58 protein-coding genes and 1 other RNA gene (2 of these 59 running past the window's edge) are annotated in these 57,671 nt (G+C 44.8%); 3 read left to right on the top strand and 56 right to left on the bottom strand.

Features of this window, described 5'->3' with window-relative positions; genetic code table 11:
• From OC538_RS02010 to OC538_RS01975, 8 genes are all read right to left on the bottom strand, one after another.
• Positions 1-1,804, bottom strand: partial view of a dynamin family protein gene (locus OC538_RS02010; RefSeq protein WP_262173040.1) — the 5' portion only. The gene continues 1,802 nt to the left of window position 1, outside the view; the window shows 1,804 of its 3,606 coding nt (coding positions 1-1,804); its start codon is at positions 1,802-1,804; its stop codon lies off the left edge, out of view.
• Positions 1,805-1,943: 139 nt separating this feature from the next.
• Entirely contained in the window at positions 1,944-3,860 is a 1,917-nt protein-coding gene (locus OC538_RS02005) for an ATP-dependent DNA helicase (RefSeq protein ID WP_262173039.1), read from the bottom strand.
• Positions 3,861-3,929: 69 nt separating this feature from the next.
• Positions 3,930-5,057, bottom strand: a complete 1,128-nt coding sequence (locus OC538_RS02000; protein ID WP_262173038.1) for a class I SAM-dependent RNA methyltransferase — start codon at positions 5,055-5,057, stop codon at positions 3,930-3,932.
• 147 nt (positions 5,058-5,204) lie between these two features.
• Positions 5,205-5,599: RNase P RNA component class B (gene rnpB, locus OC538_RS01995), an RNA gene on the bottom strand.
• A 72-nt stretch (positions 5,600-5,671) separates the two neighbouring features.
• Positions 5,672-5,968, bottom strand: a complete 297-nt coding sequence (gpsB, locus tag OC538_RS01990) for a cell division regulator GpsB (RefSeq protein WP_251694620.1) — start codon at positions 5,966-5,968, stop codon at positions 5,672-5,674.
• 98 nt (positions 5,969-6,066) lie between these two features.
• On the bottom strand, positions 6,067-7,332 hold the full coding sequence (locus tag OC538_RS01985; RefSeq protein ID WP_262173037.1) for a ribonuclease H-like domain-containing protein: 1,266 nt from the start codon (positions 7,330-7,332) through the stop codon (positions 6,067-6,069).
• Positions 7,322-9,601 carry a DEAD/DEAH box helicase gene (locus tag OC538_RS01980; RefSeq protein WP_251694622.1) on the bottom strand — a complete coding sequence of 760 codons (2,280 nt, stop codon included), beginning with the start codon at positions 9,599-9,601 and terminating at the stop codon, positions 7,322-7,324. Before OC538_RS01980 ends, OC538_RS01985 begins: the two co-directional genes overlap by 11 nt.
• Positions 9,598-9,978, bottom strand: coding sequence for a YppE family protein (locus tag OC538_RS01975; protein ID WP_251694623.1), 381 nt, complete (start codon positions 9,976-9,978; stop codon positions 9,598-9,600). The genes OC538_RS01980 and OC538_RS01975 overlap by 4 nt, the downstream gene beginning before the upstream one ends.
• 163 nt (positions 9,979-10,141) lie before the next feature.
• Between OC538_RS01975 and recU the strand changes: the two genes are divergently transcribed.
• A complete protein-coding gene (gene recU / locus OC538_RS01970) occupies positions 10,142-10,780 on the top strand; it encodes a Holliday junction resolvase RecU (RefSeq protein WP_251694624.1) in 639 nt (212 codons plus the stop codon).
• Positions 10,777-13,452: a PBP1A family penicillin-binding protein gene (locus OC538_RS01965; RefSeq protein ID WP_262173036.1), complete on the top strand. Its 2,676-nt coding sequence runs from the start codon at positions 10,777-10,779 to the stop codon at positions 13,450-13,452. The genes recU and OC538_RS01965 overlap by 4 nt, the downstream gene beginning before the upstream one ends.
• A 44-nt stretch (positions 13,453-13,496) precedes the next feature.
• On the opposite strand, the gene OC538_RS01960 is transcribed toward OC538_RS01965, so the two are convergent.
• The 15 genes from OC538_RS01960 to OC538_RS01890 all read right to left on the bottom strand — a co-directional run bounded on the left by OC538_RS01960 (position 13,497) and on the right by OC538_RS01890 (position 28,055).
• Positions 13,497-13,835 (bottom strand): YpoC family protein, encoded by a 339-nt coding sequence (locus OC538_RS01960; RefSeq protein WP_251694626.1) that lies wholly within the window; start codon positions 13,833-13,835, stop codon positions 13,497-13,499.
• The gene (gene nth / locus OC538_RS01955) at positions 13,828-14,478 is read right to left on the bottom strand and encodes an endonuclease III (RefSeq protein WP_251694627.1); all 651 of its coding nucleotides are present in this window, start codon (positions 14,476-14,478) and stop codon (positions 13,828-13,830) included. Before nth ends, OC538_RS01960 begins: the two co-directional genes overlap by 8 nt.
• 10 nt (positions 14,479-14,488) lie before the next feature.
• The gene (locus OC538_RS01950) at positions 14,489-15,196 is read right to left on the bottom strand and encodes a DnaD domain-containing protein (protein ID WP_251694628.1); all 708 of its coding nucleotides are present in this window, start codon (positions 15,194-15,196) and stop codon (positions 14,489-14,491) included.
• Between the two features lie 34 nt (positions 15,197-15,230).
• Positions 15,231-16,526, bottom strand: coding sequence for an asparagine--tRNA ligase (gene asnS, locus OC538_RS01945; protein WP_251694629.1), 1,296 nt, complete (start codon positions 16,524-16,526; stop codon positions 15,231-15,233).
• A gap of 24 nt (positions 16,527-16,550) precedes the next feature.
• Positions 16,551-17,771, bottom strand: a complete 1,221-nt coding sequence (locus OC538_RS01940; protein ID WP_251694630.1) for a pyridoxal phosphate-dependent aminotransferase — start codon at positions 17,769-17,771, stop codon at positions 16,551-16,553.
• Between the two features lie 25 nt (positions 17,772-17,796).
• On the bottom strand, positions 17,797-18,276 hold the full coding sequence (locus OC538_RS01935; RefSeq protein ID WP_251694631.1) for a DUF5590 domain-containing protein: 480 nt from the start codon (positions 18,274-18,276) through the stop codon (positions 17,797-17,799).
• A gap of 59 nt (positions 18,277-18,335) precedes the next feature.
• Positions 18,336-21,113 carry an ATP-dependent DNA helicase DinG gene (gene dinG / locus OC538_RS01930; protein WP_251694632.1) on the bottom strand — a complete coding sequence of 926 codons (2,778 nt, stop codon included), beginning with the start codon at positions 21,111-21,113 and terminating at the stop codon, positions 18,336-18,338.
• Positions 21,114-21,250: 137 nt separating this feature from the next.
• Entirely contained in the window at positions 21,251-21,631 is a 381-nt protein-coding gene (gene panD, locus OC538_RS01925) for an aspartate 1-decarboxylase (protein ID WP_251694633.1), read from the bottom strand.
• Positions 21,606-22,505 carry a pantoate--beta-alanine ligase gene (panC, locus tag OC538_RS01920; RefSeq protein WP_251694634.1) on the bottom strand — a complete coding sequence of 300 codons (900 nt, stop codon included), beginning with the start codon at positions 22,503-22,505 and terminating at the stop codon, positions 21,606-21,608. Before panC ends, panD begins: the two co-directional genes overlap by 26 nt.
• Positions 22,495-23,340 carry a 3-methyl-2-oxobutanoate hydroxymethyltransferase gene (gene panB, locus OC538_RS01915; RefSeq protein WP_251694635.1) on the bottom strand — a complete coding sequence of 282 codons (846 nt, stop codon included), beginning with the start codon at positions 23,338-23,340 and terminating at the stop codon, positions 22,495-22,497. Before panB ends, panC begins: the two co-directional genes overlap by 11 nt.
• 237 nt (positions 23,341-23,577) lie before the next feature.
• Complete coding sequence (locus OC538_RS01910) at positions 23,578-24,561, bottom strand: biotin--[acetyl-CoA-carboxylase] ligase (RefSeq protein WP_262173033.1); 984 nt, start codon at positions 24,559-24,561, stop codon at positions 23,578-23,580.
• Positions 24,539-25,729: a CCA tRNA nucleotidyltransferase gene (locus OC538_RS01905; RefSeq protein WP_262173032.1), complete on the bottom strand. Its 1,191-nt coding sequence runs from the start codon at positions 25,727-25,729 to the stop codon at positions 24,539-24,541. Before OC538_RS01905 ends, OC538_RS01910 begins: the two co-directional genes overlap by 23 nt.
• Entirely contained in the window at positions 25,726-26,859 is a 1,134-nt protein-coding gene (bshA, locus tag OC538_RS01900; RefSeq protein WP_262173031.1) for an N-acetyl-alpha-D-glucosaminyl L-malate synthase BshA, read from the bottom strand. Before bshA ends, OC538_RS01905 begins: the two co-directional genes overlap by 4 nt.
• A gap of 24 nt (positions 26,860-26,883) precedes the next feature.
• A complete protein-coding gene (gene dapB / locus OC538_RS01895; protein WP_251694639.1) occupies positions 26,884-27,684 on the bottom strand; it encodes a 4-hydroxy-tetrahydrodipicolinate reductase in 801 nt (266 codons plus the stop codon).
• Entirely contained in the window at positions 27,684-28,055 is a 372-nt protein-coding gene (locus OC538_RS01890) for a nucleotide pyrophosphohydrolase (RefSeq protein ID WP_410055842.1), read from the bottom strand. Before OC538_RS01890 ends, dapB begins: the two co-directional genes overlap by 1 nt.
• Before the next feature lie 72 nt (positions 28,056-28,127).
• On the opposite strand from OC538_RS01890, the gene OC538_RS01885 reads away from it, so the two are divergent.
• Positions 28,128-29,000 carry a YitT family protein gene (locus OC538_RS01885; RefSeq protein ID WP_251694641.1) on the top strand — a complete coding sequence of 291 codons (873 nt, stop codon included), beginning with the start codon at positions 28,128-28,130 and terminating at the stop codon, positions 28,998-29,000.
• 143 nt (positions 29,001-29,143) lie between these two features.
• Here the strand turns inward: OC538_RS01885 and OC538_RS01880 are convergent, their stop codons facing one another.
• The 33 genes from OC538_RS01880 to sleB all read right to left on the bottom strand — a co-directional run.
• Positions 29,144-29,815, bottom strand: coding sequence for a zinc metallopeptidase (locus tag OC538_RS01880; RefSeq protein WP_251694642.1), 672 nt, complete (start codon positions 29,813-29,815; stop codon positions 29,144-29,146).
• A 70-nt stretch (positions 29,816-29,885) separates the two neighbouring features.
• Positions 29,886-30,491, bottom strand: a complete 606-nt coding sequence (locus OC538_RS01875) for a DUF1405 domain-containing protein (protein WP_262173030.1) — start codon at positions 30,489-30,491, stop codon at positions 29,886-29,888.
• Between the two features lie 92 nt (positions 30,492-30,583).
• On the bottom strand, positions 30,584-31,354 hold the full coding sequence (locus tag OC538_RS01870; RefSeq protein WP_251694644.1) for a menaquinol-cytochrome c reductase cytochrome b/c subunit: 771 nt from the start codon (positions 31,352-31,354) through the stop codon (positions 30,584-30,586).
• A gap of 55 nt (positions 31,355-31,409) precedes the next feature.
• Positions 31,410-32,084, bottom strand: a complete 675-nt coding sequence (qcrB, locus tag OC538_RS01865) for a menaquinol-cytochrome c reductase cytochrome b subunit (RefSeq protein ID WP_060208191.1) — start codon at positions 32,082-32,084, stop codon at positions 31,410-31,412.
• Between the two features lie 22 nt (positions 32,085-32,106).
• The gene (locus tag OC538_RS01860; RefSeq protein ID WP_285847122.1) at positions 32,107-32,613 is read right to left on the bottom strand and encodes a ubiquinol-cytochrome c reductase iron-sulfur subunit; all 507 of its coding nucleotides are present in this window, start codon (positions 32,611-32,613) and stop codon (positions 32,107-32,109) included.
• Between the two features lie 217 nt (positions 32,614-32,830).
• Positions 32,831-33,280, bottom strand: a complete 450-nt coding sequence (locus tag OC538_RS01855; RefSeq protein ID WP_251694646.1) for a DUF2487 family protein — start codon at positions 33,278-33,280, stop codon at positions 32,831-32,833.
• A 58-nt stretch (positions 33,281-33,338) separates the two neighbouring features.
• On the bottom strand, positions 33,339-33,890 hold the full coding sequence (locus OC538_RS01850; protein ID WP_251624233.1) for a ReoY family proteolytic degradation factor: 552 nt from the start codon (positions 33,888-33,890) through the stop codon (positions 33,339-33,341).
• Position 33,891: 1 nt separating this feature from the next.
• Positions 33,892-35,154, bottom strand: coding sequence for a tetratricopeptide repeat protein (locus tag OC538_RS01845; RefSeq protein ID WP_251694647.1), 1,263 nt, complete (start codon positions 35,152-35,154; stop codon positions 33,892-33,894).
• 42 nt (positions 35,155-35,196) lie between these two features.
• Positions 35,197-36,504, bottom strand: a complete 1,308-nt coding sequence (gene aroA / locus OC538_RS01840; protein ID WP_251694648.1) for a 3-phosphoshikimate 1-carboxyvinyltransferase — start codon at positions 36,502-36,504, stop codon at positions 35,197-35,199.
• Positions 36,505-36,520: 16 nt separating this feature from the next.
• On the bottom strand, positions 36,521-37,636 hold the full coding sequence (locus tag OC538_RS01835) for a prephenate dehydrogenase (RefSeq protein WP_262173028.1): 1,116 nt from the start codon (positions 37,634-37,636) through the stop codon (positions 36,521-36,523).
• 2 nt (positions 37,637-37,638) lie between these two features.
• On the bottom strand, positions 37,639-38,733 hold the full coding sequence (gene hisC, locus OC538_RS01830) for a histidinol-phosphate transaminase (protein WP_251694650.1): 1,095 nt from the start codon (positions 38,731-38,733) through the stop codon (positions 37,639-37,641).
• A 26-nt stretch (positions 38,734-38,759) separates the two neighbouring features.
• Positions 38,760-39,125 (bottom strand): chorismate mutase, encoded by a 366-nt coding sequence (gene aroH, locus OC538_RS01825; RefSeq protein WP_251694651.1) that lies wholly within the window; start codon positions 39,123-39,125, stop codon positions 38,760-38,762.
• Entirely contained in the window at positions 39,122-40,228 is a 1,107-nt protein-coding gene (gene aroB / locus OC538_RS01820; RefSeq protein ID WP_251694652.1) for a 3-dehydroquinate synthase, read from the bottom strand. Before aroB ends, aroH begins: the two co-directional genes overlap by 4 nt.
• Position 40,229: 1 nt before the next feature.
• Positions 40,230-41,411 (bottom strand): chorismate synthase, encoded by a 1,182-nt coding sequence (gene aroC, locus OC538_RS01815; protein WP_251694653.1) that lies wholly within the window; start codon positions 41,409-41,411, stop codon positions 40,230-40,232.
• Positions 41,412-41,563: 152 nt separating this feature from the next.
• Positions 41,564-42,334, bottom strand: a complete 771-nt coding sequence (locus OC538_RS01810) for a CheR family methyltransferase (RefSeq protein ID WP_251694654.1) — start codon at positions 42,332-42,334, stop codon at positions 41,564-41,566.
• 146 nt (positions 42,335-42,480) lie between these two features.
• Positions 42,481-42,927, bottom strand: a complete 447-nt coding sequence (gene ndk / locus OC538_RS01805) for a nucleoside-diphosphate kinase (RefSeq protein WP_251694655.1) — start codon at positions 42,925-42,927, stop codon at positions 42,481-42,483.
• An 88-nt stretch (positions 42,928-43,015) separates the two neighbouring features.
• Positions 43,016-43,990, bottom strand: coding sequence for a polyprenyl synthetase family protein (locus OC538_RS01800; RefSeq protein ID WP_251694656.1), 975 nt, complete (start codon positions 43,988-43,990; stop codon positions 43,016-43,018).
• A 25-nt stretch (positions 43,991-44,015) separates the two neighbouring features.
• On the bottom strand, positions 44,016-44,711 hold the full coding sequence (locus OC538_RS01795; protein WP_262173027.1) for a demethylmenaquinone methyltransferase: 696 nt from the start codon (positions 44,709-44,711) through the stop codon (positions 44,016-44,018).
• An 18-nt stretch (positions 44,712-44,729) separates the two neighbouring features.
• Positions 44,730-45,464: a heptaprenyl diphosphate synthase component 1 gene (locus tag OC538_RS01790; protein WP_251694658.1), complete on the bottom strand. Its 735-nt coding sequence runs from the start codon at positions 45,462-45,464 to the stop codon at positions 44,730-44,732.
• A gap of 45 nt (positions 45,465-45,509) precedes the next feature.
• A complete protein-coding gene (mtrB, locus tag OC538_RS01785; protein ID WP_060205214.1) occupies positions 45,510-45,731 on the bottom strand; it encodes a trp RNA-binding attenuation protein MtrB in 222 nt (73 codons plus the stop codon).
• 71 nt (positions 45,732-45,802) lie between these two features.
• Positions 45,803-46,366 carry a GTP cyclohydrolase I FolE gene (gene folE / locus OC538_RS01780; RefSeq protein ID WP_262173026.1) on the bottom strand — a complete coding sequence of 188 codons (564 nt, stop codon included), beginning with the start codon at positions 46,364-46,366 and terminating at the stop codon, positions 45,803-45,805.
• A 169-nt stretch (positions 46,367-46,535) separates the two neighbouring features.
• Complete coding sequence (locus tag OC538_RS01775) at positions 46,536-46,808, bottom strand: HU family DNA-binding protein (RefSeq protein ID WP_037561579.1); 273 nt, start codon at positions 46,806-46,808, stop codon at positions 46,536-46,538.
• A gap of 253 nt (positions 46,809-47,061) precedes the next feature.
• Positions 47,062-48,540 carry a stage IV sporulation protein A gene (gene spoIVA / locus OC538_RS01770; protein WP_251694660.1) on the bottom strand — a complete coding sequence of 493 codons (1,479 nt, stop codon included), beginning with the start codon at positions 48,538-48,540 and terminating at the stop codon, positions 47,062-47,064.
• Positions 48,541-48,639: 99 nt separating this feature from the next.
• The gene (locus OC538_RS01765; protein WP_316044261.1) at positions 48,640-49,353 is read right to left on the bottom strand and encodes a hypothetical protein; all 714 of its coding nucleotides are present in this window, start codon (positions 49,351-49,353) and stop codon (positions 48,640-48,642) included.
• 2 nt (positions 49,354-49,355) lie between these two features.
• On the bottom strand, positions 49,356-49,544 hold the full coding sequence (locus OC538_RS01760; protein ID WP_410055858.1) for a DUF2768 domain-containing protein: 189 nt from the start codon (positions 49,542-49,544) through the stop codon (positions 49,356-49,358).
• Positions 49,545-49,592: 48 nt separating this feature from the next.
• Complete coding sequence (locus OC538_RS01755) at positions 49,593-50,612, bottom strand: NAD(P)H-dependent glycerol-3-phosphate dehydrogenase (RefSeq protein ID WP_251694662.1); 1,020 nt, start codon at positions 50,610-50,612, stop codon at positions 49,593-49,595.
• Between the two features lie 51 nt (positions 50,613-50,663).
• Positions 50,664-51,974 (bottom strand): ribosome biogenesis GTPase Der, encoded by a 1,311-nt coding sequence (gene der / locus OC538_RS01750; RefSeq protein WP_251694663.1) that lies wholly within the window; start codon positions 51,972-51,974, stop codon positions 50,664-50,666.
• A gap of 245 nt (positions 51,975-52,219) precedes the next feature.
• Complete coding sequence (gene rpsA / locus OC538_RS01745) at positions 52,220-53,359, bottom strand: 30S ribosomal protein S1 (RefSeq protein WP_251694664.1); 1,140 nt, start codon at positions 53,357-53,359, stop codon at positions 52,220-52,222.
• Positions 53,360-53,439: 80 nt separating this feature from the next.
• Complete coding sequence (locus tag OC538_RS01740; protein WP_251694665.1) at positions 53,440-54,021, bottom strand: lysophospholipid acyltransferase family protein; 582 nt, start codon at positions 54,019-54,021, stop codon at positions 53,440-53,442.
• A complete protein-coding gene (gene cmk / locus OC538_RS01735; protein WP_262173025.1) occupies positions 54,018-54,695 on the bottom strand; it encodes a (d)CMP kinase in 678 nt (225 codons plus the stop codon). Before cmk ends, OC538_RS01740 begins: the two co-directional genes overlap by 4 nt.
• Positions 54,696-54,906: 211 nt before the next feature.
• Positions 54,907-55,545 carry a flagellar brake protein gene (locus OC538_RS01730; protein ID WP_262173024.1) on the bottom strand — a complete coding sequence of 213 codons (639 nt, stop codon included), beginning with the start codon at positions 55,543-55,545 and terminating at the stop codon, positions 54,907-54,909.
• Positions 55,546-55,640: 95 nt separating this feature from the next.
• Positions 55,641-56,927 (bottom strand): PepSY1/2 domain-containing protein, encoded by a 1,287-nt coding sequence (locus OC538_RS01725; RefSeq protein ID WP_251695288.1) that lies wholly within the window; start codon positions 56,925-56,927, stop codon positions 55,641-55,643.
• A 59-nt stretch (positions 56,928-56,986) separates the two neighbouring features.
• A protein-coding gene (gene sleB, locus OC538_RS01720; RefSeq protein WP_262175082.1) for a spore cortex-lytic enzyme crosses the window boundary here: on the bottom strand, positions 56,987-57,671 show its 3' portion. Its footprint extends 92 nt past the window's final position; the window shows 685 of its 777 coding nt (coding positions 93-777); the start codon falls outside the window, past its right edge; its stop codon occupies positions 56,987-56,989.

Here is a 57,671-nt window from a genome sequence, read left to right as displayed (position 1 = left end):
TATTCATCACCGAATGAGCGATATGAAGCGCCTGATCAATGATACTATCCGCGTCAGGACCTTTAGAATGAACTTCCATTGTTCTTGCTTGGCTATGCTCGACCGATTCAGTTTCCGTCAATTTTGCCGCCGCTGTTTCCAATTCATCGGGTTCAATCGTTTCAATGTCCGGCCTCTTTTCCCACTTCTTGAGTAAAGAATCACCGGAAGCCTGTAAGGCTGCAGTCGGTGCTGCTAGACTAGCAGTGAACTCGGCCTGTTGATGTTCGATTTCGTTCACTTGTGCAATGGCCGCAAGCTTTCGCTCAAGCGTTTGGATTGTTTGAAGGAGCGCTTCCAATTGTTCATTACCTGCGGATGCGGCAATTGCGGACATTTCTTGTTTCCAGTCTTCTGTACGTCTTCGGAAAACCTGCTGGATGGCAGTCTTCATCTGCTCCGCCATATTCAGTACAGTATCTCCGGTAACGACATCAGAAACATTCAAAGTTATGTCAATCTCCTCGAAAGGCACCGACATATCCATTTCGTCAATAGTAATGGACCGCCCATCCGTCATTAACCCTGCGTCTTTGAGCGTCTTTTTCATAAGTGCTTTCAAATGCACTTCAATTTGTGTATGTATCAGCTTTGATAGGTTGGAAGCTAAGTGATCCTTCCTCCTCGCCCTTTCCTCTGCTGTTTTTTTCGCACCGAATAATAAGCCTACCTTGAATCGAGGGGATTTCGACTCCAAATAATCCTTCAATAGCTCGCGCGTTTCAAAAGGGCTGATCGATGCGTTTCTAAGTAATTCGTTCCGTTCCCTTTCAAATGTTGCGTACAACTCATCCCCGGACAGAAGGGAAGCACGTTTCTTCAACCCAGTCAATTCTGCCGATAGCTCTTCGTACTCATTCCACTCTTCATCGGAAACGATATCCGCATATGCCGCTCTGCACTCGGATTTCTCATCTTCAAGAAATTCGAGGTGCTCCTCTTTCAATTTCAAAAGCGATTGTTCAGCATTCTCCAAGAAATGATCTTTCCAATTGACAATCGAGCCTTCAACGATGTCTTTCACTTTTTCAAAATCGTTGAAAGGAAGATTATCGGATTTCAAGGATGTATAGAAGATCCCTTTCGGTTCCACACCCCATAGTTTGAAAGAATCTTCAACGGACGTTTTGAAGTCCTCAAAAGGCAGTTCACTTTCCCGATGCTTGTCAATTTGGTTAATAATCAGATAGACATTGGTGTTATACCGCAATAATTCTTTTGTGAACTTGAAATTCAGTTCCGACTGGACATGATTGTAGTCCATCGTGTAGAACACAAGATCTGCAAGGTGAAGTGCCGATTCTGTAGACAACCGATGTGCGTCATCTGTCGAGTCAACTCCTGGCGTATCCATAACTGTTATCGCTTCTGGTAACTTGGATCCCGGATGCCCGATTTCGATAAGAGATATTTCAGCTCCGTCTTTACTGAAGGATTTGATCGCATCAAAGAAACGATGACCTTTGTACTTCACGAGCGAGCCATCCGTCCGATGGATGATTGCAAATTCTTCATCGGCCTTCTTCACTTTGACGATATTTGCGCTCGTCGGGATTGGACTGGTCGGCAAAAAATCCTCGCCTGTCAATGCATTGATCATGGAGGATTTACCTGCAGAGAAATGACCTGCAAATCCGATGACAAATTCTTCATCCATTACTTTTCGTGCTAAAGAAGCTACTTTCTTTACACGATCCTCGTCATGATTCTTGTTAAATAAATGACCGTAAATAGCTGTTTTTTCTAAAATATCATTAGTAAACATAATATTCGATCCTTCCTAACATTCTCTATCTACTATACCATTTTTCTTTATGTGATCGTTTTGATTGAGTATTCGGAGTTATGTATAAGAAAAGCTGCCTTTATCGAGCACCCTCGATGAGACAGCTTTTATTCATTCCTTATTTCTTGACGAACGTTTGGAGCTCCACCGGAAAAATGCCGGCAATCAGTTCTTTCATTTCCTGTTCACTATTCTCCAACAGTATATGCACCGTTCCGGAATCTTCCGATGTCCGAATAAGGCGACCTGCACCTTGCCTTAAACGGAGAAGCATGAATGGCAGATCCACTTCTGCAAACGGGTTTTCAGCATGCTTCCTGCGTGCATCAAAGAGAGGATCGTGAGGAGGAAACGGCAGGTCGTAAATAATGACCCGGGTAAGGGCATCTTGCGGGATATCAAGACCTTCCCATAAATGATACGAACATAGTACGGAAATTTCCTTCTGCTGGAAGTCGCGGATAATGGATGATAATTCCCGTTCCCCTTCGAAAGCGATTCCGGTTCTTTGTTCTTCATTTAATTCTGCCTGAAATCTTTTCATCGATTGTTCCGATTTGAACAGCAACAATGTTTGCTGTCCATCCTTCAACAAGTCCATCACATATTCGGGCTTTTCCCCAATGTTGAGATCAGCTGCAATGACTTCCATCTTCTCTTCATAGTCGAAAGGAGACTCCACTGAAAATGAAAGGAAATCATCGATGCCAAGACTATCTAATATATACCTGAAATCCTGTCCGACTGAAAGCGTCGCGGATGAAAAGATAATTGGAACATTGGATGAAAACAGCTTTTCTTTTAATATATCTGTGACTAGTCGCGGCATGATGATGAGCGTCATCCCATTTTCATTCAGTTCTAACCAATCGACCGCATCATTTTCGGAGACGAATAATTCCATAGAGTAAATATATTGCTCCAAGTATTCCTCGACCATTTTCAAATCATACTCCGGAATGATATATAACTCACCTTCAAAGACGAACTCTTCGAGCAGTGCCGTTGAGATGGAGATCGCTTCCTTACCGGCCGAGTGAATTTCACCGGTTTTTCGGATCGCTTTCCGTTCATCCCCGTTCTCTTCCGTTGCGGACTGTAATAGACGGAAGAAATGTTCATGGACATCAATTAAACGTTCCATCAATTGGAGTGTCTCTTCCCGCACTCCGTCAACCATTACACGTTCCAACAGATTGAGTAACGTATGATTTTGAACCTCATACGTGAGTGCGCGTTGAGCGGAATATTCAAGTAGATGCCCTTCATCGAAAACAATCATCGATACATCAGGCAACAATGGCATTTGGCCTTGGCGCTTTCTCGATTCTTGTGTCCAAATATGCTCCATATAGAAGTCATGCGAACAAATGATCAAGTCCGCCGCTTCACGATAATGATTCCGGTGGATTGTCTGTCCGCAGCGATTTCGGACATCACAGGCTGCACATTGTTGGATAGGATGAAAATTCATTGTTTTCCATTGCTCGTCATTCAAATGAGGATATTCAGATCGCTCCCCATAAGGAAAAATCGATTGCAAAGAAACATTGCCGTTTACGAAGTCCGGCAATCCGCTATACACATTCTCCGCAAATTCTTCCGTCGATGCGTCTACTGCTTCATCCAATCTCTTCAGACATAAATACTGATCTCTTGCTTTTGCAAGACGGACGTCAATATCGATTTTCAACGCATCGCTTATTTTGCGGATGTCTCCCTCTTCTTTCACAAGCTGATCAATCAATGTTTCATCCGCACAGGAAATCAGAGCGGGTTTGCCCGTATATCGCGCATAGGCGATAGCCGGCAATAAATAGGCGATTGTTTTCCCCGTTCCGACACCGGCTTCTGCCAGAAGGACTTTTTTCTCTTTCAGCGCTTGTTCAATTTGAAATGCCATATAGATTTGTTCATCTCTGCATTCGAATCCCTTTTCGGTCAAATCATCATACAATGTATCGCCAATCCAGTCATTCAAGGATTCATAGAATGATTTTTCTTTTGTTAATGAAAATGGCATTTTTCTTTTCATTTGCGCTCCCCTTTCCTTTTCACACATGGAAACGGAAGAGGCATGACCTCTTCCGTTTTCTCTGCTTGCTTATTTTCGTTGGCCCCAGTATTGGTAAAAGTCTGTCCGGATGAATCCATTGAATAGCTTTCGTTTCTTCGTAGCTTTTTTTCCGTACATCGTTTCAAAGTTTTCCAATGAGGACAACATGTATACGGACCAAGAAGGATACCTATCCATTATATGACCGAGGATCTGGGCAAGATCCTCAGCTTCCTCGATTTCACCTAATCGTTCTCCATAAGGAGGATTGCCGACAAGCACGCCATTCAACCCTTCAACGGTCAAATCCTTGACGTCACGCTGCTCAAAGCGGATTATGTCCATGAAGCCTGCTTCAACTGCATTTTGCTGTGCTACTTTGATCATTCGGGGATCTACGTCGAAACCTGTAATATCCAACGGCTGGTCATACTTCGCAATATCTTCCGCTTCTTCCCTGACACGGTCCCAAATTGCCTGATCCATCCACGGCCATTCCTCACTGCTGAAGTCACGGTTATATCCTGGTGCGATCTGCTGCCCGATCATTGCCGCTTCGATTGCAATCGTTCCAGATCCGCAAAACGGGTCAACGAACGGTCTGTCCGGATTCCAACGCGTCAATTTGACGAGGGCCGCCGCCATTGTCTCTTTAAGCGGAGCATCCCCCTGTCCGACACGATATCCGCGTTTATGCAAGCCGGCCCCGCTTGAGTCGATTGTCAATGTAACTTTATCTTTCAAAATGGATACTTCAAGTTTAAATAATGGACCTGTCTCGTCTAAAAAACCGACCCGATTATATGCAGTCTTCAAACGTTCAACAATAGCTTTTTTCACGATTGCCTGGCAGTCAGGTGTACTGTACAATGTCGATTTCACCGATTTTCCAGCGACAGGGAATTTTGCGTCTACAGGCAAATATTGTTCCCAAGGAAGGGATTTCGTCTGTTCAAAAAGGTCATCGAACGTCGTTGCAGTAAATTCACCGACGATGATGCGGACACGATCCGCGACACGAAGCCACATGTTTGTTTTGGCAATTGCTGTTTCATCGCCTTCGAAATAGATTTTGCCGTTCTCGGTTTGTGTGTGGAAGCCTAATTCCTTCACTTCATCTGCAACAATCGATTCAAGCCCCATGGCGGATGTAGCGACCAATTTATAGTTTGTCATGCATTTTCAACTCCAATTCCAATTCTAGTCTTATCTATATGTAGTCTGCCTACTATTGTCATTTACATCAATTTTTATCCCCAATAACAAAGAAATGCTCTCCAATCGATAAGGAGAGCATTGATTGTTATGTTGAACCATCGTAAATTCGATAAGCCATGTTTTGTTCCCGTGTACTCAAACGGCTTGCGCCTCGTACTTAGGGTGGTAATCATCTATCTACAGACTCATCTAAAGAAGTGTCTGTCCCTTCATCCGTTAAATTCCTTCAGAAGAGCGCCCCTACCATAATTTGGGTTTCTCGCTCGTGGGGTTTACCGCGTTCCATCCTACCCGTTTCCGAGTCGGCTACGTCACTGTGGCACTTTTCAGGAGACCTCATCCATATGTGCAAGCACACTTAGGACTTATCCCCGCCGTCAATGCGCATTGCGCAAAGCCCCGGCTTATCTTTTCGCCGAGCACGAACACTACGGTCATCTCAGAACCGTGCGAGCATGGACTTTCCTCTACAACTGATGTTGCAGCGATTACCTGAATTCACACTATGGTTACAATAGTATACTGCAATTTTCGACAAATATCAACGTTTTTCTTCTACGCCAATCACTTGCTTATTCGTGATCGTACAATTTGCTGCCGAATACGTGCTTCTCCAAATTTGAAATCCGTTTCAACAGATCGAAGTTCGTTGTATTGGCATTCGTTGCCGCTGGACGTTTGACTGCTGAAGCAAGTTCATCCTTCAGCTTTTCATTTTCCATACGTAATTCCGAAATTGTTTTTTTAAAAGCTTCATAGTCCTGAATCACTGTGTCCAGGAATAAATCCACATCTTCTTGATTATATCCACGTAAACCTGTTTTAAATTCTTTTTCAAGTATTGATTTAGAATCAAGTTTTATTTCCATAAAATGACGCCCTTCCATCAATGTTTACATGTCGCAAGTATAGCATATTTTGTACAACTTTGTCTTTCTATTTCCGGTTGAGAGCAGTATTTTGTCGGTTACTGCGCTTCCCCGGGAAATAGCTTTCTTTTCAATCTTATTTCCCTGTGCCTTAATCCATTTCCCATCCTCACTCTAAACCGTTCCGTGACGTCCTGATCTTCATTCAAAGTATGGATTGCTTCCTTCGTATAATAGAGAGCCTTTTCCAGCTCCTTCACTTTATGTTCGAAGAGCTTCGCTAATTCCTCAAAAGCAATGACTTTTTCCCTTCCTGCCAATCCGGAGGCGGCAGTTGCAAAGGATTCAATGGCCTCTGAATAGAGTCCTTCCTTTTTTAAGAGGAATCCAATATGAAAATGCGCCTTTGGTTCATCCGCCCCGTATTCTGCAATGACATCCATAAGGATATCTTTGCTTCGACTAAACGATTTAAGATCGGTATACCATTTACCGATATTCGTTTTTGCATTCGCGGATGAGTCCGCGTCGCCATGCAATAGGAGGTCGGTTGAACGGATATATAAGGTGACGAGGGAAAGGATATCCCATTCATTATGAAGAAGGACTTTCATAAGCAATTCGGCTCGGCCATTTTTCACTGCATCCTGGTAGATGATCGGCGCCATATGGCCGGGAATATCGCCTTCCCGGAAGAAGCCGAGCTGTTCTTCCTCAACTGAGGTCAATTTGAACGTGTCCATTTCATTTTTCCAGATCCTTTTCGATCCATGGAGCAAATCAATTTCGGTATGCTTAAGCAACTGTGGCAACACATTTCTATTCATTGTCCATCTCGTCTGCACTTGGGGCATATCGAAGCTTTTTCCGTTATACATGACGATTGACATAGGCGTTTTCCAAAGGTTAGAAGCATATAGGAATGCAGCTTCATGATCGGGGCCCGGCAGCACATATTGCGTCAATGTGAACGCTTCGTCTGTATATTCGATAAAGCCCATAAGGAAGATGAGCGTTCCGGCGCCTTTCAAACCAGTCGTCTCCGTATCAAAAAATACGAGCGGCTGTGCAAAGTCAGGTGCCAGAGGATGTATCTCCTCTGCTTCACGCCATCTTTCCACGGTGTTCAATAAACCTGAGAGTTCGTATTTTCCATGCTGATGATGCAGATCATAAACGACAGTTTTCTTGTACACGATGCCGAATTCGTTTTCTTCTTTTGTCAATCCTGCCGCGAGCCACCTCTTCTCATAAGGAGGCGGCGGAGGCGTTACACGTTTCTGTGTTTGGGGCTTTTCGTCAGTTTTAGGAGCTTTCTTTTTAAGAAGCTTCTTCATTTCCATCATTTTTGCTTCATATGACATTTGTCTTTCCTCCAACGAGGGCTTGCAGAAGAGCGATGACGTCCTGTTTCACCCGGATTCCCTCTTCTTGTGCACCGATACAGACAGGGCAACCATTGTCGCAATGACATCCTCGCACATGGTCCGTCGCCTTTTTCAGTAATTCATCCCAACGGCCAAAGATCTTTTCGCTTAACCCGATGCCTCCCGGATAACTATCGTAAATGAAAATTGTCGGTTTTCCGGTGTGAATCGCCTTCACTTGTGGGACGACATGGATGTCGGACCGATCACAACGTACGAATAACGGAATGAAAGATTGGATCGCGTATGCGGCACCTGTCAGTGCGTCTGTCAATTCGGATTCTTTCCAACCGTCCGGAGTGTCGAATGCATACCAAGTGGATGATGTATGCAGCTCCTCGGCAGGCAGCGAAATCGGACCGGAACCGATATTGTCGTGTGTGTCGAAGCGTATCTTTTTAAATATAGTAGGTATCGCCAAAACAGCAATATCTCCGTACGCCACTTCCGCTTCTCCCAGTTGCTCGCTTTCATCTTCATTGATCACTTTTAGTTCCACAGCTAAATTAGCATCCGTATAATAATCGACATCGACTTCTGTCACGTATGCCTTCTTTTCCTCCCAATCTAGCATTTCGACTTGGTATTGCTTTCCTTGATGCATATAGATCGCCTCTTCGTGCAACAAGGTCATTGCGCTGTAGCGGTCCATCTCTCCGATCACGACAGTCCCTTTAGGAATCGTTTTGTCGATGATGACAACATTTTCTTGGGAGGCGGAGCGTAGACTGACTTCACTTGCCGGGAACCGGTCTGTCATCCAATGCCATTTATCGGATGTTTTGACGAGCACCCCTTCGCTTTCCAGAAAGGCGAGAAGTTCCTGAACTTCGAATTCCCCGTATGTTTCCGTCATTGTAAACGGCAATTCAAATGATGCACATTTCAAATGATCCATGAGGATAAGCATATTATCGGGATGGATCCTCGCTTCTTCCGGCGTTTGGCCAAGCAAGTATTCAGGATGCTGAATGATGTATTGGTCAAGCGCCATCGATTGGGCAACATAGATGATCAACGCATCATCCTGCCTCCTCCCTGCTCTGCCGGCCTGTTGGTAGGCGCTCGCAATGTTTCCCGGGTAGCCGGTCATGATGCATGCTTGCAATTGCCCGATATCAATGCCGAGCTCGAGCGCATTCGTACTGACAACCGTCTTGATATCTCCGTCGCGCAGCCTTTTTTCAATTTTTCTGCGCTCAGATGGCAAATAGCCGCCACGATACCCCATGATTGTCTGATCAAACAGTTTTTTCTTCGTCAATTCCTTCATATACGTTACAAGCATTTCAACGCGCACCCGGCTCTTTGCGAAGATGATCGTCTGGACACCTTCCCTGTACAAAAACGATGCAATATCGCGAACTTCTAGGATGGCACTTCGCCGGATGCCGAATGTTTTATGGACGATCGGAGGGTTGTAGAAGATGAAATGCTTAACGCCTGAAGGGGCTCCGTTTTTGGATATGAGACGCATCGGCGTATTGGTCAATGCCTCGGCAAGCTCTTTCGGATTGGCAATTGTCGCTGATGTACAGATGAACGTCGGGTTGCATCCGTAATAATTGCAAATGCGTTTCAATCTTCTCAATACATGTGCGACATGGCTCCCGAATACCCCTTTATACGTATGCAATTCGTCTATGATGATATACTTCAGATTTTCGAAAAGGGATACCCACTTTGTATGGTGTGGCAAAATGCCAGAGTGCAGCATATCGGGGTTCGTCAAAACGATATGGCCCGACTTACGAACTTTAGTTCGCAATCCCGGCGCTGTATCCCCATCATACGTGTAACTGAGGATCGTCTCTCCGCTCGCCTCAATCAATTCATGCAAATCCGCTAACTGGTCTTGTGCAAGCGCCTTTGTCGGAAACAGATAAAGCGCACGGGACGAATCATCCTCCAAAATGCTTTGCAAGACTGGCAGATGATAGCATAGTGATTTCCCTGAAGCAGTCGGCGTCACAGCAGTTATCGAGTCGCCTGACGTCGCAATATCGAACGCTTCGCGTTGATGACTGTATAGACGCTCTATCCCTTTCTCGGCCAACGCTTTCACTATGGACGGATGAAGCTGTTTTGGAAATGCAGCGTATTCTGCAGGTTTTCCATCAATCTTTTCATAATGGCGAACATTGGACGATAATTCAGGGTCGGATAAGAAGTGTTCGACCGTTTCCCGGACGCTTGTCTTCTTCATCCTTGCTCTCTCCCTTTTTGTTGCAATTCATCTAAGACCGTTCTTAATGTGTACGTCGCTGAATTAATGGAAAGGACAAAACGTTTCTTTCCCGTCTTCGCATAAAAAGATTGAACGATGAATTGCTTCATTGATTCATTCAACGATTCAATTTGATGAAGATGAATGTATTTCGGTCTCTCTTCACGAATCAACGTTCTGATTTCTTCGGTCCATTCGTCCAACAATCTATGGTTTGTATCTGCATATGGTTTTACTTCTGTAAAAAAGTCAGGCTCCCGATCCAATTCCCGCATCGCTGGGAGTCTTTCCAAGCACTCTTCACAAACAGAAAGGAGCCGTTCCGTTTTCTCTAGTAAAGTTAACAAGTGAACCATCCTCTCCAAAGTCTTTCCTATAGTCTATCAAAAACTTCGTGGGGACACCAAACCTAAACGAACGTGTATTCTTCGAAACCTGCAGAACAATACTTTTGCGGAACTTTTAGAGCGATAATCCGTCCAATCATTATGGTATGATAGGAAATGCGAGGTGGTAGGAATGACAATTCGATATCCGAACGGGAAAAAATATATTCCGGTACAACGCTCTACCCGAGTGGATAATAAAAATCTATCGTTCAGCAACCGGGGGAAAACATTAGAGGACGAGTTGAACGAAACGAATGAATATTATTTAGCCAACAATAAAGCCGTCATCCATAAGAAGCCGGTCCCTATCCAAATTGTACACGTGAAATATCCTGCCAGAAGCGCGGCTGTCATTACCGAAGCATATTTCAGATCTCCATCCACTACAGACTTTAATGGAGTTTGGAACGGGAAATATATTGATTTTGAAGCGAAGGAGACAAAGAGTACGTCCTCTTTTCCATTGCAAAATATCCATGAGCATCAGGTCGAGCATATGAAAAGAGTGACCGAGCAAGCAGGCATCGCGTTTTTGTTAGTAAAATTCACTGTTCTCGACCGCTATTTTATCGTCCCGTACGAGTACTTCGAAAAAAAGTGGGAAAGAATGATAGCAGGAGGAAGGAAATCTATTACACTCTCCGAAATGGAAGAGATATCCATAGAAATACATGCAGGTTTCAACCCACGGCTAGACTATTTGTCTGCTATGGATTCACTTTTGCAGAAACCTGGAACAGAAACAATTGAAAGGCAGGAAAACTTATGAGTGATCAAACAAAATCTCGATCAGCCAGACGTCAGCAGATGGAAGCGGAAAAAAGGCGCGGGAAGAATAATAAGAAGAAAAATGGCAGCTATCTAGTAAAGAAAATCTTTTTCAGCATCATCGCACTTGGTGTAGCTGTTCTGATCGGTGGAGCTGGATTATTCGCATTTTACGCAAGCAGCGCACCGGATCTTGATGAAAATCTATTGAAAGATCCACTTACATCCGATATTGTCGATCGCAATGGAAATGTGTTTATGAAATTTGGTGCAGAAAAGCGGGAGTTCGTTCCATACAAGGATATACCGAAAGAGATGGAAGATGCCGTCCTTGCGACAGAGGACGTCCGATTCTACAAACACCATGGTATGGACTTCTGGAGACTGGGCGGTGCTGTTCTAGCTAACTTCCAAAGCGGCTTCGGATCGCAAGGAGCGTCTACGCTAACCCAGCAAGTCATTAAGAACTCCTTCCTCTCAGATGAAAAGACATTGAAGAGGAAAGCGCAGGAAGCGTGGCTCGCCTTCAAGCTTGAAAGGGAATATTCTAAAGAACAGATTTTTGAAATGTACTTCAATAAAATCCTCATGTCAGGCAACATTTACGGAATTGGGACGGCTGCAAAAGATTTTTACGGGAAAGATCTGAAAGAGCTTGAATTGCATGAAATGGCACTATTGGCGGGGATGCCTCAATCCCCTAACGGCTATAATCCGTTTAAGAATCCAGAGCGGGCAGAAAAACGCCGGAATACTGTCCTCGGCCTTATGTACAAACATGGTAAAATAACGAAGGACGAAATGGAGAAGGCGAAAGCCATCTCTGTAACGGAAACACTTCTTCCGGATGATCAACGTCAACAGAAAAAAGATTCTAAGTATCTTGCATATGTTGACATCGTCTTGGATGAATTGGAAGCAGCGGGCATGATGGATATCCTCGCAGAAGGGGTAACCATTCAAACGGCCCTTGACCCGGCAGCTCAACAATCTGTAGAAAAGGCAATCAATTCGCCGATCTATGAGTCGGATGAGATGCAAGCCGGGATGACCGTTCTGAATACGAAAACCGGCGAAATCGCCGCAATCGGCGGTGGGCGGAATTTCACCGGACGGAACTTAAACTTTGCTTCGGGTGACAACCCTAGGATGCCCGGTTCGGTTATTAAACCGATCCTTTCCTATGGTCCAGCAATTGAATACAAAAGCTGGTCAACTGCCCATATCGTTAATGACGAGCCATATAAATACAAAGGCACCGACATATCGATCCGAAACGTGGATGGGAAATACATGGGCCCAATAACTGCGAGAGAAGCATTATACCGCTCAAGAAATATACCAGCCATCAAAGTATTTGAAGAAGTCGGAACGAAACGAGCTCGCGAATTTGCAGGCAAGCTTGGACTGAAATACGAGGATATGACTTCCACGCTTGCTATCGGCGGAGGAGAATATGAATTTTCGACAATTCAAATGGCAGGTGCCTATGCCCCATTCGGCAACGGCGGCATTTATATAAAGCCCCACGCAGTCAAGGAAATCATTTTCCGTAATGGCTCCAAGCGTAACTTGGCACCGGACCCTGTCACTGTCATGAAAGATTCAACCGCCTATATGGTGACTGATATTTTACGGGATGTCATCACCTATGGAACCGGTAAGACGGCTAACGTCTCTGGATTGGATATGGCCGGTAAGACAGGGACGACGAACTATGATGCTGCAACGATGAAGAAAAACGGAATGAAAAACACTGATGTACCAGATAGCTGGTTCACCGGTTATACGACGGAGTACACGATATCCGTTTGGGGCGGTTACAAAAATCGTAATACACCCATTACAACGTACGATCGAGGCCGCTATGTGCCGCAAATCCTTTTCAGGAATGTAATGACTGATCTCGTGTCAGGAAAAACTACACCGAGGTTCAAGCAGCCAAGTTCTGTTGAAGAAGCGGTCATCGTCAAGGGATCTAATCCGCCAATTCTTGCAAGCAATTCGACACCGGATGCTTTGAAGAGTACAGAGCTGTTCGTTAGAGGAACGGTGCCGACTGAAATGGATGAAGAGGTGATTACTGAACTGGAAGCGCCAAGCGGCTTGTCTGCGCAATATGTTGCAGAGTCGAACTCTGTCTCATTAAATTGGTCGTACGACAATCCAGATGCACTTATGCTTCCGGAACCAGTACAATTCAGCGTCTCCGTTTCAGTAGATGGCAGTGAGCCGCAGCACATGACGACGACTTCGGTAAATGATGTAACATTCTCCGGAGTTGAAATGGGCCGCACATACACCTTCTACGTTAAGGCGATTTCAGGGGAAATTGAAAGTAGTCCAGCTTCCACTTCCCTTCTAATAGAGGGACAGAATGAAGAAGACCCTTCGATAGATGACGGAGAAGATGATGAAAACAACAGTGAAAACGATGGCCAAAATAATTACGGTAATAACGGAAACAATGGAAACAACAATGGCAGTGGTAACAATGGCAGTGGTAACAATGGAAATAATAGCAACACCGGAAGCAATGGTAACAGCGAAAACGATGGAGACGCTGACAATACGACCGACGGTTCCGGCTCATCGGGTGATGCGACAACCGATCCAGGAACGGGCGGAAATGATGGCTCCGGCGACGGAACCGATGATGGCAGTGGAGGATAACTAAAAAAAGCCTGAAGTGATGGAAATCATCACTTCAGGCTTTTTTATTTTATCATTGCCAATCGGCTAACCGCTTTTTTCATCGCCTCGGAATATAGTGCATCCAACTGCACGTATGCAAAATGCCCCGCTCTTTTCGTACGGATGTATTGCAATCGTTCTATTCCATTCAACGGTTCAATCAGTGACACATCAATTGAAGAAGATTCGGTGTTCATAAACAACCCTAGCATTTCCATATAATTTCCGATTGCTATATCAATCAAGTTGGCAGCTTCGGGACTCTTTTGCTTATAAGCTTCCTCGATTCTTTCTTTCATGTCCAGCCAATTGTTCCAACAGGAATATAGCAGTGCCTTCCTGTCCATTCCAGGCTTATGCAATGCCTCTCATCCGTTTCTTCCCTTCCCTGCACAATGGAAGGAGCGGACATTCACCGCAAGCCGGATTTTGGGCTTTGCAGTGATATCGTCCAAAGAAGATGATCTGATGGTGTGTATCCGTCCATTTTTCCATAGGCGTCCATCGCATGATCTTTTCTTCCACCATGAGAGGTGAATCTTTCCAACGATTCATGCCAAGACGCTTGGCTACACGCTCAACATGTGTGTCAACTGCCAATGCCGGGATGCCGAACGCATTGGAAACAACGACATTCGCCGTTTTCCTGCCTACGCCAGGGAAAGTCGTAAGTACATCCCTATCGCCCGGTACCTCACCATTAAATTTCTCGATCAGAATGGCACTCAACGCTTGAATGTTTTTTGCTTTATTCCGATAGAGGCCGATCGAGCGGATATCATTTTGAAGCTCCTCTATTTCTACCGCCAAATAATCTTCAGGTTTCTTATATTTTTTGAATAAATCCGCAGTAACGCGGTTCACAAGAACATCCGTACATTGAGCGGAGAGCAATGTGGCGACGAGTAGCTCAAATGCATTTTCGTGTACCAGCTCACAATGAGCATCGGGAAACATTCTACTAAACTCTTCCAGGCAGATTTCCCATTGTTTCTTCGTCAACATATTCCATCACCTATTCCCGTTCTTCCAACCAATTATAAAAAGGAACCTTTTTTACGACGGTTTCCCGATTTTGAACTGGACGTATCATTGCCGTCCTGAATGATCTGGATTGTTTTTCCACGTCATTCAACGTTCTCACCCTTTTCTTCTTCCATTCGAACAGAATCCGGTCAATGTAGCGCAAGCTGAGTTTTTGGGCTAGAACAGCTTCTTTCAACGCCGCCTTTATTATCTGGACAGCATGACCATCTTCATCCAGCCACATTGTAATCGTTTCGCATTCCATTGGAGATAGAAGACGTCCGAACTCCTGCTCGAACAATGTGAAGATTTCTCCTTCATCCTCTTTATCCTTCTGTTCTTCTAGTACGGTCTTTTCTGTAAGCACAATGTTAACAAGCCTGTTCCATAAGGGTTGCATTGAAAACTGCTCGTATAACACTCCGTTTTCATCCTGCCCCTGCCGGATTTCCAACAATCCTCGTTGCATAAGGCGTTGGAGGATTTCGGACACCTGATTCTCTGTAAGATGCATGCGTCCTGCAAGATCGGTTGGCGTAGGGAATTGCGAACCATCCGCCTGAAACGCACACATATGCAAAAGAAGCATTGCATCGATATCCTTTATATCCAATGCTTTATAGTGCTGAAAAAAGAGCTGGGGAATAGTGACATTCCCCTGCTCAATCCAAATACGGAGCCGTTCTTCATCTTTCATGCCGAACACCTCACTATTAGTAAATCTGCGTCAATTAAGGGTAAAGACGATTCAACAGACGTGGGAACGGAATTGTTTCCCGAACGTGTTCAACACCTGAAATCCACGCAACTGTCCGTTCCAATCCAAGCCCGAAACCAGAATGTGGAACTGCGCCGTATTTGCTTAACTCCAAATACCATTCGTAGGCGGACTCATCCAAATTATGCTCCTGGATGCGTTGCTTCATCAATTCATAGTCATAAATACGCTCTGAACCGCCGATGATTTCCCCATATCCTTCCGGAGCGATCAAATCTGCGCATAAAACGACATCGTCGCGATCTGGGTGCGGTTGCATATAGAATGACTTAATATCTTTTGGATAATTTGTAATGAAGACAGGCATGTCAAAGCTTTCTGCAATCGCAGTCTCATGCGGTGCACCGAAGTCATCACCCCATTCGATGTCATCAAAGCCTTTTTCATGAAGGAACGTAATTGCATCGTCATAAGAGATCCTTGGGAACGGAGCCTGTACTTTTTCAAGTTTTGAAAGATCCCTTCCAAGCCGCTCAAGTTCCAATGGGCAGTTTTGCAATACGGACTGGACGATATGCGAAACATATTGCTCTTGGACTTCTAAGCTTTCCTCATGTTGCACGAATGCCATTTCAGGTTCAATCATCCAGAATTCAATCAAATGACGTCGTGTTTTCGATTTCTCTGCACGGAAAGTCGGTCCGAATGAAAACACTTTTCCGAGAGCCATCGCTGCAGCTTCTAGATAGAGCTGTCCTGATTGTGATAAATAAGCGTCTTCATCAAAGTATTTCGTATGGAAAAGTTCCGTAGTTCCTTCAGGCGAAGAACCCGTCAAAATAGGTGGATCCACTTTCACAAATCCATTCAAATGGAAAAACTCATATGTGGAGCGGATGATTTCATTCCGGATTTTCATGATGGCATGTTGTTTGCGAGAGCGCAGCCATAAATGACGATTATCCATCAAGAATTCAGTTCCGTGTTCTTTCGGAGTAATTGGATAATCAATTGCTTCATGAATGATTTCAATATCTTTCACTTGCAGTTCAACGCCGAATGAAGAACGTTCGTCCTCCGTCACTTCTGCTGTCACATAAAGCGAAGATTCCTGGTGGATGGATTTTGCTTTCGCAAAAATATCCTCCCCTACAACTTCTTTGACGACAACGCCTTGAACAAAACCTGATCCATCGCGAAGTTGCAGAAACGCGATTTTACCGCTCGATCTTTTATTTGCTAGCCATGCTCCGATCCGGACTGTTTCTCCTACGTGATCTGGCATTTCGTGAATCATGATTGTTTTCATAAGTACCTCCGTGAGTATGAACTTTTATTCTTTCCAGTTTGCTTCAACATATGAACGGATTCGTTTTACCGCTTCCTCCAGCAGATCAATAGATGTCGCATAGGACAAGCGGATCGTTTCAGGGGAACCGAAACCGGATCCGGGGATGACTGCCACTTTCGCTTCCGTCAGAAGCGCTGATGCAAACTCATCTACATTTGAGAAGCCTGTTTTTTTCATTGCTTCAGTAACTTCCGGCAACAAATAAAAAGCACCTTGAGGTTTGACGACTGTAAAGCCGGGAATAGCCGCCAACTGAGGGTAGATACGTTCCAACCTCGATTCAAAATCCTTCCGCATGCTTTCCACTGCTTCCTGAGGACCATTATACGCTTCAATCGCAGCGTATTGGGAAGTCGTTGTCGGATTGGATGTCGAATGGCTGGCCAAGTTCGTCATTGCACTCACCACTTCTGCATCTCCCGCAATATATCCAATTCTCCAACCTGTCATTGAATGGGATTTGGATACTCCGTTAATGATGAATGTCCGCGCTTTCGCATCATCTGATAGCTGAGCAATCGAAACATGCTTCTCATTTCCATAAATCAACTTTTCGTAGATTTCATCCGAAATGATCCATATATCCTTTTCTAGACAAACTTCTGCAATTTGGCGGAGTTCCTCTTGCGAATAGATCATACCAGTCGGATTTCCTGGAGAGTTGATAATGACAGCTTTCGTTTTAGATGTAATTGCATTGCTAATCTGTTCTGCCGTTACCTTGAACTGGGATTCCGATGTAGCTTCAACGAAAACTGGTACGCCTTCAGCGAGCTTCACTTGTTCGGGATAGCTGACCCAATAAGGTGTCGGGATGATTACTTCATCACCCGGATCTAATAGGACCTGGAACAATGTGTAAAGAACATGCTTCGCACCGATGCCGATCATAATTTCCTGTCTTGAGTAATCCAACTGCTGATCCGTCTTCAGTTTGGCGATGACGGCATCCTTCAGTGCAGGAAGGCCTCCGGAAGGCGTATATTTTGTCTTGCCTTCTTTCATGGATTGAAAAGCCGCTTCCAAAATGTTTTCGGGAGTATTATAATCCGGCTCCCCAGCCCCTAGTCCGATGATGTCGATGCCCGACTCCTTCATCTCTTTAGCTTTCGCCGTAATGGCAAGGGTTGTGGATGGTGATAACGTACTTACTCTCGCTGCTAACTTCTTTGTCAATTGAATCGCTCCCTTTTGTCCCTTCATCTTATCGAATGTAAACGGATCAATCTTATAGATTTAATATCCGTTTCCACCATTCTCCGTTCTCAAAAAAGACATATACATAATTCAATTTGCCATTTTCGCCTTTAAATGCGACTTCCCATACAGGATGGCCTTCCTCCAAGCCAAGTACTACGTGGAGGATCTTTTCCACTGGCAACTCCGCCTTCACCGTTTCAATTGCGGCTTGCGAATCGATACCATCTTTCAAAACTACTTCATCAAGGATTTCTCCTGTTTTCCCTTTAATGAAAACCGCTTTCTCATTGCCTTTGTCATCTTTGCCGAATACAGTCACCATCGAAACGGTGCCATTATAGATGGAAGTGCGTTCGACAGAATTCAAAGCTCCATACTTCAATGCATCTTCTTCCGCCTTTTCTTGGGCGTTTGAAAAAGGTGTATTGGCATTATAAAAAACAATGACAATAATGATAAGTGATAACGCCAAAAGGAAAGCTGCGATGAACTTGATCCAATTCATCATTAGTATCACTTCCTACTGCAAATTGGAAATCTTTTCGCATTTCGTCTTCTACTGTATCCCTATTTATTATAACAATCTTCGAGCTCATTCACCATATGTTCTAATGACACTTTGTGAACGGGAACAGACGGCAGCGCATTCAAAAAGCGCTTCCCATATGATTTTGTATAGATACGTCTATCCAAAATGATGAAAAAGCCCCTATCTCCAGACGAGCGGATCAATCGTCCAAATCCCTGCCTGAACCTCAATATCGCTTCTGGCAATGACAAATCTGTAAATGGATTGGATCCGCCTGCAGCTAGCTTTGCCGCCCTCGCTTTAAAGACGACCTCATCCGGAGATGAAAACGGAAGCCGGACAATGATGACCGCAGACAATGCCTCACCGGGAACATCGACACCTTCCCAAAAACTGTTCGTGCCGAATAGAATCGATTTCTCGAACTGACGGAACGATTTCAACAGTTTCATTCGGCTCCCAGAGCTCACTCCTTGCGCAATGAGAGCGTAATCTTTCAATAGTTCACTCTCCAAAATCAATTCATACGTTTTTCGAAGCATATCCTGCGAGGTGAACAGGACGAACAATCTTCCGCCAGTTGCGAACACTGTTTGGACGACTGCATCCGCTACTGCTTCAATATAGTCGCTCTGGGACACATGTTGGATGGACGGCATATCATCGACGATGAATATTCCTGCGTTATCATAGAAATGTGCAGGAGCGTCAAATGTTAAAACGGGTACACTTTCAGCAATTCCTAGCTGCCTGGAAACAAAACGCTCATCCTGGTTGATTGTCATTGTTGCAGATGTCCATATGATTCCAATCTCTTCATCTTTAAGGCCCTGCATGAATTCCTTTGTAATCGCCGACCCTTCTACGGGGCTTTTGACGACAGTAAGACTACCAGGCAAACTCCGTTTATCTTTTTCAATCCAAATGGTGAAATTCTCCTTTTCGTCATCCAGGAAAATTTCCACCCATTCTCCAGCCTTGATTTTCAATTCCCTTACCCAATACTCCCATTCTGATAAAAATGCCTGTTCTTTCGGCGACATTCTCTCTATATGCACTTCCAGGCGAGAACTAATTATTTCTACAACCTCAATATAATCATTCATCTTTTCGGCCATTTTGGAAAAGAGGGGATCGTTCCCGACTAATTCCTCGAGACCGAAAACGACTCTCTTCCCTTGTTGGCTTCCTTTCACCTGAGGGCGGTGTTTCGACAACAACGCAGCGACATCATCAAATATGGTTGTGAATTGTTCATAGGAGAACGCCAGCTTTTCAAACACCTGATTTCCATAATTGCCATATTTCCTATGAAGTTTCATAATCTGATGAAGAAGCTGGCCAACCGCGTCCGAGCCTAGCTGCCCCATGACATACTTCCAGTTCATATAGGAAAAGACTGTCTCATTGGAATTGGCAGCTGTATGAATAAATTGATGGGCTTCATCGATGATCAGGCCTGAAAAGTCCTGGAAAATCTTTTGTTCACGATTGCTATCCGATAGGAGCATCGAATGGTTCGTAATGATGAGATTGGAAAGGCTGCAGGCGTCCTTCATCCTTTGGTGGTAATCCGCCGATCTTTCATCCGCCTTCAGCCAATTATTCCGTTTACGGATCCGATCGACAAACAATTGTCCCCCGCCGGACACATTCAATTCATTGACATCTCCGGTTTCCGTGTCTGTCAGCCAGACGAGGATTTGCATGATTGTAAATGTTTCATCATACGATTCATCCGTTATCCTCAACAATTCTTCGAACTTTCCGAGGGAAATATACTGCTCCTTGCCCTTTAGGACTGTTGCAGTGCATTTGATGTCAAGGATTTTCTGGATGCGCTTCACTTCATCCTCGAGGATTTTATCGACAAGATGGTTTGTGAACGTGCTAATCACCACAGGTTTCCCGGTCAGAAGGGAATAAATTGCTGCAGGCAACAAATAGCCGACCGTTTTTCCGACTCCTGTTGGGACCTCGACAACAATTTCGGAATGCGTGGAGAGCGTTTCCCATATGGAATCCATGAATGACAATTGGGATTTCCGGTATTCGAAAAAAGGATAGCCTTTCTTCAACAGATCGACTTTCTCCTCTTCCTTCTTCGGATAGGTACAACGTGCACTCAAAACACCCGCGGGATTCTCAGGGTTATTGTACGGAATTCCCCTGAATAAAGGGAGCTTTCTACCGCCTGTAGAAGTCCGTACATGCTTTAACGTTTCATAAATTAGTGTCGAAATATCCGAGCGCAATGAAAAGGAGCGCCTATGCAATAAGTTCAATGTTTCTTCCGGCAAAGTCCGAAGCTTAGACAATGCTGTCAATAACAAATTGGCAGTCGCTTTGGCATCATCATCTGCCCTATGTGCGGCAGGCAGCTCAATATCCAAATCCTCTGCCAAATCCTGCAAACGATAGCTTGAGGAGGATGGGAATAGGATTTTGGATAACTCAACAGTATCAATTTTCTTTCCGGACCAACCGGCCACATTGCATCGTTTAAATTCGCTTTGCAAAAATGACAGATCGAAATCGGTATTATGCGCGACAAATACCGTCCCCTGCAACATATCGGATACATCTTGTGCAATCTCTTCAAATGAAGGAGCAGAAAGCACTTCTTTATCCGTAATCGCGGTCAATTGTTGGATGAACGGAGGTATTTCACGTTCCGGATTGACAAATCGGGCATACTGGCGCGTTATCGTCCCATTTTCGATGAAAACGATTGCAATTTGTATGATCCTATCCCCTCTAGAAGGGGAATGTCCAGTCGTTTCCAAGTCAACGACTGCATATGTACGATTATCCATTCAATCATCAACTTCCTGTAGTGAATACTACAGCAGATTGTATCATATTTGGCGGTCCGATTGCGCAATTAGGTATCCAACCAATTAAAAAATACCGATGAAGGAAAATTTCAATCCTTCATCGGCGTCTACTTCCATTAGGCAATTACGCCGGGCGTTTCTTTGATCACTTCTTTAACCCCATTCGTTTCATTCATGAGAAGGACTGTCGGTTGATGGGTGTTAGCCTCCTCATCCGTTACATAGACATATGAAATGATGATGACTATGTCACCTTTCTGGACTAATCTGGCTGCAGCGCCGTTGACGCAAATAACACCACTTCCACGCTCACCCGCTATAATATACGTTTCAAATCGAGCTCCATTATTATTGTTGACAATATGGACCTTCTCATTCGGAAGCATACCCGCTGCATCCAACAAGTCACTATCAATCGTAATACTTCCAACGTAATCCAAGTTTGCTTCTGTCACGGTAGCGCGATGCAATTTACTGTTCATCATCATTCGGAACATGGGTACCATCCTTTGTTGACATAATAATATTATCTATTAACCTAGTTGACGAAAACTTCACTGCGCAAGCCAAGATTACTTCCTGTGCCGCGTCCGTTACAGGACCTAATTCAGGGTATGCCAGCATTTTCACATAATCGATCTTGCCAGAACTATTTGAAATGATGTATTCTGACACATGCTGCTCAATAGCGTTCGGATTGTCTCCCGTCGCGAACATCTTTGCACCGATTTGTAGTGCCCGATAGATCACAGTCGCTTCCGATCGTTCCAAAGATGTCAATTTCACATTGCGCGAGCTTTTCGCCAATCCATCCTCTTCCCGTACAGTCGGAACCCGCATGATTGCTGTCCGTAGATTGAAGTCCCGTACAAACGTTTCAATTACTGCCAGTTGTTGCGCATCTTTCATGCCGAAATACGAACGGTCCGGATCGACAATATTGAACAGTTTCAATACAACTTTGAGAACACCGTCAAAATGTCCAGGCCTTGAAGCGCCGCAAAGCTCATGCGCCTGCCTGCCCGGCAGTATACGGATGCCACCGTCAGACGGATACATTTTATCGACTGCCGGAATGAATACAATATCGACGCCGGCTTCACATGCGAGACGAATATCCCTTTCCCGATCACGCGGATACGAGTCGAAATCCTCGCCGGGTCCGAACTGTGCCGGATTAACAAAAATGCTCATGACAACAATGTCGTTTTGTTCTTTTGCATGCTTCACAAGAGATAAGTGCCCTTCGTGTAAATAGCCCATAGTAGGGACGAAGCCGACTGTTGCATTTTGTCGTTCATTCCGGTTCAGTTTCATCTGGAGTTCTTCAATGGTTTCTACCACTTGGATGGCAGTACTATCAACGTACATCGTTCAATCCCCCGTATAATGCAACCAGTTCTTCCTCCTTCATCGTAAAACGATGTGCCTCAGAAGGAAATTCTCCTGTCTTGACGGCTGAGGCATATCTCTTTAAACCATTTTTGATATCGCTTCCAATATCTGCGTATGCTTCGACGAATTTAGGGATATGGTGACTTCCGTATTTAACCGTGTCATGGAAAACAAGCACTTGACCATCCGTCTCTGCGCCAGCTCCTATCCCGATTGTAGGAATTGCGACCGCTTTTGATACCTGGTCCGCCAATTGATAAGGAATGCACTCCAAAACAATCATACATGCGCCTGCAGCTTCACAAGCGATTGCATCCTGAATAAGTTTTTCTGCAGCTTCCGCAGTCTTCCCTTGCACTTTGTAACCCCCAGCTACAGCAGCTGATTGAGGAAGAAGACCGAGATGTGCAACGACTGGAATCCCTGTTTCCGTCAAAAGATGGATGGTGTCAATCACCTTTCCTCCGCCTTCCAGTTTCAAAGCGTTTGCTCCCGTCTCCTGGAAGATGCGGACTGCGGCTTCCAACGTCCTATCAGCTGAACCATGGTAGGAAGCGAAAGGCATGTCAACGACGACGAACGTGTCCTTTGCTCCCCTCCTGACCGCTTTTCCGTGATGAATCATATCGTCGGTTGTCACAGAAGCAGTCGATTCATAACCTAAAACGACCATGCCTAGCGAATCGCCTACAAGGATGACGTCGATGCCAGCCTCCTCCGCCAATTGTGCAGACGGATGGTCGTACGCAGTCAACATGACAATTTTTTCCCCATTACGTTTCATCTTCGTGAAATCAGTAGTGCTTTTCATCCGTATCCTCTCCTTTTCTGGTCAAAGTAGAGAAAACCGAAAATTAAAAATCCTTCTGGCCTAAAAAGGGCAGAAGGATTGTGAACTAACGATTTTTGGTTTCCTCCGTCCCTGTCTTTTACAAGATCAAGGCAGATCTTATTGGGTTTTCTGACAAGCATATAGCCCTGAAGGTGCAATTCCGATTGATACTGCCCTTCGCCATTACTATAGCAAATCAAGGAAGATTTGTATAGTTCAATCTTTAATAAAGACATCCGCAGAATAGATGCCCCTGACTGTGCCGTCGTCGAGCTGAAGCTCTAATAGCCCTTCTTCTGAGATGCCTAAGGCTGTGCCTTCAACCGTTTCATTTAACATGACAGCTTGGATTCGCTTGCCCGCTATATTCGAATAGCCCTCCCAAAGCAATTTGATCGGTCCGAAGCCGTGTTTCTCATACATTTTCGTATATGATTCAATAAAGAAGAGGATTTCGGCGATCAGCTTAGCGCGATCAATATGCTTTCCGCCGGCAATCTTCAAGGAAGTGGCTATCTCTTTCAATTCCAATGGAAAATCGTCTTCATCCTGATTGACGTTCATTCCGATTCCGAGAATAATCGCTTTCACTCGATCCGGTTCCGATTGAAGTTCAGTCAGTATGCCCGTCACCTTCCTGTTGTTGATCAAAATATCATTCGGCCATTTGATCGTTGCTTCAATGCCAGCGATATTTTCAATCGCTCTTACAATCGCGACTGCAGCCACGAGTGTCATTTGCGGAGCTTGCTGGGGCATGAGGGATGGCCTGATGATCAAACTCATCCAAATCCCTTTTTGGGCTGCTGAATCCCAAGGGCGGGACAACCTTCCCTTGCCCGCCGTCTGCTCCTCGGAAACGACGAGGGTTCCATCGGGTACACCAGCTTGTGCAGCGTCGTGCGCGAGTATTTGGGTCGATCCGCAACTGACATGATAATCGATTTTCCTGCCATAGGCTGCGGTCTGTAAGTACTTCTTGATGTTTGCCGCGTTCACAAGATCCGGCGAAGCGATAAGCACATACCCCTTTTTACGGATCGATGCGATTTCATAGCCTTCCTCTTCAAACTCTCTAATATATTTCCAAATTGCCGTTCTGGACAAACCGAATTCGTCCGCAAACTCCTGTCCGGAAATCGGATTTCCTTTAGCTTCAAAAAGTCTTTTCAGCAATTCACTCTTGATGTTCGTATTCATTCAGAAACCATTCCTTTATCTTTTCCGAATCGTTCGGGCAAATTTGATGGAGCACCGCATATTCGATTTTCTGCATCCATTCACCAACCCATCTGCCGCCTCTTTGGCTTGTCCACTCCATTAGGTCTTTCCCATCAACTAGCAGGTCAGCCTTTGAACGGATTGGCAAACTATCTTGCATCTGTTTCATTTCCTCGAAATGAATTCCAGGTTCTGAAGGATGTAGGGCTTGCCAAATCTTTTCTGTTGCAATCAACACGTCCAATGTAAAGCGGTAATAATCATCAACCGTAAACCGACTGGACTGCCTGTTATCAAGCGCATCTTGGACGTTTGACAGAAAGTCCTTCTCGCGGTTGGAAAGTTTATATGCCTTCGCAATCTCTCCAGCCGAAAAATGACCTGCCAACATCAATGCGGACCACCCTTGCTCTGCTGTCGAATAAGGGGCGCATTTAGATAATAGACGTGCATCATCAGGAAATAGGGGCAAATGCTCCGCCAGGCGGGTATTCACGATCATTGCAAGTGCCTTGCCGGAATCTACGCCATTCCATAATTTATCCATCTCCACTTTGATCCGTTCTACAGAAACATGAACGACACTAGCAGCGTTTTCTTCAATTGCCTGTAAGGTATGTTCCTCGATTGCAAACCCTAAAACGGCAGAAAAACGAACCGCGCGGATCATGCGCAACGCATCCTCATGAAATCTGTCCGCTGCGTTGCCGACTGCCCGGATTTGACGATTCTGAAGATCCTTGATGCCATCGAAAAGATCAATCAGATCACCAGTCAGCGTCAAAGCCAAAGCATTCATAGTGAAATCCCTGCGTTGTAAATCCTCTTTCAAAGACCTGACGAATTTCACTTCATCGGGCCTTCTATGATCCGTATATGTACTTTCCGTACGGTACGTCGTCACTTCGATCGGTTCGTCATCTAAAATTACCAGTACAGTCCCGTGTGCAAGCCCTACATCAATTGTATGGGTGAAAACCTGCTTCACTTCTTCCGGAGTCGCAGACGTGGCGATATCGAAATCAGACGCCTCTTTGCCAAGCAAATGGTCCCGGACCGCTCCGCCAACAAATACCGCTTCGTATCCTGCATCCTCCAATTGGCAGACGACTTTTCGACTCGGTGCCGTTCCAAATTCAGATGTCATGTTAAACCCGCCACCCTGTAGTACAGCTTTTCATATTCAAGAACAATGGAAGCAGAATTGAATTTATCGCGGACTGTCCTGAGCGCACTTTCGCGGAAGTTTCCATGCATGAATGGATCTTCGAGAAGCAGTTTCGCTTTCATTGCCGCAGCTTCCACGTCTCCCAACTCGACAAGGAATCCATTTGTCCCGTCCTCGACCACTTCGGGGATACCGCCAATATTTGTTGCGATCGCAGGCACGCCGCAAGCAAATCCTTCAAGAAGCACGAGGCCAAATGCCTCTTTTTCAGATAATAGGAACATGACATCACTGATTGCTAAAAGTTCCGGTAAGTCATCCCGTTTCCCTGTGAAGATGATATCCTTTACCAATCCCTCTTTTCTTGCCTTCTCCATCATTTCAAGCTTTTCAGGACCCGTGCCTACCAATACTAATTTCGCATCGACTTCCTTGCGGATAAGTTTGAAACTATCAATAATATCCCCTATCCTTTTGACACTGCGGAAATTTGAAATATGGATGATGACCTTTTCATCTTCCCGGATTCCCATATCGTTTTTTAATGAACCAGGATTGACCGGCCGGTATTTCTCTTCATCGATGAAATTATAGATTGTCTTTATTTCATTTTGCGGTTCAATTAATGATAGCGTATCCTGTCGCAGGGATTCCGAAACGGCTGTCGTCATGTCAGATTTGTCGATTCCATAACGGACCGTGTTTTTTAAAGCAGGATCATGACCTAGAATCGTCACGTCCGTCCCATGCAATGTTGTAATGACACCTATGTCGGAATTCGCCATATCCTTACCGAGAGCTGCCGAAATGGCATGAGGGACTGCGTAATGGACGTGCAAAAGATCTAGTCCTTCCTCTTCAATCACCCGTGCAATCCGATTCGCTAAAGCGATATCGTAAGGCGGATATTTGAAAACGGCATAACCGTCAATCTTAACTTCGTGGAAATAAATATTAGGTTGGACATCCGGGACACGGAAAGGCCGACTCGAAGTGATAAAATGCATTTCATGTCCCCTTTCCGCCATTTTCAATCCGAGCTCTGTTGCGACAACCCCGGACCCCCCCACTGTTGGATAACATATTATACCGACTTTCAATTTTTTCATATACTGCACCTCTTCCGCCAAACGTTAATCGATAATATTCTCCAAGCCATACACAAGATCTTTCCGACCGATCACTTCCCGGATCGCCATCATGATGCCTGGCATAAAGCTCTTCCTGTCAAATGAATCATGTCGTAGTGTTAATAATTCCCCTTCTCCCCCGAGAAGCACTTGTTGGTGGGCTAGCAGACCAGGCAACCGGACGCTGTGGATTTTCATCCCTTCCACATCGGCTCCGCGAGCCCCTTCCAAATGGACCTGCTCTTCAGGATGTCCTTGGATATGAGCCGGCCTATTTTCTTTAATCATTTCCGCTGTTTTTACAGCCGTTCCTGAAGGAGCATCCAATTTCCGATCATGATGCATTTCCAGAATCTCGACATCCCCCAAATAGCGGGCCGCCTGCGCTGCGAATTTCATCATGAGTACTGCGCCGATTGAAAAGTTCGGTGCGATGATTCCTCCGATTTGTGTTGATTCCACCATCTCGAAAATCGTTTCCAACTCTTGCTTTGTCAGACCGGACGTCCCAACAACCGGATGGACGCCAAGCGTCAAAGCATCTTTAACATTTCTAAATACGGCATCTGGATCAGTCACATCCAACAGTACTGCTGGTTGAAGCTCTGCATAAAGCTGTGAAAGCGATGTGTAAATTGGAATACCTTTTTTCTCTTCATTTATAACACCGTTATGTAAATGCAAACCATCGAATTTATAATCAAGTGCAGCTACCACTTCTGCATCTTTAGCTGCTTCTATCGCTTCTATCGCCGTAGTTCCCATTCTTCCCCGAGCTCCGGCGATGGCCACTTTTATTTTCATCAAAAATCCTCCTTTTTTGTCCATCGGTCTGCATCGCGCTTTTTAAATTTATTTAATACGCCCATCAGTGCGTCTTCCAAGCTGATGCCTTGTGAATTTGCAAAACAGACGAGAACAAACAGCAAGTCACCTGTTTCTTCTTCCAACGATTTGATTTCTTCACTATCCTTTTTCTTCTTCATACCGTAAACATGCTGCACTTCCCGAGAGAGTTCACCAAGCTCTTCTGTGAGCCTGGCCAGCATTTCCATCGGAGGGAAATAACCTTCTTCAAAGCCCGATATGTATGAATGGACTTCTTCCTGCATGTTTTTCATCGTTTTAGCTTGTTCCAATTTGCTTCCGTCTCCTTCATTTGTTATCGTATTCATTCATAGGAGTATTGTCAAAATTTCTGTGATAAACGACAATGTAAATGCGCACCAAGGAAAGGTGGTCATCTTTTGCTTAGTGGAATAAAATTTAAAAACATCTTTTTTATCATTCTGGGAGCCGCCATTTTCAGTTTCGGCCTTGTACATTTCAATATCCAGCACGAACTTGCAGAAGGCGGATTTACAGGAATCACCCTTATCCTCCTGTTTGCCTTCAACTGGGATCCTGCTATTATGAACCTTCTGTTGAACATTCCGATGTTCATCATCGGTTGGAAACTGCTCGGTAGGAAAGTTTTCATTTACACAATTATCGGCACAGTTGCGGTTTCGGTGTTCTTGAAAATCTTCATGAAATACCAGTTCAACATCCACTTGGAGGGGGACATGTTCCTCGTCGCACTGTTTGCAGGAGTTTTCATCGGAGTTGGGCTCGGCATCATTTTCCGGTATGGCGGAACAACTGGCGGTGTAGATATTATCGCACGTTTGGCGCATAAGTACATAGGCTGGAGCATGGGAAAAACAATGTTTATGTTTGACGCGTTCGTTATTTTGCTATCTTGGGCGGTCTACTTGGATCATCGGTCCATGATGTATACACTTGTCGCGTTATTTGTGGGCGCAAGGGTCATCGACTTTGTACAGGAAGGTGCATACGCCGCTAGAGGGGCTTTCATCATATCGGAGGCCCAGGACGAGATTGCTTCCACGATAACGCTTGAAATGGATCGGGGCGTTACTGTTTTCAGGGGTTATGGCCATTTCACGAAATCTGACCGTGAGATATTATATTGCGTTGTTGGCAGAAATGAAATGATGCGTTTGAAAAATATTGTTACGTCGATTGATCCGCATGCTTTTGTGTCTGTTACTGATGTGCATGATGTGTTGGGCGAAGGCTTTACACTTGATGACCAGAAACGGCCTTTGGATCATTGACAAACACCCTTTGTATAACCGGATTTCCGCTTCAGGCGGACGCTTTCCGGGGGTACGGCTTCAATCCTGAAGTAACACATATACTTCATCTACAGATAAGAAAAATATAGAAAAACCCGACCAGAAGCGGTCGGGTTTTAGTTTTAGTCTCTGCTTTGAAAAATAAGAATGAGGCGGAGCAATTCCATTACGGCAACTGCAGTAGCAGCGACGTATGTCATTGCAGCGGCGCTTAGTACCTTCTTCGCATGGGGCTCTTCTTCATTCCGGATGATTCCGAGTTCAACAATTTGGTTCATCGCACGGCTCGATGCATTAAATTCCACAGGTAGTGTAACAATCTGGAACAAAACACCCACTGCCATTAAGAGAATCCCGATGCCGAGCAAAGAGTTCATACTTGAGAAGATTATTCCAATCATGATGAATCCCCAAGATGCATTTGACGTGATGTTGGCTACCGGTGCCAATCGATGGCGGAAACGCAAAAATGCATAAGCTTCAGCGTCTTGGATTGCGTGTCCAACTTCATGGGCTGCAATCGCTGTACCTGCAACTGAAGCTTCATGGAAGTTTTGGGATGATAAGGCAACCGTTTTAGTTAATGGGTTATAATGGTCGGTCAAAATACCTTTGCTTTCAACGACTTTTACATCTTGTAAACCATTGCGATCAAGGATGAGACGTGCAACTTGTGCTCCATTCATACCAGATGTTGAGCGTACTTTCGCATATTTATTATACGTACTTTTCACTTTGAATTGGGCATACAACGGAAGCAAAATGATAATACCCAGGTAAACCAAAAATGACATTTATGTTTCCCCTCCCTTTCTATCTACTTCTATTTTATAATGCGCCTGAACTAACCGCAACTTTTTGCTATCACACTATAGCTATTACCCCTTTTTTCCTGTTTTTCCATAGAGTATATGCTAAGGCGATACATGCAATGGAGAGCCAGAATGTAAAGTAGCCGATTTGCTGCATATGTTTCATCAAGTCATGGTAAATCGGCATTTGGCCGAATACATAATCGATGACATCATTATGCAATGTCCAAATTGCCGCGATAACGATATGTTTGAACTCGAATCGGTACAGAGGACTATAGAGGACTGCCTGTACGGCCATTGCGAAATGGGAACCGATAAGCATCCAACCGACAGGATCTAAGGAGCCAATTTCCAGCATAGTAAGCAGATTCATGACAACAGCCCATAAGCCGTATTTGACAAGTGTAATAAGTGCCAGCGCTTCAATGAGTTTGAAATTCCTGCCAATCAACCAACCGATGATTGCAAGTGTAAAGAACAGGCTTGCCGTAGGGCTATCCGGTACAAAAATCCAGAATTTCGGTTCTGTTATTTCCAATTGCCACATATACCAATCGTAGCCGTATACCGTGCCGAGCAGATTGATGAATAGTAAAATCCACAGGAATGATTTATGAGTTAACAAGAACCAAATTCGATCGACTAAAGAAATCATGTCCATCTCCCCAAACACAAGTATGTAATGAATTATGTATAATAATTTGTAAAAAAAAAGAGTCAGTCACCTGACTCTTTTTTCGTGTTGAGTTACTCTGCTGTTTTCAAGCCTTCTAGGAACTCTGCTAGTTTTTGCAAGTCTTCCTCTGAGCCATCCCACTGATTCGGAGGCATTGTACCAATACCATTATGCGCGATATCTACAATCTCATCTGCTGAAAGGCCAGTGTTGCTTAGCGCTGGTCCTAATCCACCCTGGAAGGCGTCACCATGACAGCCGATACATGTGGATCCAGCATAGATTTGATAACCTTCAGACTCTGGATCGAATTGAACCTCTTCAACAATTGCACCTTGTGCTTTCGCTTTTTCCCAGTCATGGTTCACAACGGATTCCCATGTCAAATAGAATAGAGCTGCGAAAGAAAGGAGCATGAAAGCAGTTGGAAGAGGGCGTTTGAATGGACGGCGCTCTTTCGATGTATCCATGAACGGAACTAGCATTAAAGCTCCGATAGCCAAGCCTGGCATGATGATCGCTCCGATGACGTTATATGGTCCGGAAGCGAATTCATACTTAAGCAATTGGTACATGGATAGGAAATACCAGTCTGGAACCGGTATGTATGTTGTATCCGTAGGGTCTGCTTGACGTTCAAGCGGAGACGGATGGGCAACTGTCAGGATTAAATATCCGATTAGGAAGATGGCACCGATAATCCACTCTTTCAAGAGGAAGTTCGGCCAGAAAGCTTCTGTTTTACCCGGATATTCCGAGTAGTCTTTAGGGACATTCGGCATCTTGCCTTCAGCTTTGATGCGCGAGTCACCAACAAATTTCATACCTTTTCCGCGTTGCATTTTGTCCCCTCCTTATTCTAGTTTCAGACAATCAACATCGTTTCCGATGTGAATCTTATAGCGGACCGGAGATTCCTTGTCTTCTGATCATGATAAAGTGTGCCGCAAGCAACCCAAGCAAAGCAGCAGGTAGGAAAAATACATGAATCGCAAAGAATCGTGTCAATGTTTGAGCTCCAAGGATAGTGGAGTCGCCGGCTAGAAGGATTTTAATCTGCTCACCGATGAATGGCACCGATGCTGCAATTTCAATACCTACTTTAGTCGCGAACAACGCTTTCATATCCCAAGGCAGTAAATAACCAGTGAATCCTAGACCTAACATCGTGACGAAGATCAATACGCCTACGATCCAGTTCAGTTCTCGAGGCTTTTTATACGAGCCTGTAAAGAATACACGCAGTGTATGCAAGAACATCATAACGATAACAAGCGATGCTCCCCAGTGGTGCATCCCACGCACAATCTCACCGAATGCAACTTCATTTTGAAGATAGTAAACGGATTTCCATGCATTTTCAATATCCGGGGTATAGTACATTGTAAGGAACATACCTGATAGAATCTGGATGACCGTTACGAAAAACGTCAAACCTCCGAAACAATAAATGAATGCAGAAAAATGATGTGCAGGGTTTACGTGCTCAGGTACTTCGTGGTCAGCGATATCACGCCAAATCGGGGTGATATCCAACCGTTCGTCAACCCAATCATAAATTTTATTCAGCACTTCGGTCGTACCCCCTTACATATTAAACTAATGTGTTTGGAACCGTCTTTCCAAGATGTACATAGCCATCCACGACTTCTACCACATATTCATCAAGTGGTCCGAGTGGTGGAGATCCCGGTATGTTTTTACCGTTTTTCTCATAACGTCCATTATGGCAAGGGCAGAAGAATTCGTTCTTATGCTTCTCGTCGCCTTCCCAGTTCACCGTGCATCCAAGGTGCTTACAGACAGGAGAAAGTGCGATGACCGTATCGCCTTCTTTATAGACCCAAGCTGTGTTCGATACGTCGGACTTGTACCATCCATCCTTACGATCTTTAATAGTAAAGTCAACACGTACAGGAGTTTCAGACAACTCGTCCACTTTTTGTGGAGTCGGAATGAAATCACCTTCACCTTTTGGTTGCAATACTGGATCGACCGCAAAGCGGACCATCGGCATCAACGTAGCTGAAACCATGAATCCACCGACACCCATTAATGTATAACTTAGGAATTGGCGTCTAGACACTTTGCTGCTCATCAGTTTCCCTCCTCTTACTCCAAGTTCCGTCCAACGGACATACTTTTACTAATTGTAATACTAGGACATATCTATGATATATCAATATTAATGTAAATTCAATCATGCTTTCAGCTGTATGTACAGATTGTGAACATTTCATGAATTTTACACATGTCCCATTCATATCCACCCGATGATCATTATTCCAACGTGCAGAAATCATTCCCTCGGAAACCGATTATTGTTTCGCCCATTCCTCGGTAAATTTCGGGAGTGCTTGGCGCAGTTGATCTTCAAGAATTGATTGCCGTAAAGAAGCATCCATATTTTCAAGCGGGATGGATGGCAACCAAATGACTTGTCCTGGCAACTCCATTGATGTCCAAGTGTGATCCGTCGTCAAGAAAAAAACATGTTTGAAAGTAGTAGTGGAAAATTCCTGCAATGTCGTTTGCGCCATATGTTGTTGATCCGTTTCCGGTGTATAAGCGAAAGGCGGAGCAAACATCATTCTCCCTTTGAATTGAGTTTCAATGAGGGAAGCCAAATGCATGACGAATTCTGTCGATGAAGCGCTATTCTTCATATTATCCATCTTCGTTTCAACTTTTACAAGCGGTATCACCAATGTATCGATATATTCTTTTTGAAGCAAATATGTATCCATGTCCTTGCCTGTCCAATTCATATATAAACAGCCTCCTAATAATATTCATACAAATGACTCCGTCAGAAAGACGGAGTCATTACTCTTTTGTGATTTTCATATCGTTCAGCATTGCCGATAGAATGAGGAACCGTTCCCGGTCATTGGCGTCAAGTGCTTCATCGACTCTCCTCATAAGCAAATCCAGGGACATAGAGGCAGCACTTTCTTCGAGCAGCTGCTCGGCAATCTTACGATCTCGTGCACTCACCTGAAGCTCAGCCGGAAGGAATGGATTTTCCTCTCGTACACTCGCATATTGAGGACAAGCATGGCTGTTTGGAAAATTCAGCTGAATGTACATTTTTTCATCAGGATGGAGTCGGAGATCATGGAATGATTTTTCCGCATCTGCCGTCATGAGATTGCCTTTGTAAAATCGGAAAGGGATGCTTTCTGAGTTTATTGTAGAAATCACCATCGCCCGCGGACAATAATGTGCCTCATCCGTAAAGTGGACGTTTTGAAGTAGTTGTTCATGGCTTAGAAGATAATTCAGAATCCACACACATTCCCGACGCTTCAATTTATAGCGCTTTAAAAACCACCGTACGAAGTCTTTTTTGGCAGCGACAGGAATCATGGCTGTCATATCACACCTCCTCGTCATTCAACGTTTCAAGAAAAGCGGTCCATTCCTCAGGTTGTTCTAGCATTACCAACGTCTTAACTACTTCGATAGCTTCATCACGTTTTCCTTCATCCAAAAGGAATCTTGCGTATTTATCCAGAAAAGATGGATCATCCTTCATTCCAACATATGCCTTACTGTAAGATACGTATGCATGTGCATATTGTTCCTCTCTTTCCAGTGCATATGCTTTGAAAGCCGACAATAGTGGAATGTCCATCTGCTCTTCATTCATTTCGGTCAGCAATGATAATAATTTTTCGTCTTCTTCCTGCTGATTATAGAGGGATGCGAGTGTGACAATCGCATCTATATATTCGGGATCCAGAGCAATCGCTTGCTGTAAATGTTCTTCCGCTTCGAGGGGGATTCCGAGCTTCAACGCCGATTTGCCCGCGGACAGGCGGAGTTCTTTATCAAATTCGTCACGCTTGATACCCTGCTCGAAAAAGCCATAGGCCTGTTCATCATTGCCCAATTGGGATTGCGCCTGACCTGCGAGCATATATGCAGAGAAGTAATCAGGATCCATTTCAATCAATTGTTCAAGCAACTGGACCGACTTTTCCGGCTGTCTACTCTGGTAATAGGCAAACGCTGCACCAAATAGCGTATCGGGAAGCTGCTCATCTTTCAAAAGTTCCTCATAATAAGGCAATGCTTCCTCGTATGCAGCTCCAGCGCTATACGTTTCAGCCAGTCTGAGCGGAATCATTATACTAGCAATTTCATTATGGCCTTCATTGTAAAGTTCGGTGTAAAGTTTTGCGGATTCGAGATATCTTCCTGCATCTAGCAGCAGTTCAGCATACGCAAAACGGATGACAGGCTCATGAGGTGATCGCGATAAGGCTTCTTTCACCTTTCCGATAGCCGCCTCCGCCATTCCGATCATTTGATAATAATCGGCTAGAGCTAACAGCGCCTGGGTATACTCCTCCTGATCTTGCGTCACCTCCGAAAGCAACAGCAATGCATCATCTTCATCCCCGAGTTCCATCAATGTGTTGGCCCGGTCAATCTTCAATTGGGGCTCATCAGGCATATAGGACAGCAACATTTCGTAAATATGGTCAGCTTGTCCGACATATCCGTAATCGACCAATAAACCTGATGCTTCATAAAGCAGATCAAAATCCCCGGACTTTTCCACACGGTCAATCAATTCATTTATTTGCCCGATATCTCCATCGAGTACCGCTTTTTCAAAATCATGTAACTGCATCATATTTTCACCTGTTCCTTCATGTTGTATACATTAGGAAAATTATTCTTCACTACGCGCTATCACGAGTTGAGATAAATGATCAAAGAAGTTCGGATAAGAAATGGCGATGCAAGATGGGTCTTCAATGTGGATTGGACCAACTGACACCAAAGCGGCAATGGCAGCCATCATCCCTATTCTGTGATCGCCGTAGGATCTCAGTTCCCCTCCTAGTAAGGCTGTAGGTCCTTCAATAATCATCCCATCCTCCGTTGCTACCACTTTCGCGCCGAGTTTCGTCAGTTCATCCGTGACGGCGGCAATGCGGTCCGTCTCCTTGACACGCAGTTCCGCAGCATCTTTGATGACTGTTGTACCCGTCGCCTGGGTTGCAAGCAGCGCAATAATCGGCAATTCATCGATAAGTGTCGGTATGATATCTCCACTTATCTCAATCCCTTCCAATCGGGAATGCGCCACTTTAACTACTCCGTAATATTCCCCTTTTTCACCGTTATGTTCAAGTATTTCCACTTCGGCACCCATTTGCCTCAGTACTTCAATGATTCCTGTTCTCGTCGGATTCAGACCGACATTAGTAAATACCACTTCACTGTCTTTGATCATAGCAGCAGCCGCCATGAAAAATGCCGCGGATGAAATATCACCGGGAACAATCACGTCCGTCCCCGATAAAGCTTGTCCTCCTTGGATGCGTACCGTATTTCCATCCTTGAGAAGCTCAGCTCCGAACTGCTGAAGCATCCTTTCCGTATGATCCCTTGAAACGTCAGTTTCTCTGACGACTGTTTCTCCTTTTGCGTTCAATCCGGCAAAAAGGATCGCAGACTTCACTTGTGCACTTGCCACAGGCATCTTATAGTCAATTCCTTCAAGCGTTGATCCAACGATTGTAAGTGGAAGGAAATCACCTTCTTCATCGCCTGAAATCATTGCTCCCATTGATTGCAGTGGGGTGGTCACTCTTTTCATCGGTCGCTTGGATAAGGAAGCGTCGCCTGTCAATGTGGAAGTAACCGCCGAGCCCGACAATATTCCGAGCATCAGTCTAGCCGTTGTGCCTGAATTCCCGGCATATAGCTCTTCAGTAGGAGTGACCCATTTCTTAATCCCGGGACTCGTAATCAAGACGTCTGTTCCACTACGCTCAATGGAGACGCCTAATCGCTTGAAAATCTCGATTGTACGTAAGCAATCCTCCCCATCGAGGAATCCTTTTATCCTCGTGCGGCCTTCAGCTATCGACCCTAACATGATAGCACGATGCGAAATGGATTTATCCCCCGGCACTTTTACAGAACCTTTTACTATCGGCTTGTTGAATGTCACTGTTTTTGTTTCCACCATGAAGAGCCCTCCCTTTTTAGAGAATATGCATGCTATAATCCGTTTTTTTCGCAAGGACCGACCTTGCAGCCTTCCGATCATCCGCCGTCTGAAAACTGATGACGAGGATTCCATATACATCTGTTCGTGTTTCTACAATCCGGATATTCGTGATGCTGATTTGCTCATCAGCAAGTATTTTTGTGATTTCGGATATGACACCAGGATGATCCGGTATATCGATATGCAAATCGAATGTCATATACAAAGCTCCTTGCACTGCCCCTTTGAAAGTGGAAGGTAATTGATCCCGGAACTCCTTCGCATCAGAAAAGAAATCATATATTCGATCGGGATCGTTTTCAAGGATCATCGAGCGGATTGAATTCATTTCCTGTAACCAGCCATCCAGTTGCCCAAGTAATTCTTCCCGATTCTGAATTGTAATATCGCGCCACATCGTCGGATCCGCTGAGGCGATTCGGGTAAGGTCACGGAAGCCGCCGGCAGCTAGATCCTTCACGAATGGCTGCTCTTTTTCCTGGTCAGCCAACCTGCCAACGAGGGAGGAAGCGATAATGTGAGGGAAATGGCTGACAATCGCCGTCATTCGATCATGCTCAGCCGCATCCAAGATGACGATTTTACCTTTTGTAGGCGCCAATAAATTGGATAGGCTATCAACTTGTTCAGAACTCGTCCAATTGCTAGGTGTCAACACATAATAAGCATTTTCAAACAGATGTCCTTTCGCTGCCGCGATGCCGCTTTTATGGGAACCTGCCATCGGATGCCCGCCGATAAATGTCAATCCTCGGTCTTGAAGTCTAACGGCCGCCTGCATGATCGGATTTTTTGTACTTCCCGTATCCGACAGGATGACATTCTCTTTGAGCGTCCATTGTGAAGCTTCTTCCATCAATGCAATTGTCGTATTCACAGGGGTCGCAAAAATGATGTAATCGGCTTTTTCGCATGCCGCTCTTGCGGATGGTGCAATTGTATCGATGATGCCACGGCGGTAAGCTTCATCCGCGGTTGAATATGATCGGTCAAATCCTGATATATGCAAATTGCGGCCGCCGCGCTTCAATGCAAGCGCCAAGGAACCGCCAATAAGACCTAAGCCAATAATTGCTATATTTTCATTCATTGTTATCTACCTTTTTCTTGTAACAAAAGAGTGAACGCCTGTAGTAATCCCGTATTCTGCTCTTCTGTTCCGATTGTGATCCTAACGTACCCTGGTGTCCCGAGTGCATTGCCGCTTCTGATGATATAGCCGTGTTTCAAAAGAAATTCCGAAGCTTCGTCCGCATCTCCCGGTACTTCCATCAATACAAAGTTCGTTTCGGAATCATACATATGGATTCCTTTTTCATTAGCGAAAGACTTGTAACGCTTCCTCTGTTTTGCATTTAATTCCCGGCACATGTCGATGAATGCATCGTCTTCCAGAGCCTTGGTTGCAACTGCTACAGCTAACGTATTGGTGTTAAATGGATTACGCACTTTATTCAGCTCGGTAATAATATCGGATGAGCCGACCGCATACCCTATTCTAAAGGATGCAAGGCCATACGCTTTCGAGAATGTACGCAACACAATAATGTTAGGAAACCGATCTATCAGTCCAATCGAATCGATATGATCAGAAACCGTTACGTATTCAAAGTAAGCTTCATCCAGTACGACTAAGATGTTTTCAGGAACCTGCTCCAAAAAGCTTTCCAGCTCGGCTTTTGGAATAAGACTTCCGGTCGGATTATTCGGATTGCACACCCAGATGATTGCTGTACGATCATTTATCGCATTGATAAAATCGTTCAGATCATGATGTTCATTCTTTAATGGAATCTCCGTTATATCCGCACCTTCAATTTTAGCATTATGGGCGTATTGTGGAAAAGACGGAGTCGGTATAATCGTATGCACTTTTTCATCAAGCAATGCACGTGTAATGATTGAAACAAGTTCATCCGAACCATTTCCGAAAAGGATTGAGGATTCCTCCACGCCATGCTTTTCTGCCAGTTTTGCACGAAGGGTTGTCCCATTTCCGTCTGGATAAATTTCATACGGCATCGATGTGTTGCTTAAAAACTCAGCTACTGTAGACGCGCAGCCGTAAGGATTTTCATTTGAAGCCAATTTTACGACACTATCCAAGCGATAAGCCTTTTTCACTTCTTCAGTCGATCTGCCCGGTTTATAAGGTCTCATAGTAGATAAAACTTGTTTCCACTGCATATGTACTCCTCCGGTCTGCATGTATTTTAGTTTTGCAAGTCTGGCCGCAGCTTCACTGCTTCGTTTTGATAGATATGCTTGACGTCCTCTTGATGGGTCTCAGAATTGACGTGCATGAGAATCCGGATACATAGCGGCATTGATCCCGGAACATCCATTTCATGCGTACACATGACCGGTACATACTTCCATCCATCCAGTGTTCTGACAGCTTTTGCAGGGAATGCCGACTCAATGTCTCGTGTAGTTGAAACAATGACTGAAACAATATCGGTTGGAGAAATGCCATTTTGCTCAGCCATTTCCAACACCAATGTTCTTGTAGCTTCAAGTACTCCGTCAGTTTGATCTGAGACAACGGTAGTTGCCCCTCTTATACCTCTAACCGTCATGACCGCTCCCCCATTCCGATTCTTTTCTGCAATTCGAAAAAAGCCTGTTCACATTCAACCGCTGAAACTTTTTTCACAAAAGGTGTACCCAACTTCTCCAACATGACGAAATTCATTTCGCCGAATGCGGCTTTTTTATCTTTTTCCATGAAAACAAGGAAACTGCCAAATGAATTCTCTAATACAGGATCGAACGAGTAGCCATTGTATTTGGCGAAGCGAATGAACCGGTTCGTAAAAGCTGCGTCAATCGTTCCGTGACGTTCACTGAGGATGAAACTGTAAGCCATGCCAATCATGACGCATTCCCCATGACTCAACCCTCCGAAACCGCATACGGCTTCCACAGCATGGCCGAATGTATGGCCGAAGTTCAAGTATTTCCTTGTGGAATGCTCGAATTCATCTTCCACAACGATATCCGCCTTCACTTGAATTCCTTTTAAAAGCTCTGCTGCAAACCACTCTTCCGTCGGATTGGAAAAAGTCTCTTCTTCCAACAATGATTCTGACCAATTCCCATCGGAAATGAATGCATGTTTGATCAATTCCGCCATTCCAGAACGGACTTCACGCGGCGGCAACGTCGTTAACAACATAGTATTGAAAAGCACCGCTGCCGGCTGATGGAAAGAACCGACCATATTTTTCCCTTCCGGCAAATTGATGGCGGTCTTGCCGCCTACTGCACTGTCGTGGGCCAGGATGGTCGTAGGGCATTGAACAAACTTGATCCCCCTCATGTATGTAGCGGCGACGAATCCCGTCAAATCCCCGCAAGCCCCTCCCCCGAACGCAATAAGCAAGGAATTCCGAGTGAAATTCTTGTTCACTAAATAGGATTGGCACTCGAAATAGACTTCCTGTGTTTTGCATTCTTCCCCAGGAGGGACGATTTTTACTAAAGGCGCAATATCTGCTTTTTGTAAAGCGTCGAGTAGAATGGGCAAGTGCAGGTCAGCGGCATTTTCGTCAGCGATGATGCCTACCCGATCTGCGCTATGCAACAATTCTTTATAATCGGATGAAAACAAGTCGTATATATATTCACCGATATGCACGTCATATTTCGCATCGGGCAATTGAACGGTCAATTTCCCCATATCAAAACCCCTTTACATAGTGTCTGTATCGCTCAATTTCTTCCTTCAAGCCTTTTATCGTATCCGAACGGAATTCCTCCATGATCGCTTTAGCCATTTCAGTTGCAATGACATGCTCTGCAACGACAGAAGCCGCCGGCACCGCACAAGGGTCCGATCTTTCGATTGTTGCTACGAACGGCTCTTTCGTATCGATATCCACGCTTTCAAGTGGCTTATACAATGTCGGGATCGGTTTCATGACGCCACGGATGACAATAGGCATGCCTGTCGTCATACCGCCTTCCAGTCCACCGAGCCGATTGGACTTGCGGTAGTAGCCGAGTTCTTCTGACCAGGCAATTTCATCATGAACCTCACTGCCAGGTTTTTGTGCCATTTTAAAACCCAATCCGAATTCAACACCTTTGAACGCATTGATGCTCATCATGGCTCCGGCAAGCTTCCCATCCATTTTACGATCGAACTGTACGTAGCTTCCTATACCGGGCGGGCACCCCTCAATAATGACCTCCACGACTCCTCCGAGCGTGTCTCCACGTCCTTTAATGTCATCGATGGCTGCAACCATCCGGACTGATGCTTCTTGGTCCGCACAGTAGACAGGATCGTTTTCGACAATCGCTCGCAGTTCATCCAACGGCAATCCGGAATAAGTGTCTGGATTGGTCGTGATCCCACCAATTTCTGTTACATGAGCGACGGTCTCGATGCCTAATAGACGAAGAAACTGTTTAGCTACAGCGCCAACTGCCACACGCATCGTCGTCTCTCTCGCAGAGGATCGTTCCAAAACATTACGCAGATCGCGGTGTCCGTACTTCATGCCACCGACTAGATCCGCATGTCCTGGCCGAGGTCTTGTGATCTGTCTTTTGATGTCTTCGGGATTCACATCATCCGCCAACGGTTCGACTCCCATAATGCTTGTCCAATGCTTCCAGTCATCATTGACGACCGTCAGCGTCACAGGCGACCCGAGCGTCTTCCCATGGCGCACACCGGACGTGATAAGGACCTGATCCTTTTCTATTTGCATCCGACGGCCACGCCCATGTCCGCCTTGACGCCTTTTCAATTCATTGTTAATCATTTCTGCCGTTAAAGGCATTTGAGCGGGTAACCCTTCAATAATGGCTGTCAATTGTGGTCCATGTGACTCGCCAGCTGTAAAAAACCTCATTTCATTTCCTCCTTTATCTCTATTCTTAAGGATGGAGTAAACATCCGTTTCATAGCACTTTATCAAACTAAAACAATTTTGACTATAGGTATTAATGAAAAAATCCGGATATTTTCCGGATTTAAAGGATAATTGCAATAAACTGCTAATCATTAAAGCTTTCTGTAAAAGAATGTCTCCACCGATTCAAAGCCATATTTGGATGGATTGAATATCTGTTCGGTGCTACCGACGAACAAGATTCCACCGGGAGCCAGCGCTTTTGAAAAGTCAGTGTAAATCTGGTCCTTTGCCTCTTCCGTGAAGTAGATCATTACATTCCTGCAGACAATAAGATCGAAACCCGAACCGTAGGGATCCCCTAACAGGTTTTGCTGTTTAAATTGTACTGTCTGTTTTATTTCATCTTTCACTTGGTAGTGCTGTCCTTCGTTAACGAAATATTTGTCCAAGATAGGTTTGGGAACTTCTTTCAATGACCGTTCCTGATAAAGGCCGACCTTTGCGCGTTCCAATACCCCGGCATCGAGGTCTGTCGCTAAAATTGAAATATCCCGTAACGGCAAGTGAGATGATAGGACCATGGCGAGGGAATATGGTTCTTCCCCTGTGGAACAGGCCGCGCTCCATATTTTCAGTTTTTTGTTTTGGGCTAACAACATGGGGAAGATTTTCTTGTCGAGGACATCCCAACGCTGGGCGTTCCGATAGAATTCCGAGACATTGATCGTCATTCTATCGAGGAATTCGTTCAGAAGCTGTTTGTCATTATGTATGGCTAAATAATAGTCAGAGAAATTGCGGAATCCCTTTTTTTCATATAGGGATGTGAGCCTTCTTTTCATTTGAGCTTCTTTGTATAGTGATAAGTCTATTCCGGTCTTATTCTTTATTTTTGATATGAAATCGATGTAATCTGACATGAATAGTCCCCCTGGTTCTCTTTTTCCCTATTATACCGGAAAGAACATGCAAAATGTGGCACTTTCCAAATGGACTTCAATTTGACGAAATTTAGGGCAATAATAAAACAGCCCCGCATTTGACCGCGAGGCTGTCTGTAATTGAATTAGTTGATCCAGCTTACCATTGATTTGTCATAGCTGACGAGTTCTTCTTCTTTGAAGAAAAGACCGATTTCACGAACGGCAGATTCCGGTGAATCGGAACCGTGGATGATGTTTTTGCCGACAGTGACAGCGAAGTCGCCACGGATTGTGCCTGGTGCAGATTCTTTTGGATTTGTCGCACCCATCATCAAGCGTGCAGTCGAGATTACATTCTCACCTTCCCAAACCATTGCGAAAACTGGTCCGGAAGTGATGAAGTCTACAAGCTCTCCAAAGAAAGGACGCTCCTTATGTTCGCCATAATGCTGTTCAGCAAGGTCCTGGCTGATTTGCATCAATTTAGCGCCAACCAATGTGAACCCTTTGCTTTCGAAACGGTTTACGATTTCACCGATTAAATTACGTTGAACGCCATCAGGTTTAACCATTAAAAATGTTTTTTCCATTTATAAACACTCCTTCACGTATGTATGGAATTTTATCCTTACTGATCGTACCACTCGGGCAACGATCTTTCAACTAGTAGGCTGTTGCTCAGAACTTTCTTTTTCCTAGGAAGTCCGCAATTTGCAAAAGTGACTTCTTCGCTTCATTATCCGGCAATGATTCCACTTCCGCGATCGCTTTCCTCAAGTACATATCGCTCACTTGCTGTGATTTCTCTATTGCGCCGGAATTACGGATATAGGCAAGCATTCGGCTCCGCTCATCTTCCGTCAATGAACCATCAAATGAACGGTACAGGAATGGTTGAAATTCGGGTTCATCTTTTATGTATAGTGTAGGCAACGTCAAATGTCCATTTAACAGATCACTGCCGGCAGGCTTGCCGAGTTTTTCATCTGTTGATGTGATATCGAGTATGTCATCTACTATTTGGAAAGCCATTCCCGCAAAATAGCCGAATCGTTTCAGCTTACCGACAACATCCGGGCTTGCATCGGAGACGAGCGCTCCCAATTCACAGCTGGAAGATAGCAATAATGCCGTTTTTCTTTTGATGCGACGCAAATAGTCGCGGAATGTCTGGTCCGTTTTTTGTTGGTATTCAAATTGAATGATTTCACCTTTACAAATCTCCAGCATCGTTTCAGCAAGCAGTTGATGAACAGCAGGCATTTCGATTTCTCCGATAGAGACAAGTGCACGTGAAAAGATGTAGTCGCCGGTGTACATAGCAATCCTGTTATTCCACCTAGCCTTCACCGTCTCAAAGCCTCTGCGGAAATCGGAATTGTCGATGACATCGTCATGAACAAGGGAGGCCATATGGATCAATTCCAAGGATACTGCCACTTTCGCCACATTTTCCATCGAATATTCACCGAACTTGGACGAAAGGATGACAAATATCGGACGTATCCTTTTTCCGCCTGCCCGCAATAGTAGTAGGGAGGCTTGCCGAATGACCGGGGAAGAGGAATCGACGGATCGTTCAAGTTCCTTTTCGATGAATGAAAGATCCTTTCGGAAATCTGCGTAAAGCGACATTAACTTCAATTTCTCCAAGACGATTACCTTCCCCTACATGCAATTATTTGAACGCGATGTGCCCGGCTGCAGCCCCACCGCTATACTTCTTATATGATACTCCATGAAAACCGGCATCTACGAACATTTGGGCAAGTTGCTTTGATCCCGGAAAATCGTCCGCCGATTCTTGGAGCCATGAATACTCTTTGTAGCTCTTCGCAAAAAGCTTTCCAAATATCGGCATTATGTACTTAAAATAAAAGCGGAATAATTGCCGGTAAACTGGGATCTCCGTTTGCGAAGTCTCCAAGCACGCAGCCATGCCGCCCGGCTTCAATACTCGATTCATTTCCTTCAGCACTTGTCCATAATCAGGTACGTTCCGTAGCCCGAATCCAATCGTCACATAGTCGAAGCTATTATCCGGGAATGGCAACTCCATTGCGTTCCCTTGAACTAAATCGACGTTTTTGTAATTGGCAACTTTTGGCCTTCCGGACGCAAGCATTCTTTCACTGAAGTCGAGACCAGTCACTTTTCCATCCGGTCCGACAGCCTCGGCCAAGGAAATTGTCCAATCTGCAGTGCCGCAGCAAACATCCAATGCACTGGATCCTTTTTGGACATTCATTCGTTCCATAATATCATTTCGCCATTTTATATGTTGGTTAAAACTTATGACGGAATTCATCTTATCGTAATCAACAGCGATCTTCTCAAAGACGTGATGGACTTTCTCTTCTTTGGACGTCCCCATATGTCTTCCCTTCTTTCTCTAAATAGGCTTGCCTAAGAGCGGTGTTGCAAACCTATGGATTTCCTGTCTTAAAAACGGGCTCAAAAATCCGGCTTCGGTAAGCTGGTTTTGCAACCTCGAAGTTAAAATGGAAATCGCATCTTCTACATCAGTCTTTTTGATCCTATTTCCTGACCACACTTGCTCGACGGTAGGATCTTTCATCAATTTCTTGAAAAACCAGATGAGACCCAATGCCGTTTCAGCGATTTCCGAATATCTAGTTAAGCCATACCTGCTCTGAAAGTCGACGATACATCCAGATTCTATGCTGATCATCGAGTCGATAAGAAACTCAATCCCATCAGAGTCTTCCATTAACAGATTCGTCTTCGTCTCATTAATATGCCCGATCATTTCCGACATGGAAGTGATGAGCCTGAAGTCTGGAAGCGATGACAATAAACGATAGTGGATGCCGCTGAAATGATCTCCAGAGAGGACCATTAGTTGCTGCACCTTTGAAGTTGCGTCCAGGATGTCCACTCTGTCATGCATGTCGAAGGCCGCATGTACAGCGCCCACCGCAATCGCAGATATATTCATCTCAGAGGTCCACTCCTCGTTGTTCAACATAGGTAAGAGGAGGAAAAACGCCTTCGCTTCATCAAGTGGCACCTTCCCAAGATCCCTGTTCAATATGGGCTCTTGTATGGAACGTTCGACTTCGCTTATATAATTTTGAATATATCGATTGATAGTTTGTCTGTCCATCTTCGGTTCTCCATTCAAAGACCATATGAGTAGGGTCCCGTATGTCTATTCTTTTCCATCGCTGTAGACAATACCATGCGCCGAGTGGATTTCGGCTTTGCCACGGATTTTCATGGCGGACGTATGCTCAGTGAACTGGGCAATCATCACTTCCCCACGATCCAACTTTTCGGTGTGATGGAATTTCGTATCATTGCCCCTAGTGAGTCCGATGACATTCACTCCATCTTCTTGCGCCTTGATCATGATAAAATCAGGTTGTGACATGTTCTCATCTCCTGTCATCCATATACATTCCATCATATCATAGAAATGAATTGATCCGCAAAGGCATCAGATCACTTCAGAAGAGACAGAATTTCTGCTCTTTTCACATCATCGTGTTCGTAAATCCCTCGTGCGACAGTCGTTACTGTTTTCGCACCAGGCTTTTTAATCCCTCTCATTGTCATGCACATATGTTCCGCTTCAATAATGACATAGACGCCAATCGGATTTAGCATATCCATCATCGCGTTTGCAACAGTGGATGTAATCCTTTCCTGCAACTGAGGCCGCTTGGCAGTCGTTTCGACAGCCCTTGCCAATTTGCTAAGTCCTGCAACGACTCCGTTGCGCGGTATGTATGCGATATGAGCGTGACCGAAGAACGGGACTAGGTGATGTTCACACATCGAATGGAATGGGATGTCTTTCACAAGCACCACTTCATCATGATTCTCATGGAACACCGTTTCGAAATATTGTTTTGGATCTATATGTAGTCCTTCAAAAACTTCTGCGTACATTTTCGCGACCCTTTTCGGGGTGTCGAGTAAACCTTCCCGTTCGGCGTCCTCACCTATTGCTTCAAGGATCATCGAAACTGCTTTCTCTATCTTACCGAGATCCACTTCTCTCATACAGACTTCCTCCTCATCCCAATCTAATGCTATTCCTTCAAAGATAGTAGCATACTCGCAAAGATACGTACAGTAAGCGGATTATCGATTTAGGAAGCGAATATAAAAGGAGCCCGTCCACGTTTATGTCATAAGACATTGCGGAGGGGCTCCTATGTAAACTTAAAGATTACTTAACAGCATCTTTAAGCGCTTTACCTGCTTTGAAAGCAGGAACTTTGCTTGCTGCGATTTCGATTTCTTCACCTGATTGTGGGTTGCGACCTTTACGGGCAGCACGCTCACGCACCTCGAAGTTACCGAATCCGATCAATTGTACTTTATCACCATTTGCAAGTGTTGATTGGATTGTATCGAATACAGCTTCAACCGCTTTAGTAGCATCTTTTTTCGTCAGACCTGCCGCTTCGGCAACTGAGTTGATCAATTCTGTTTTGTTCACACCATTCACCTCCTCTCAAAGGTTATAGCATAAATGCTTTAAACACTGTAAAAAGAGTAACATACTAAAAACCGCGACGCAACAATATTAACAACGTTTATACGGCTTTTCCGGATTATTTCAGAAAAAAAATAAAAGATCCGTCAAAAACGGATCTTTTTTCTGAAAAACCGCTATATCACTTGACATGTCAGGCTTTATCCCGCCTTGAGAAGTCGTAATAAACTGAATCACCTAACGTACAATTTCTTGTCTATACGATGAACGTAATCATACCTTTATTTCCATCATTGACCATCTGCTCGATTGTTTCTCTGAGCCTTTTTCTAGCGTTCGGCGGCACGGAGGACGTTTTGAAACGGATGCTCTCCTTCATCACTTCATGTAATGGTGTACCAAAGAGCTGTGTCTGCCAAAGCGCATCTCGATCGTGAAGATAGGCATTCTTTAATTCCTTCAGCAAGTGATGGCTATGGAATTCTGAGCCGATCAACGGCGAGAATTCAGCATCCATATCAATCCGGATGATGTGAAGGGACGGCGCTGCCGCTTTCATGCGCACTCCATAGAAATTATCTTGCTTGATGAGCTCTGGAGGAGATGGCTGAAAATCATCGATTGTTGGCAATGCGACGCCATAACCGGTCTTTTTGGCGGTTTCAATAGCTTCAGCATACATATCATACGATTTTTTCGCTTTGACAGCATCTTTGACAAAAAGAAGCCAATCTTTTTTCGTTTTCATTTCTTGTTGCATGAGGCTTTCGCAAACTTCACGGAATGCCTGCTCATCCATCTCAATATTGACGGTCGCCTTTCCTTTCCCAGCATCTACATCGACAACTTCGGCATTTCTAACGTACTTTTCATCCTTCAGCCGCTCTGCCAGTTCTTGTACTTTTCGGATTTTCGACGCTTCGAGGAATCCTTCATTGATGACATTGTCAATCGCTGCATTCATCTCATGTTCGGACCCGAGCACATCCATCCAGTCCGGCTTTTGCAATTCGATGTCCGTAATCGGGAATTCGTACAAAGCTTCCTTCAGAATTAGTTGGATCTCCTGCGCGTTCAATTGGTCGGCACTGATCGCGATGACAGGTACTCCATGTTTTTCGTGCAGCTTTTCCTTTAGTGCAACTGTTTTTTCATGCGCCGGCATCTTGGAATTCAGGACAATGACAAACGGTTTGCCGATTTCTTTCAGCTTTCCGACAATCTCATCTTCGGCTACCTCCGCGGCAGCTCTTGGAATATTGTTTACTGTCCCATCCGTCGTCACAAGAATCCCGATTGTAGAATGATCCCTAATTACTTTGTCCGTGCCGATGCGTGCAGCTTCCTCGAACGGGATCGGTTCATTATGCCATGGTGTATGGACATATTTCGGACCATCTTCATCCTCATATCCTTTCACTCCGTCAATCACATAACCGACACAGTCCGCAAGTCTAATTTGAAAGGATAGCTCCCCCTCCCCGATCGAGACTTGGGTGCCTTGCGCTGGAACGAATTTCGGTTCAGACGTCATGATGATCGGACCTGGCGAGCTTTGAGGCAATTCGTCCTGTGCCCTTGCCCTATCGCCTGCATCCGTCATATTCGGTATGACGACCTCCTCCATCACCCTTTTGACAAAAGTCGATTTTCCTACACGAACAGGGCCGACCACACCTATATAAATATCCCCGTCCGTTCTTCTAGCCAGATTTTCATATAATTCCTCTTTCATACTAAGCCCTCCTTTTTTCGCGCATATTAGTTTATGTAAATGAAAAACGTTTCATGCTAAAAATGCATGAAACGTTTTGAGAGACTCATATGAAGTTAGTCACTTCTTCAAGAAAACAGGTTCGTTTTTTTCATTCACCGTATACGGCAAGGAATAAGCCGGCAAAATCGGGTAAGAATCGGACAGAAGATAACGGATATCTTCCCCCTCTTTCACGTCAGGCTTTTCCTCCTGAAGAACTCTGTTCAAGTCGATGGAATAATCGACATAAAAATGACCGTCCCCTCCGACCACAATAGGCAGCAAGGCGTCAGAATAGGGGCTTTCAACCTTTAATGGCTCCTTGAACCCCATAGCTGCATAATCAATTTCGTACACATTCTCCCCTACAGGATCTTTGAAGGGAAGCTTTCCATTGATATGCCTTCTAAGATTCAAATCTCGGATTCGCTCGGCAATTCGCAAATCGACTAGCTTAACAGTCGGATTTTCCTCGACATCCATGAGGACATATTGATAAATTCCTCCGGTTTCGTAAGCATTGGAAGGGATTTTTTCAGTGTATGCAGGGACTATCTTGGAAAATTCAATAGGATATTTTATGTACATATCTGTTTCCTGCTCCTTCGTTTTAATCGGGAGCAGTCCTCCGTTGTTTTCCTTGTAAGCATTGACGGCTTTTTGGATCAAATCTAATTGATCTTCATAAGGATTTTCTCTGACAGCCTTATCTTCACCCTTGTACATGCATCCAGATAATAGAAGCAAAGTGGCAACAACGGACAGAAGCAAAACGGATGTTTTTCGCATCATCTTCATCTTCCCCCTCCAGTAGGCCCACTGAACACTAGGTATACCATCGCTAAAAATGAAAATATCAATAACGAATAAGCGATAAGGGCAAAAATGAATTTCAATAATCTATTCGATAGCTTATGTCTGCTTACGTAGATGAGTCCCATGGAGATAGCCATGAAACCCATTGCGTAAAACGACAGCCACATTTTATCCAGTGAGGACAAGTGAATCATCCTTTCGTATCTCAAAACAGCTTATTTGAAATAAATATCTTCTATTTCCTGCTTTTTCATTCGATTCATGAGCTGATCGACAGCTTCCTTCGGCGGGACATTATCGAAGAGGACCGAATATAACGCCTCAGTCAATGGCATCGATACATCGTATCGCTTCGATAGTTGATAGGCTGCCTTTGTAGTACGTACCCCTTCAATGACCATCCCCATGCCCGAGACGACTTCATCCAATGACTTCCCTTGGCCCAATAGATTGCCGGCCTTCCAATTCCGCGAATGGACGCTTGTGCAAGTCACAATCAAGTCGCCAAGACCCGTCAAGCCTGAAAAGGTCAGCGGATTCGCACCCATCTTCACGCCGAGCCTTGTGATCTCTGCCAAACCGCGCGTAATGAGCGCCGCCTTGGCATTATCCCCATAACCGATGCCATCCGTGATTCCGGCTGCTAGGGCAATGACATTTTTCAATGCAGCCCCGAGTTCCACACCAATCAGATCATCGTTTGTGTATACCCGGAAATATTGATTCATGAAAAGGTCCTGCACGTGCTCTGCGGCCTCATTGTCGAAGGAAGCCGCTGTAATCGTCGTCGGATGCCGAAGAACGACCTCCTCTGCGTGGCTTGGGCCGGAAAGTGCAACAATTGCCTTTCGTTTGTCCGGAGACATTTCCTCCTCGATCACTTCGGAGATCCGCTTCAATGTATCCGGCTCGATGCCTTTGGAGACGTGGATGATCAACTTAGATTTGTCGGCAAGCTGATTGATTTCGGCACTTAGAGCCCGAATCGCTTTCGTTGGAACTGCAATGACAATAATATCAGCATGCTGTACGGCCGCTTCCAGATCGGATTTCGCCTTAAGATTTTCAGGCAAGGTAATGCCCGGCAAATACGAAGCATTTGTATGTTTTTCATTAATTTCGGCGCTCTGTTCCGCCCTTCTCGTCCATAGCAGGCAATCATGGCCGTTTTCAGCGAGGACGAATGCGATTGCAGTCCCCCAGCTACCTGCCCCGATCACTGATACTTTTTCCAATACATTCACCTCATTAGTAATTACGAAACTGTATCTGTATTAAGTTCGTCGTCAGCTTCTCGCCCGTGTAATCAGTCGGATCGGCGTCCCTTCAAATCCAAAAGATTCTCTTAGGCGGTTTTGCAGAAATCGTTCATACGAAAAGTGCATCAATTCCGGTTCATTGACAAACACAATGAAGACCGGTGGCTTGACAGCAACTTGGGTCGCATAATAAATGCGCAGTCTGCGACCTTTATCGGACGGGGCAGGATTACGTGCGACAGCATCCTCGATCACTTCATTCAATACGCTTGATTGGATACGCAAAGCGTGATTTTCGCTTATCATTTTTATTTGGTCGAATAATGTCGTGACTCGTTGCTTCGTCTTTGCTGAAACATAGGCAATCGGCGCGTAGTCAAGGAAGAGGAAATTTTTGCGAATATCCTCATTGAAACGATTCATTGTTTTATCGTCCTTTTCGATAGCGTCCCATTTATTCACAACAAACATGACGCCTTTCCCGGCTTCTTCCGCATAACCCGCAATCCGCTTATCCTGTTCACGGATTCCTTCTTCGCCGTTGAGGACAATCAGGACGACATCCGATCGGTCGATTGCTTTTAATGCCCGTAAAACACTGTATTTCTCCATATTCTCATACACTTTACCTTTTTTGCGCATACCTGCAGTATCGATGATCTTGTATTTCTGACCTTCGTACTCATACGGTGTATCGGTTGCATCCGTTGTCGTTCCGGCTACATCGCTGACGATGACACGATCTTCTCCAAGCAATGCGTTTACGAGTGATGATTTACCGACATTCGGTCTTCCAATTAATGAAAAGCGGATAACGTCATCCTCTTCGACTTCTTCCCCTGCTTCGGGAAAGCTTGCTGCAACAGCATCCAGCAAATCACCAAGCCCAAGTCCATGGGATCCGGAAATAGGATATGGATCGCCAAAACCGAGCGAATAAAAATCATAGATCATATCACGCATATCCGGATTATCAACTTTATTCACTGCCAAAACTATCGGCTTCTTAGTTTTATAAAGGATCTTGGCAACATGCTCGTCCGCGTCAGTTACGCCTTCTCGACCATTTGTCAAAAAGATGATGACATCAGCTTCTTCGATGGCAATCTCCGCCTGCATCCGGATCTGTTCCAGGATTGGCTCATCTCCGATGTCAATGCCGCCTGTATCAATCAGATTAAAATCATGCGATAGCCAATCAGCCGAGCTATATATCCGGTCCCTAGTTACCCCGGGTACGTCCTCTACAATCGAAATACGTTCTCCAACGATACGGTTGAAGATTGTCGACTTCCCTACGTTCGGTCTTCCGACAATCGCTACGGTTGGTTTATTCATTAATTAAACACCCTTCCAATATATCTCTTGTGTATTATACAGAACAAAAGCGCAGGGCGCCAGCCTAGTCCCGACAAGCGCTGAAAGACCTGCCGGAAAGGCGCACTTTGCCTTTTCGACAGGTCTGAAGCGACTCGAGGGACTGGCGCCCGGAGTCTAGACGCAAAAAAAGATGATGATGCCTATGTAAGCACCATCACCCATACAGTTGCGTTTCATTCGTTTGTTCGATAATTTGTCAAATATCACTCAGTGAATTTCTTCAATTGATCACCGATGACATCACTTAAGGAGAAGCCCGACTCTTCTTTCATTTCATAATCACCGTATGACTCGACCTCTTCCTTCTCAAGAAGGTCTTTGATGCTGAGGGAAAGCCGCCTCTCATCTGCATTCACATCGACAACCTTCACATCGATTTTTTGCCCTTCCTCAAGTACCTCATGAGGGGTTCCGATATGTTGGTGGGAAATCCGGGAAATGTGGACTAGCCCTTCCACGCCTGGGAATACCTCAACGAATGCGCCATACGATACGAGGCGCTTTACAGTGCCTTCCAAGACGGATCCTTTCGGCGCTCTTTCCTCGATGTTTTCCCATGGTCCTGGCAATGTCTCTTTGATGGATAATGAAATACGTTCCGAATCCCTGTCGACCGAGAGGACTTTCACGTTAACTTTCTCCCCTTCTTTCAACACGTCGGACACTTTTTCCACATGCTCATGTGAAAGCTGTGAAATATGGACCAAACCGTCCACACCACCGATGTCAACGAAAGCTCCAAACGAAGCGATGCGTTGTACAGTCCCTTCCAGCACTTGCCCTTCTTTCAGATCTTCAAGGATTTCTTCTTTCTTGCTCGCTTTCTCCTCTTGAAGGACGGCGCGGTGGGAAAGGATAAGACGGTTTTTCTCCTTGTCCATTTCGACAATTTTGAATTCCATCATACGCCCTTTGTAATCTTCGAATGATTCGACGAAATGATCTTCTACAAGGGATGCCGGGATAAAACCACGGACACCAAGATCGACGACAAGGCCGCCTTTCACGACATCCTTCACTTCAGTTTCGATTGTTTCCTGGTTATTGAATTTCTCTTCAAGGGAATCCCATGCGTTTTCCGCATCGACTTTCCGCTTGGAAAGGACATAATTTTCATCTTCCACTTTCGTGATGATCAATTCGAGTTCATCTCCGACTTGTACTGCATCGGAAGCCTTTTCAACGTGGAGACTGGATAGTTCACTGATGGGGATGACACCATCAAAAGGCGCTCCTGTAATTTCGACCAATACGGATTTGTCTTCGATCTTTGTCACTTTACCAGTGACACGGTCACCTTCTTTATATCCGTTCATTTCATCCAAATTCATTTCTTCAGTCATATGTAGTCCTCCTCCATAATGAATCCTATCTCTATATTATTCGAATCGATGCATAAAAACAAAAAATTAACCTTATTAATTTATTTATGCTGTTCCAAAAGGATGCGGATTTCATTCATGATGACTTCTGTCACTTCTTCCGCTGACGCCTTGCTTTCGCGGTAGGGTGTCATATCTATCGGCTTACCATAGACGACCCGCAAAGTACGGAATGGTTTATAAGGTCCTATGATTGCACATGGCATTACAACCGCTTCTCCTTTTAAAGCAAAGAAACCTGCACCCGCAAGCCCTTTTCCTAGTTCTCCGGTTTTGCTTCTTGTCCCTTCCGGAAACATTCCGACTACATGGCCGCCCCGCAATAGTTTCAAAGCCTTCCGGAAAGCTTCACGGTCGCTCATGCCCCGTTTAACCGGAAAGGCGTTCACTTTCGGTAGAATGGTTTTCAAGATCGGAGCATTGAACAGTTCCTCCTTCGCCATGAAGTGAACGGTTCGTGGGCAAGTCATGCCAACGACAGGCGGATCCAGATTATCAATATGGTTCGTACACAAAAGTACTCCGCCTTCAGCAGGGAAATTCTCCGCACCAATCACTTTAACTCGATAAAGAGGATAGAATATCGTACTGACAAGAAATTTTCCAAAAGGATATAGATTCATCGTTCCAGCCTCGCTTCCGCAAGTTCAATCACTTTATCGACTACATCATCTATGGACATAGAAGTCGTATCGACCAGAATGGCATCCTCCGCCTTCTTCAAAGGTGATACTTCCCGTTCACTGTCAGCACGATCGCGCTTTTCGATATCCTTTTTCAGCTGTTCAAGCGAAGAATGAATCCCGCGCTGCTCATTTTCCTGAAAGCGCCTTTCTGCCCTTTCTTCCACAGAAGCAGTCATGAAGATTTTCAAGCCCGCATTCGGAAGAACTTCCGTACCGATATCGCGCCCATCCATTACAACACCGGAGTCGTTTGCAAGTACCCGTTGCTTTTCCACCATCATTTTCCGGACTGTCGGATGTGAAGCCACTTTGGAAACAGCTCCAGTCACTTGCTGAGACCGGATTACGTCTGAACAATCGACTCCATCGATCCATACAGCTTGACCGCCTTTTTCAGGAATCAGTAATATCTCCGTGTTCATTAGTAAATCAGCCAAATCGTTATCACTATCCATATCTATGTCCGAAAGGATCGCTTTATGCGTCAAAGCGCGGTACATCGCACCTGTGTCAATATACGTGTAATGCAATTTCTGTGCAATCCTTTTTGCAATCGTACTTTTACCCGCTGCTGCAGGTCCATCAATAGCAATGCTAATTCCTTTTAACATATCATCTACCCCCGAATTCAATTCGAAAACATTGTAACACAATCTAGCTTCAGGTGGCAGGTGCTCGGGTCACAAGTTTAAGCTGCTGCGTGGCAAAGAACACCACTCCGCATCTTCTCCTTATGCCTGTCGCACCTAACCGCCACCTTCCGCTTTTTAAACAGAAAAGGGAAAAGTCCTGAACAACTAGGACTTTCCCCTGCATAACACTTCACAATTCATTCCTAGCAAGCAATTGTCTCTCAAAGCAGAAGCGAATAATGTTCTGCCTATCAGTCGTGCTGATCTTGGCAAACTCCAGAGAGGCGATAAGGCGGTCATCCTTTTCCCAAACCCGTACCACTTTTGCCTCAGTCCTAATGTATTTAATGTCATCATTTACATAAGGAAGTGCGATTGTCAACGAAACGAAATCCGTTCCTTCGAATAGATCATCTTGACCGATATTGAGAGCTATTCCTCCTGCGCTGATGTCCTCCGCAACGAACTGCTGGAAAATACCTTCAATAGCAACAGCTACATCAATCACAGTCTCGACTCGAACAAATTCGCGTCTTTGTATTTTAATCAGCTGATCATCCCCGGGATAGGTCAACTTCAACATAGGTATTCCTCTATTTACCCTTCCAGCCACTTCAGTACGGAATGCATAGGACATTTTGTTTTCCACAAAGGAAATGAGTAACTGCGTCCCATCCATAAAGAAGGCTGTCTTACCGGTATCGATATGAGCAGGATAATCGATCAATACAAATCCATCGTTCAAGTCGACTACTTTACTTTTATACTTATCACCGGTTTCGGTGAAATCCTTATCGATCATTACACTCGTACCAATTGAAAGACGCATTGCAACACACCCACCTTTTATAGATACATCTATTATGTCACGGGTAGGTGTAAATTCCAATGTAAAATTTCAGTCCGTTAGAACTATACATGCTATCATTCGAGCTTTTCTGTTTTGATTACTTCGGAAGTTTCAGTATCTACAAGTACATTATACGTTCCAATATGCCCATTCTCGTCACGAGTCACCTTTAAATAGTGTGCAAGCCTTTGTTCCATTCTTTCATTCTCCACGTAAGCAAGTTCATTCTCCATTAGCTGAACATCTTTGTGGAAGTATTGTTTCCAATCCACTTTCTTGATGGACTGTCGATGAAGTTTTTCTTTTTGGATATACTCCATGGCATTTAACCCGATGATATCACCCGTGTCCTTAGCGATTTTTAAATGGATGACATCGGAGAACACTTTTGCCCCATAGAATGGTTCTTCCCTCACGAATACGAAATGCCATGCAGTATTATTTTCCCGTGCTTCTTCATAGACAAGGTCTTTATACCCTGCAGCCTTGAGGAATTCTTCCGCATACTTTTTCAAGTCATTAAAAGGAACGGAATTCTTGCCAAATGGTCTTTCCGCCAGATAGGAAAGTACATGTCCACCTTTTTCAGTAATATCGATGTAGCCAATGGATTCCCCATCAGTAAAACGGATGTGATAGAAAGGGTAGGGCGCACCTGGCTTGCTCATGTCCACCCCGACGACATCGTTCGATACTTGCGGAAAGAGCGTCTTGAATCGTTCCACTGCCTCTGCCTGTGTCACTTTAGCCTCGTCAATGTTTTTCAATTCCTTCTTCTTCATGGCATCCGACTCGCTGGCAGTCAAAGGAAAGTCGGCTTCTGTGTATTGTTTAATGCTTGTACCTAGATTGGACCAATCAAAATCAGGATTCGAGGCATTCAGCTTATTATTCCATTCATCCATTGAATATCGACCATTGATGAGCCCTGCTGTAGCAAGCCTCCAATCATCATGCATGACGCCCAAGTTTTTAGAAGCCTGGGACATCACTTGATGATATTCCCCTGGATCGCTTGATGCATCTGCCACTTTGGCATAATTGCCAATTCTCCCCAAATAATTCATCCATGAGGTCGAAAAAGCTGTGTCTAATGGCAATGAAGCGACAGATCGCTTAATATCCGAAGACAGTCTCCAAATATCCTCCCTTGCTTTTTTTGAGCCTTCGGAATGGTTGAAGAGGAGCGTCTGTTTTACAGCAGTATCAAGCTCCTCCATTTTGTCCGAGGCGTCCGCCATTTGCTGGGCATATTGATTACTTAATAAAATCGCCAATTTATTATTCTCAGTTGCCTTCGTAAAGGCGAAAACCGAAACTACGACTAACGCATACGCAAGCACAAATATCATTTTTTTCATAGTCAATGTAAATAGCCCTTCCTGTCAGAGCCATTCGCAATCCACCTTTCACGTAGCCATCAATGGCAAAAGATATGCAAGCCGATTTTCTTAACTTGCGGTCTGGACCAAATCCATTTACTTGTAGCGGTGATTGGATTGAAATAATAGATCGAGTTTTCGGAAGGATCCCATCCGTTCAATGCATCAAGGACCGCTTCTTTCGCCCGTTCATTCGGCGTCAACCAAATTTGTCCGTCAGCCACAGCTGTGAAGGCTAACGGTTGGAAGATGACTCCTGAGACGGTATCTGGAAAATCGGGATGTTCCACTCGGTTCAATATGACGGCTGCAACAGCAACCTGCCCCTCATACGGCTCTCCCCTAGCTTCCCCATAAACGGCATTTGCCATGAGATTCAAGTCTTGTTGTGAGTATTTTGATGGCAAATTCATATTCTCATTGCCGCCGCCGCCGCCTCCGCCTCCGCCTTTCTTCACTTGAGCGGATAGAGGGGTTCCACCGTAATGGGTGAACTGATTTCCTTTCTTTAAATTGTCCATTACAAATTTCTCATCGTACTTGGAAGCTGACGTCAACTTCTTTTTCGTTTGGGAGCCGGCAATACCATCTATCGGCAAACCATATTTGTCTTGGAAATTCCGAAGCGCCCAATAGGTGCCATACCCGAACTTCCCATCGATTTTACCGTTATAGAATCCCGCGTATTGAAGTCTTGCCTGGAGCTCGATTACATCATCTCCT

It is taken from the genome of Saccharococcus sp. Marseille-Q5394 (assembly GCF_946901335.1).
GTDB lineage: Bacteria > Bacillota > Bacilli > Bacillales_A > Planococcaceae > Sporosarcina > Sporosarcina luteola_C.
This window is presented reverse-complemented; position numbering and strand designations above follow the sequence as displayed.

What these genes read in the sequence shown, in the direction of transcription:
- OC538_RS01850 (WP_251624233.1), bottom strand. Translation starts at nt 33,890, where the DNA reads ATGACAGCCATGATTCCTGTCGCTGCCAAAAAAGACTTCGTACGGTGG.
- panD (WP_251694633.1), bottom strand. Translation starts at nt 21,631, where the DNA reads ATGTTCCGAATGATGATGAACAGTAAATTGCATCGCGCTACCGTGACA.
- der (WP_251694663.1), bottom strand. Translation starts at nt 51,974, where the DNA reads ATGAATAAACCAACCGTAGCGATTGTCGGAAGACCGAACGTAGGGAAG.
- OC538_RS01790 (WP_251694658.1), bottom strand. Translation starts at nt 45,464, where the DNA reads ATGGACAGACAAACTATCAATCGATATATTCAAAATTATATAAGCGAA.
- OC538_RS01985 (WP_262173037.1), bottom strand. Translation starts at nt 7,332, where the DNA reads ATGTCATATGAAGCAAAAATGATGGAAATGAAGAAGCTTCTTAAAAAG.
- OC538_RS01975 (WP_251694623.1), bottom strand. Translation starts at nt 9,978, where the DNA reads ATGGTTCACTTGTTAACTTTACTAGAGAAAACGGAACGGCTCCTTTCT.
- rpsA (WP_251694664.1), bottom strand. Translation starts at nt 53,359, where the DNA reads ATGACTGAAGAAATGAATTTGGATGAAATGAACGGATATAAAGAAGGT.
- OC538_RS01765 (WP_316044261.1), bottom strand. Translation starts at nt 49,353, where the DNA reads ATGATGCGAAAAACATCCGTTTTGCTTCTGTCCGTTGTTGCCACTTTG.
- OC538_RS01870 (WP_251694644.1), bottom strand. Translation starts at nt 31,354, where the DNA reads ATGCAACGCGGAAAAGGTATGAAATTTGTTGGTGACTCGCGCATCAAA.
- OC538_RS01905 (WP_262173032.1), bottom strand. Translation starts at nt 25,729, where the DNA reads ATGACATCTGAATTTGGAACGGCACCGAGTCGAAAAGTCGTCTGCCAA.
- dapB (WP_251694639.1), bottom strand. Translation starts at nt 27,684, where the DNA reads ATGAAAATAAAAGTGGCCATCGCCGGAGCTCGGGGAAGAATGGGAACT.
- panB (WP_251694635.1), bottom strand. Translation starts at nt 23,340, where the DNA reads ATGAAAAGCACTACTGATTTCACGAAGATGAAACGTAATGGGGAAAAA.
- aroC (WP_251694653.1), bottom strand. Translation starts at nt 41,411, where the DNA reads ATGAGGTTTTTTACAGCTGGCGAGTCACATGGACCACAATTGACAGCC.
- OC538_RS01855 (WP_251694646.1), bottom strand. Translation starts at nt 33,280, where the DNA reads ATGAATTGGACAGGCAAGGACATGGATACATATTTGCTTCAAAAAGAA.
- OC538_RS01980 (WP_251694622.1), bottom strand. Translation starts at nt 9,601, where the DNA reads ATGAAGAAGACAAGCGTCCGGGAAACGGTCGAACACTTCTTATCCGAC.
- OC538_RS01875 (WP_262173030.1), bottom strand. Translation starts at nt 30,491, where the DNA reads ATGATTTCTTTAGTCGATCGAATTTGGTTCTTGTTAACTCATAAATCA.
- asnS (WP_251694629.1), bottom strand. Translation starts at nt 16,526, where the DNA reads ATGAAAACAATCATGATTCACGAAATGCCAGATCACGTAGGAGAAACA.
- OC538_RS01725 (WP_251695288.1), bottom strand. Translation starts at nt 56,927, where the DNA reads ATGAAAAAAATGATATTTGTGCTTGCGTATGCGTTAGTCGTAGTTTCG.
- OC538_RS01795 (WP_262173027.1), bottom strand. Translation starts at nt 44,711, where the DNA reads ATGGGGACGTCCAAAGAAGAGAAAGTCCATCACGTCTTTGAGAAGATC.
- OC538_RS02000 (WP_262173038.1), bottom strand. Translation starts at nt 5,057, where the DNA reads ATGACAAACTATAAATTGGTCGCTACATCCGCCATGGGGCTTGAATCG.
- mtrB (WP_060205214.1), bottom strand. Translation starts at nt 45,731, where the DNA reads ATGTCACAACCTGATTTTATCATGATCAAGGCGCAAGAAGATGGAGTG.
- OC538_RS01835 (WP_262173028.1), bottom strand. Translation starts at nt 37,636, where the DNA reads ATGAATGAAAATATAGCAATTATTGGCTTAGGTCTTATTGGCGGTTCC.
- nth (WP_251694627.1), bottom strand. Translation starts at nt 14,478, where the DNA reads ATGTTGACGAAGAAACAATGGGAAATCTGCCTGGAAGAGTTTAGTAGA.
- aroB (WP_251694652.1), bottom strand. Translation starts at nt 40,228, where the DNA reads ATGGGGAAATTGACCGTTCAATTGCCCGATGCGAAATATGACGTGCAT.
- bshA (WP_262173031.1), bottom strand. Translation starts at nt 26,859, where the DNA reads ATGAAAAAATTGAAAGTCGGTATAATATGTTATCCAACAGTGGGGGGG.
- OC538_RS01910 (WP_262173033.1), bottom strand. Translation starts at nt 24,561, where the DNA reads ATGAATACGAACATCAAGAGTGAATTGCTGAAAAGACTTTTTGAAGCT.
- OC538_RS01810 (WP_251694654.1), bottom strand. Translation starts at nt 42,334, where the DNA reads ATGTCAGATTACATCGATTTCATATCAAAAATAAAGAATAAGACCGGA.
- folE (WP_262173026.1), bottom strand. Translation starts at nt 46,366, where the DNA reads ATGAGAGAAGTGGATCTCGGTAAGATAGAGAAAGCAGTTTCGATGATC.
- OC538_RS01730 (WP_262173024.1), bottom strand. Translation starts at nt 55,545, where the DNA reads ATGCGTCTTTCAATTGGTACGAGTGTAATGATCGATAAGGATTTCACC.
- recU (WP_251694624.1), top strand. Translation starts at nt 10,142, where the DNA reads ATGACAATTCGATATCCGAACGGGAAAAAATATATTCCGGTACAACGC.
- OC538_RS02005 (WP_262173039.1), bottom strand. Translation starts at nt 3,860, where the DNA reads ATGAAAAGAAAAATGCCATTTTCATTAACAAAAGAAAAATCATTCTAT.
- dinG (WP_251694632.1), bottom strand. Translation starts at nt 21,113, where the DNA reads ATGGATAATCGTACATATGCAGTCGTTGACTTGGAAACGACTGGACAT.
- OC538_RS01740 (WP_251694665.1), bottom strand. Translation starts at nt 54,021, where the DNA reads ATGAATCTATATCCTTTTGGAAAATTTCTTGTCAGTACGATATTCTAT.
- cmk (WP_262173025.1), bottom strand. Translation starts at nt 54,695, where the DNA reads ATGTTAAAAGGAATTAGCATTGCTATTGATGGACCTGCAGCAGCGGGT.
- OC538_RS01845 (WP_251694647.1), bottom strand. Translation starts at nt 35,154, where the DNA reads ATGCAGTTACATGATTTTGAAAAAGCGGTACTCGATGGAGATATCGGG.
- hisC (WP_251694650.1), bottom strand. Translation starts at nt 38,733, where the DNA reads ATGCAGTGGAAACAAGTTTTATCTACTATGAGACCTTATAAACCGGGC.
- OC538_RS01935 (WP_251694631.1), bottom strand. Translation starts at nt 18,276, where the DNA reads ATGATGAATTGGATCAAGTTCATCGCAGCTTTCCTTTTGGCGTTATCA.
- OC538_RS01880 (WP_251694642.1), bottom strand. Translation starts at nt 29,815, where the DNA reads ATGTCATTTTTGGTTTACCTGGGTATTATCATTTTGCTTCCGTTGTAT.
- OC538_RS01760 (WP_410055858.1), bottom strand. Translation starts at nt 49,544, where the DNA reads ATGTGGCTGTCGTTTTACGCAATGGGTTTCATGGCTATCTCCATGGGA.
- OC538_RS01940 (WP_251694630.1), bottom strand. Translation starts at nt 17,771, where the DNA reads ATGAAGGGACAAAAGGGAGCGATTCAATTGACAAAGAAGTTAGCAGCG.
- aroA (WP_251694648.1), bottom strand. Translation starts at nt 36,504, where the DNA reads ATGGTGGAAACAAAAACAGTGACATTCAACAAGCCGATAGTAAAAGGT.
- OC538_RS01965 (WP_262173036.1), top strand. Translation starts at nt 10,777, where the DNA reads ATGAGTGATCAAACAAAATCTCGATCAGCCAGACGTCAGCAGATGGAA.
- OC538_RS01890 (WP_410055842.1), bottom strand. Translation starts at nt 28,055, where the DNA reads ATGAATACGATAACAAATGAAGGAGACGGAAGCAAATTGGAACAAGCT.
- gpsB (WP_251694620.1), bottom strand. Translation starts at nt 5,968, where the DNA reads ATGGAAATAAAACTTGATTCTAAATCAATACTTGAAAAAGAATTTAAA.
- panC (WP_251694634.1), bottom strand. Translation starts at nt 22,505, where the DNA reads ATGTACGTTGATAGTACTGCCATCCAAGTGGTAGAAACCATTGAAGAA.
- aroH (WP_251694651.1), bottom strand. Translation starts at nt 39,125, where the DNA reads ATGACGGTTAGAGGTATAAGAGGGGCAACTACCGTTGTCTCAGATCAA.
- spoIVA (WP_251694660.1), bottom strand. Translation starts at nt 48,540, where the DNA reads ATGAAAGAGGAATTATATGAAAATCTGGCTAGAAGAACGGACGGGGAT.
- OC538_RS01950 (WP_251694628.1), bottom strand. Translation starts at nt 15,196, where the DNA reads ATGAAAGATGAAGAACGGCTCCGTATTTGGATTGAGCAGGGGAATGTC.
- ndk (WP_251694655.1), bottom strand. Translation starts at nt 42,927, where the DNA reads ATGGAAAAAACATTTTTAATGGTTAAACCTGATGGCGTTCAACGTAAT.